General features: G+C 71.3%; 57 protein-coding genes (2 of these 57 cut by a window edge). 17 read left to right on the forward strand and 40 right to left on the reverse strand.

Features of this window, described 5'->3' with window-relative positions; genetic code table 11:
• Window positions 1-105 carry the start of a flavin reductase family protein gene (locus tag O7629_RS11965; protein ID WP_278169209.1) on the reverse strand. 444 nt of this gene lie to the left of the window's left edge, so 105 of the gene's 549 nt are visible here — the first part of the coding sequence; its start codon is at window positions 103-105; its stop codon lies beyond the left edge, outside the window.
• 188 nt (window positions 106-293) lie between these two features.
• Between O7629_RS11965 and O7629_RS11970 the strand changes: the two genes are divergently transcribed.
• From O7629_RS11970 to O7629_RS11995, 6 genes are all read left to right on the forward strand, one after another.
• Window positions 294-1,409: a thiamine pyrophosphate-dependent dehydrogenase E1 component subunit alpha gene (locus O7629_RS11970; protein WP_278169210.1), complete on the forward strand. Its 1,116-nt coding sequence runs from the start codon at window positions 294-296 to the stop codon at window positions 1,407-1,409.
• On the forward strand, window positions 1,406-2,428 hold the full coding sequence (locus tag O7629_RS11975) for a transketolase C-terminal domain-containing protein (RefSeq protein ID WP_278169212.1): 1,023 nt from the start codon (window positions 1,406-1,408) through the stop codon (window positions 2,426-2,428). Before O7629_RS11970 ends, O7629_RS11975 begins: the two co-directional genes overlap by 4 nt.
• Window positions 2,429-2,430: 2 nt before the next feature.
• Window positions 2,431-2,673, forward strand: a complete 243-nt coding sequence (locus tag O7629_RS11980; RefSeq protein ID WP_278169213.1) for a lipoyl domain-containing protein — start codon at window positions 2,431-2,433, stop codon at window positions 2,671-2,673.
• On the forward strand, window positions 2,670-3,446 hold the full coding sequence (locus O7629_RS11985; RefSeq protein WP_278169214.1) for a 2-oxo acid dehydrogenase subunit E2: 777 nt from the start codon (window positions 2,670-2,672) through the stop codon (window positions 3,444-3,446). Before O7629_RS11980 ends, O7629_RS11985 begins: the two co-directional genes overlap by 4 nt.
• 105 nt (window positions 3,447-3,551) lie before the next feature.
• Window positions 3,552-4,637 (forward strand): S-(hydroxymethyl)mycothiol dehydrogenase, encoded by a 1,086-nt coding sequence (locus O7629_RS11990; protein WP_278169216.1) that lies wholly within the window; start codon window positions 3,552-3,554, stop codon window positions 4,635-4,637.
• Window positions 4,637-5,266 (forward strand): MBL fold metallo-hydrolase, encoded by a 630-nt coding sequence (locus tag O7629_RS11995; RefSeq protein ID WP_278169217.1) that lies wholly within the window; start codon window positions 4,637-4,639, stop codon window positions 5,264-5,266. Before O7629_RS11990 ends, O7629_RS11995 begins: the two co-directional genes overlap by 1 nt.
• Before the next feature lie 55 nt (window positions 5,267-5,321).
• On the opposite strand, the gene O7629_RS12000 is transcribed toward O7629_RS11995, so the two are convergent.
• The 6 genes from O7629_RS12000 to O7629_RS12025 all read right to left on the reverse strand — a co-directional run bounded on the left by O7629_RS12000 (window position 5,322) and on the right by O7629_RS12025 (window position 11,738).
• The gene (locus O7629_RS12000; protein ID WP_278169218.1) at window positions 5,322-6,365 is read right to left on the reverse strand and encodes an ABC transporter ATP-binding protein; all 1,044 of its coding nucleotides are present in this window, start codon (window positions 6,363-6,365) and stop codon (window positions 5,322-5,324) included.
• Window positions 6,358-7,401: an ABC transporter ATP-binding protein gene (locus O7629_RS12005; RefSeq protein WP_278169219.1), complete on the reverse strand. Its 1,044-nt coding sequence runs from the start codon at window positions 7,399-7,401 to the stop codon at window positions 6,358-6,360. The genes O7629_RS12000 and O7629_RS12005 overlap by 8 nt, the downstream gene beginning before the upstream one ends.
• Window positions 7,398-8,294, reverse strand: coding sequence for an ABC transporter permease (locus O7629_RS12010; protein ID WP_278169220.1), 897 nt, complete (start codon window positions 8,292-8,294; stop codon window positions 7,398-7,400). Before O7629_RS12010 ends, O7629_RS12005 begins: the two co-directional genes overlap by 4 nt.
• A 52-nt stretch (window positions 8,295-8,346) precedes the next feature.
• Window positions 8,347-9,285 carry an ABC transporter permease gene (locus O7629_RS12015; protein WP_278169221.1) on the reverse strand — a complete coding sequence of 313 codons (939 nt, stop codon included), beginning with the start codon at window positions 9,283-9,285 and terminating at the stop codon, window positions 8,347-8,349.
• A 69-nt stretch (window positions 9,286-9,354) separates the two neighbouring features.
• A complete protein-coding gene (locus O7629_RS12020) occupies window positions 9,355-10,902 on the reverse strand; it encodes an ABC transporter substrate-binding protein (RefSeq protein WP_278169222.1) in 1,548 nt (515 codons plus the stop codon).
• A 254-nt stretch (window positions 10,903-11,156) separates the two neighbouring features.
• Window positions 11,157-11,738 carry a sigma-70 family RNA polymerase sigma factor gene (locus O7629_RS12025; RefSeq protein WP_278169223.1) on the reverse strand — a complete coding sequence of 194 codons (582 nt, stop codon included), beginning with the start codon at window positions 11,736-11,738 and terminating at the stop codon, window positions 11,157-11,159.
• Window positions 11,739-11,864: 126 nt separating this feature from the next.
• On the opposite strand from O7629_RS12025, the gene O7629_RS12030 reads away from it, so the two are divergent.
• The 4 genes from O7629_RS12030 to O7629_RS12045 all read left to right on the forward strand — a co-directional run bounded on the left by O7629_RS12030 (window position 11,865) and on the right by O7629_RS12045 (window position 15,204).
• Window positions 11,865-12,617 carry a zf-HC2 domain-containing protein gene (locus O7629_RS12030; protein ID WP_278169224.1) on the forward strand — a complete coding sequence of 251 codons (753 nt, stop codon included), beginning with the start codon at window positions 11,865-11,867 and terminating at the stop codon, window positions 12,615-12,617.
• A gap of 149 nt (window positions 12,618-12,766) precedes the next feature.
• Window positions 12,767-13,018, forward strand: a complete 252-nt coding sequence (locus O7629_RS12035; protein ID WP_278169225.1) for a helix-turn-helix domain-containing protein — start codon at window positions 12,767-12,769, stop codon at window positions 13,016-13,018.
• Window positions 13,019-13,230: 212 nt separating this feature from the next.
• Window positions 13,231-13,815 carry a TetR/AcrR family transcriptional regulator gene (locus tag O7629_RS12040; protein WP_158632114.1) on the forward strand — a complete coding sequence of 195 codons (585 nt, stop codon included), beginning with the start codon at window positions 13,231-13,233 and terminating at the stop codon, window positions 13,813-13,815.
• A gap of 762 nt (window positions 13,816-14,577) precedes the next feature.
• Complete coding sequence (locus tag O7629_RS12045; protein WP_278169227.1) at window positions 14,578-15,204, forward strand: hypothetical protein; 627 nt, start codon at window positions 14,578-14,580, stop codon at window positions 15,202-15,204.
• On the opposite strand, the gene O7629_RS12050 is transcribed toward O7629_RS12045, so the two are convergent.
• Entirely contained in the window at window positions 15,195-15,548 is a 354-nt protein-coding gene (locus tag O7629_RS12050) for a hypothetical protein (protein WP_278169228.1), read from the reverse strand. The two genes, O7629_RS12045 and O7629_RS12050, sit on opposite strands and share 10 nt — an antisense overlap.
• Window positions 15,549-15,629: 81 nt before the next feature.
• Entirely contained in the window at window positions 15,630-16,112 is a 483-nt protein-coding gene (locus tag O7629_RS12055) for a DUF1707 domain-containing protein (RefSeq protein ID WP_278169229.1), read from the reverse strand.
• Window positions 16,113-16,429: 317 nt separating this feature from the next.
• Between O7629_RS12055 and O7629_RS12060 the strand changes: the two genes are divergently transcribed.
• On the forward strand, window positions 16,430-18,178 hold the full coding sequence (locus tag O7629_RS12060) for a hypothetical protein (protein WP_278169231.1): 1,749 nt from the start codon (window positions 16,430-16,432) through the stop codon (window positions 18,176-18,178).
• A 37-nt stretch (window positions 18,179-18,215) separates the two neighbouring features.
• On the opposite strand, the gene O7629_RS12065 is transcribed toward O7629_RS12060, so the two are convergent.
• Complete coding sequence (locus tag O7629_RS12065; RefSeq protein ID WP_278169232.1) at window positions 18,216-19,202, reverse strand: GNAT family N-acetyltransferase; 987 nt, start codon at window positions 19,200-19,202, stop codon at window positions 18,216-18,218.
• A 137-nt stretch (window positions 19,203-19,339) separates the two neighbouring features.
• Here O7629_RS12065 and O7629_RS12070 point away from each other — a divergent pair, with 137 nt between their 5' ends.
• Complete coding sequence (locus O7629_RS12070; protein ID WP_278169233.1) at window positions 19,340-20,602, forward strand: nucleotide sugar dehydrogenase; 1,263 nt, start codon at window positions 19,340-19,342, stop codon at window positions 20,600-20,602.
• A 40-nt stretch (window positions 20,603-20,642) separates the two neighbouring features.
• Here O7629_RS12070 and O7629_RS12075 read toward each other — a convergent pair whose 3' ends face one another.
• From O7629_RS12075 to O7629_RS12090, 4 genes are all read right to left on the reverse strand, one after another.
• Entirely contained in the window at window positions 20,643-21,869 is a 1,227-nt protein-coding gene (locus O7629_RS12075) for a glycosyltransferase (protein ID WP_278169235.1), read from the reverse strand.
• Between the two features lie 94 nt (window positions 21,870-21,963).
• Window positions 21,964-23,160, reverse strand: coding sequence for a glycosyltransferase family 4 protein (locus tag O7629_RS12080; RefSeq protein WP_278169236.1), 1,197 nt, complete (start codon window positions 23,158-23,160; stop codon window positions 21,964-21,966).
• A 53-nt stretch (window positions 23,161-23,213) separates the two neighbouring features.
• A complete protein-coding gene (locus O7629_RS12085; protein ID WP_278169237.1) occupies window positions 23,214-23,876 on the reverse strand; it encodes a NeuD/PglB/VioB family sugar acetyltransferase in 663 nt (220 codons plus the stop codon).
• A complete protein-coding gene (locus tag O7629_RS12090) occupies window positions 23,873-25,027 on the reverse strand; it encodes an aminotransferase class I/II-fold pyridoxal phosphate-dependent enzyme (RefSeq protein WP_278169238.1) in 1,155 nt (384 codons plus the stop codon). Before O7629_RS12090 ends, O7629_RS12085 begins: the two co-directional genes overlap by 4 nt.
• Window positions 25,028-25,156: 129 nt before the next feature.
• Here O7629_RS12090 and O7629_RS12095 point away from each other — a divergent pair, with 129 nt between their 5' ends.
• Window positions 25,157-25,747: a low molecular weight phosphatase family protein gene (locus O7629_RS12095; RefSeq protein ID WP_278169239.1), complete on the forward strand. Its 591-nt coding sequence runs from the start codon at window positions 25,157-25,159 to the stop codon at window positions 25,745-25,747.
• Here the strand turns inward: O7629_RS12095 and O7629_RS12100 are convergent.
• Window positions 25,734-27,239 (reverse strand): polysaccharide biosynthesis tyrosine autokinase, encoded by a 1,506-nt coding sequence (locus O7629_RS12100; protein WP_278169240.1) that lies wholly within the window; start codon window positions 27,237-27,239, stop codon window positions 25,734-25,736. The two genes, O7629_RS12095 and O7629_RS12100, sit on opposite strands and share 14 nt — an antisense overlap.
• Window positions 27,240-27,391: 152 nt before the next feature.
• On the opposite strand from O7629_RS12100, the gene O7629_RS12105 reads away from it, so the two are divergent.
• On the forward strand, window positions 27,392-29,347 hold the full coding sequence (locus O7629_RS12105) for a polysaccharide biosynthesis protein (protein ID WP_278169241.1): 1,956 nt from the start codon (window positions 27,392-27,394) through the stop codon (window positions 29,345-29,347).
• Between the two features lie 17 nt (window positions 29,348-29,364).
• Here O7629_RS12105 and O7629_RS12110 read toward each other — a convergent pair whose 3' ends face one another.
• From O7629_RS12110 to O7629_RS12180, 15 genes are all read right to left on the reverse strand, one after another.
• Window positions 29,365-29,658 carry a superoxide dismutase gene (locus tag O7629_RS12110; protein WP_278169242.1) on the reverse strand — a complete coding sequence of 98 codons (294 nt, stop codon included), beginning with the start codon at window positions 29,656-29,658 and terminating at the stop codon, window positions 29,365-29,367.
• A complete protein-coding gene (locus tag O7629_RS12115) occupies window positions 29,655-30,278 on the reverse strand; it encodes a superoxide dismutase (RefSeq protein WP_278169243.1) in 624 nt (207 codons plus the stop codon). The genes O7629_RS12110 and O7629_RS12115 overlap by 4 nt, the downstream gene beginning before the upstream one ends.
• Before the next feature lie 92 nt (window positions 30,279-30,370).
• Window positions 30,371-31,531, reverse strand: coding sequence for an alanine racemase (locus O7629_RS12120; protein ID WP_278169244.1), 1,161 nt, complete (start codon window positions 31,529-31,531; stop codon window positions 30,371-30,373).
• Between the two features lie 209 nt (window positions 31,532-31,740).
• A complete protein-coding gene (locus O7629_RS12125) occupies window positions 31,741-32,151 on the reverse strand; it encodes a RidA family protein (protein ID WP_278169245.1) in 411 nt (136 codons plus the stop codon).
• On the reverse strand, window positions 32,148-32,954 hold the full coding sequence (locus O7629_RS12130) for a fumarylacetoacetate hydrolase family protein (protein ID WP_278169246.1): 807 nt from the start codon (window positions 32,952-32,954) through the stop codon (window positions 32,148-32,150). The genes O7629_RS12125 and O7629_RS12130 overlap by 4 nt, the downstream gene beginning before the upstream one ends.
• Window positions 32,951-33,982, reverse strand: coding sequence for a 4-hydroxy-2-oxovalerate aldolase (gene dmpG, locus O7629_RS12135; protein ID WP_278169247.1), 1,032 nt, complete (start codon window positions 33,980-33,982; stop codon window positions 32,951-32,953). Before dmpG ends, O7629_RS12130 begins: the two co-directional genes overlap by 4 nt.
• Window positions 33,979-34,920, reverse strand: a complete 942-nt coding sequence (locus O7629_RS12140; protein WP_278169248.1) for an acetaldehyde dehydrogenase (acetylating) — start codon at window positions 34,918-34,920, stop codon at window positions 33,979-33,981. Before O7629_RS12140 ends, dmpG begins: the two co-directional genes overlap by 4 nt.
• Window positions 34,917-35,741, reverse strand: a complete 825-nt coding sequence (locus tag O7629_RS12145; protein WP_278174510.1) for a fumarylacetoacetate hydrolase family protein — start codon at window positions 35,739-35,741, stop codon at window positions 34,917-34,919. The genes O7629_RS12140 and O7629_RS12145 overlap by 4 nt, the downstream gene beginning before the upstream one ends.
• A 2-nt stretch (window positions 35,742-35,743) precedes the next feature.
• The gene (locus tag O7629_RS12150) at window positions 35,744-37,276 is read right to left on the reverse strand and encodes a 2-hydroxymuconic semialdehyde dehydrogenase (protein WP_278169249.1); all 1,533 of its coding nucleotides are present in this window, start codon (window positions 37,274-37,276) and stop codon (window positions 35,744-35,746) included.
• 42 nt (window positions 37,277-37,318) lie between these two features.
• A complete protein-coding gene (locus O7629_RS12155) occupies window positions 37,319-37,579 on the reverse strand; it encodes a EutN/CcmL family microcompartment protein (RefSeq protein ID WP_278169250.1) in 261 nt (86 codons plus the stop codon).
• Complete coding sequence (locus tag O7629_RS12160) at window positions 37,579-37,905, reverse strand: BMC domain-containing protein (RefSeq protein ID WP_278169252.1); 327 nt, start codon at window positions 37,903-37,905, stop codon at window positions 37,579-37,581. Before O7629_RS12160 ends, O7629_RS12155 begins: the two co-directional genes overlap by 1 nt.
• A gap of 39 nt (window positions 37,906-37,944) precedes the next feature.
• The gene (locus O7629_RS12165) at window positions 37,945-38,238 is read right to left on the reverse strand and encodes a BMC domain-containing protein (RefSeq protein WP_278169253.1); all 294 of its coding nucleotides are present in this window, start codon (window positions 38,236-38,238) and stop codon (window positions 37,945-37,947) included.
• A 75-nt stretch (window positions 38,239-38,313) separates the two neighbouring features.
• Window positions 38,314-39,150, reverse strand: coding sequence for a 2-amino-5-chlorophenol 1,6-dioxygenase subunit alpha (locus O7629_RS12170; protein WP_278169254.1), 837 nt, complete (start codon window positions 39,148-39,150; stop codon window positions 38,314-38,316).
• Window positions 39,143-40,138 carry a tRNA U-34 5-methylaminomethyl-2-thiouridine biosynthesis protein gene (locus O7629_RS12175; RefSeq protein ID WP_278169256.1) on the reverse strand — a complete coding sequence of 332 codons (996 nt, stop codon included), beginning with the start codon at window positions 40,136-40,138 and terminating at the stop codon, window positions 39,143-39,145. Before O7629_RS12175 ends, O7629_RS12170 begins: the two co-directional genes overlap by 8 nt.
• The gene (locus O7629_RS12180; protein ID WP_278169258.1) at window positions 40,135-42,165 is read right to left on the reverse strand and encodes a hydantoinase B/oxoprolinase family protein; all 2,031 of its coding nucleotides are present in this window, start codon (window positions 42,163-42,165) and stop codon (window positions 40,135-40,137) included. The genes O7629_RS12175 and O7629_RS12180 overlap by 4 nt, the downstream gene beginning before the upstream one ends.
• 189 nt (window positions 42,166-42,354) lie before the next feature.
• Between O7629_RS12180 and O7629_RS12185 the strand changes: the two genes are divergently transcribed.
• Window positions 42,355-43,161 (forward strand): IclR family transcriptional regulator, encoded by an 807-nt coding sequence (locus O7629_RS12185; protein WP_278169260.1) that lies wholly within the window; start codon window positions 42,355-42,357, stop codon window positions 43,159-43,161.
• Between the two features lie 12 nt (window positions 43,162-43,173).
• Here O7629_RS12185 and O7629_RS12190 read toward each other — a convergent pair whose 3' ends face one another.
• From O7629_RS12190 to O7629_RS12225, 8 genes are all read right to left on the reverse strand, one after another.
• Window positions 43,174-44,814, reverse strand: a complete 1,641-nt coding sequence (locus O7629_RS12190; RefSeq protein ID WP_278169261.1) for a thiamine pyrophosphate-binding protein — start codon at window positions 44,812-44,814, stop codon at window positions 43,174-43,176.
• Window positions 44,811-45,572, reverse strand: coding sequence for an enoyl-CoA hydratase/isomerase family protein (locus O7629_RS12195; RefSeq protein WP_278169262.1), 762 nt, complete (start codon window positions 45,570-45,572; stop codon window positions 44,811-44,813). The genes O7629_RS12190 and O7629_RS12195 overlap by 4 nt, the downstream gene beginning before the upstream one ends.
• Entirely contained in the window at window positions 45,569-46,927 is a 1,359-nt protein-coding gene (purB, locus tag O7629_RS12200) for an adenylosuccinate lyase (protein ID WP_278169263.1), read from the reverse strand. The genes O7629_RS12195 and purB overlap by 4 nt, the downstream gene beginning before the upstream one ends.
• Window positions 46,924-48,489, reverse strand: coding sequence for a class I adenylate-forming enzyme family protein (locus O7629_RS12205; protein WP_278169264.1), 1,566 nt, complete (start codon window positions 48,487-48,489; stop codon window positions 46,924-46,926). The genes purB and O7629_RS12205 overlap by 4 nt, the downstream gene beginning before the upstream one ends.
• A complete protein-coding gene (locus O7629_RS12210; protein WP_278169266.1) occupies window positions 48,489-50,507 on the reverse strand; it encodes a hydantoinase/oxoprolinase family protein in 2,019 nt (672 codons plus the stop codon). Before O7629_RS12210 ends, O7629_RS12205 begins: the two co-directional genes overlap by 1 nt.
• 80 nt (window positions 50,508-50,587) lie before the next feature.
• The gene (locus O7629_RS12215) at window positions 50,588-51,412 is read right to left on the reverse strand and encodes an ABC transporter permease (RefSeq protein WP_278169267.1); all 825 of its coding nucleotides are present in this window, start codon (window positions 51,410-51,412) and stop codon (window positions 50,588-50,590) included.
• On the reverse strand, window positions 51,412-52,206 hold the full coding sequence (locus tag O7629_RS12220) for an ABC transporter ATP-binding protein (RefSeq protein ID WP_278169268.1): 795 nt from the start codon (window positions 52,204-52,206) through the stop codon (window positions 51,412-51,414). The genes O7629_RS12215 and O7629_RS12220 overlap by 1 nt, the downstream gene beginning before the upstream one ends.
• A gap of 65 nt (window positions 52,207-52,271) precedes the next feature.
• Window positions 52,272-53,231, reverse strand: a complete 960-nt coding sequence (locus O7629_RS12225; RefSeq protein WP_278169269.1) for an ABC transporter substrate-binding protein — start codon at window positions 53,229-53,231, stop codon at window positions 52,272-52,274.
• A gap of 323 nt (window positions 53,232-53,554) precedes the next feature.
• On the opposite strand from O7629_RS12225, the gene O7629_RS12230 reads away from it, so the two are divergent.
• A complete protein-coding gene (locus tag O7629_RS12230) occupies window positions 53,555-54,469 on the forward strand; it encodes an ABC transporter ATP-binding protein (protein ID WP_278169270.1) in 915 nt (304 codons plus the stop codon).
• A 61-nt stretch (window positions 54,470-54,530) separates the two neighbouring features.
• Window positions 54,531-55,037 carry a roadblock/LC7 domain-containing protein gene (locus tag O7629_RS12235; protein ID WP_278169272.1) on the forward strand — a complete coding sequence of 169 codons (507 nt, stop codon included), beginning with the start codon at window positions 54,531-54,533 and terminating at the stop codon, window positions 55,035-55,037.
• Window positions 55,038-55,090: 53 nt separating this feature from the next.
• Here the strand turns inward: O7629_RS12235 and O7629_RS12240 are convergent, their stop codons facing one another.
• On the reverse strand, window positions 55,091-55,879 hold the full coding sequence (locus O7629_RS12240; RefSeq protein ID WP_278169274.1) for a hypothetical protein: 789 nt from the start codon (window positions 55,877-55,879) through the stop codon (window positions 55,091-55,093).
• A 182-nt stretch (window positions 55,880-56,061) separates the two neighbouring features.
• Window positions 56,062-56,123 carry the 3' portion of a D-arabinono-1,4-lactone oxidase gene (locus tag O7629_RS12245; RefSeq protein ID WP_278169276.1) on the reverse strand. Its footprint extends 1,153 nt past the window's final position, so 62 of the gene's 1,215 nt are visible here — the last part of the coding sequence; its start codon lies beyond the right edge, outside the window — the gene reads right to left on this strand; it ends in the stop codon at window positions 56,062-56,064.

Here is a 56,123-nt window from a genome sequence, read left to right on the forward strand (position 1 = left end):
GGTGACCACCGTCACGCCGGTGGGCACGTGGCCCATCACGTGCCGGAAGCGCTCGGCGGTGAAGGGATTGATCCGGGCCGGGCGGATCGGGGTGTCGACCACCATCTACCTCGCCTCCAACATCCTCGGGGTTCCCGGTCGGGCGGACTCGATGACATGCACGTCACCGCTGATGTTGACGGAAGGCTAGCATCGCACCGGACCATGCGTCAACGGCAGTGCTGACAATCCAATTCGACCCCGGCGAGGCGTTCCGAACGGCGGCCAACTGTGTTAACACTAGTGTTTACGCGGTGCCCGGTCCGTACCCGACCTGCGGCGACGCCGCGGTCCGCGACCGCCGACCCAACCCAGAGGAGAGCGAGATGGAGCTGGCAACGCAGCGGGCACCCGACCCGACGGGCATCCACCCCGACCTGGCGGACATCGATGCCGACCTGGCGGTGGAGATGCTGCGCCGGATGCTGCGGGTGCGGCGGTTCGAGGAAGCCACCATCGACCTGTTCCACGCCGGCGAACTACCCGCCATGGTGCACCTGAGTATCGGCCAGGAAGCCGCGATCGTCGGCGCCTGCCTGGCCACCGGCATCGACGACTACATGACCGGCAACCACCGCTCGCACGGGCACCCGATCGCCAAGGGTGCCCGGCTGGACCGGCTGATGGCCGAACTGCTGGGCCGCGCCGACGGCGTCTGCAAAGGCAAGGGCGGCAGCATGCACCTGGCCGACTTCTCCGTCGGCAGCCTCGGCGAGTCCGGCATCGTCGGCTCCGCCATCCCGGTCGCCACCGGCGCCGGCCTCGCCGCCGACGTCCTCGGCGACGGGCGGATCTGCCTGTGCTTCTTCGGCGACGGCGCCGCCAACGAAGGCGTCTTCCACGAGTCGCTCAACCTGGCCGCCGTCTGGAAACTCCCGGTCGTCTACCTCTGTGAGAACAACGGGTACGCGGTCAGCGTGCGCGCCGACGACCTCACCTCGGTACCGGACATCGCCACCCGGGCGCTCGCGTACGGCATCCCCGGGGTGGTGGTCGACGGCCAGGACGTCACCGCCACCTACCGGGCGGTCGCCGCCGCCGTCGCCCGGGCCCGCGCCGGCGACGGACCCAGCATCGTGGAGACCAAGACCTACCGGTTCCACGAACACGCGTACGGGCTGAAGCTGCGCGAGGCGTACCGCGACGACGCCGAGGTCGGCACGTGGAGCGCCGACCGCGACCCGATCAGTTTGTTCACCGCCCGGCTGCTCGCCGACGGGCGGACCGACCCGGCCCGGATCGACGCGGTGCGCGCCGAGGTCGACGCCGAGATCACCGAAGCGGTCGAGTTCGCCCGGCGCAGCCCCTACCCGGAGCCGGCCGAGGCGTACCGGGACCTGTACCACGAGCCGGAAGGAGCGGGCGCGTGAGCGCGGGCACCGCGTCGGCACCGACCCGACGCCGCAATGCCGAACTGGGCTTCCTGCAGGCCATCCAGCAGGCCCAGCAGGAGGAGATGGCCCGCGACGAACGGGTCATCCTGATAGGCCAGGACCTGCGGGCCAACGTCTTCGGCGCGGCCGCCGGCTTCCTCGCCGAGTTCGGCCCGGCCCGGGTACGCGACCTGCCGCTGTCCGAGGCGGCCAGCGTCGGGATGGCCGCCGGCGCCGCGATGGCCGGCCTACGGCCGATCGTCGATCTGACCGTGGCCAGCTTCATGTTCGGCGCGATGGACCAGTTCATCAGCCAGGTGGCCAAGAGCCGCTACATGTTCGGCGGGCAGGCCCGGCTCCCGGTGGTGTACCGGCAGGCACTGTATTACCACGGCGGCACCGCCGCACACCACGCTGACCGCCCCTACCCGATGTTCATGAACGTGCCCGGTCTGAAGATCATCGTGCCGAGCAACGGACCGGACCTCAAAGGCCTGCTCAAGACGGCGATCCGGGACGACAACCCGGTGCTGTGCTTCGAGGACGCCAACCTGTGGGGCCGCCGCGGCCGGGGGCCGGCACCGGCCGACGACGAACATCTGGTCCCGTTCGGCGTCGCCGCGGTCCCCCGGGCCGGCACCGACGTGACCGTGATCGGCATCGGCGGCGGGGTGAAACTCGCTCTGGAGGCTGCCGACCAGCTCGCCGCCGACGGCATCTCCGTCGAGGTCGTCGACCCGCGCACCCTGGTTCCGATGGACTGGTCGACGATCGTCGCCTCGGTGGCCAGAACCGGCCGCGCCGTCGTCGTCGACCCGGCCAACCGCACCTGCAGCGCCGCCAGCGAGATCGCCGCCCACCTGGTCGAGGAGGCGTTCGACGTGCTGCGCGCACCGGTGCGGCGGGTCACCACCGACGACATCCACGTGCCGTTCAGCCCGGCGCTGGAGAAGCAGATCTACCCGTCGACAGACAAGATCGTCGCGGCGGTACGCCGCACGCTCGGAGAGAGGTGAACATGGAGACCGAGGTGCGTCTGCCGCAGTTCGGCATGGGCATGTCCGAGGCCGAGGTGATGCAGTGGTACGCCGCCGACGGCGACCGGGTCGAGGAGGGCACCGACCTGGTCGAGGTGGAGGCGGAGAAGGCCCGCGAGGTGCTCGCCGCACCGGCCAGCGGCACACTGCGGATCGCCGCCCAGCCCGGCGACGTCGTCGAGGTCCGTACCGTCCTCGGCGTCATCGTCGGCGACACGCCGTGACCAGCCCACCCGGCCGGACCGGCAGCGGGAGCGAAACCAACACCGCAGCCGGGACCGGGACGACGGTAGCCGCGCCCGCCGACCCCCGCGGGCCCGGCGAACTGGTCCGCCCGGACGGGCTGCGCCGCCGGATCGCCGCCCACATGGTCAGGTCCCTGGCGACCAGCCCGCACGCGGCGATGGCCGTCGAGGTCCGCTTCGACGCCGTCGAAGCCGACCGGGCCACCCGCGGCGACCGACCACCAGGGGTGCTCGCCTACCTGGCCCGGGCCACCGCGCAGGCGTTGACCGAGTTCCCGATGGCGAACGCCAGCTGGGAGGAGGCCGGAATCCGGGTCTTCGAGCAGGTCAACCTCGGCATCGCGGTCGACCTGCGACACGAAGGCCTGGTCGTGCCGGTCGTACACCGCGCCAACGAACTCGACCTGACCGCCCTGCACGACCGGATCACCGACGTCACCGCCCGCGCCCACCAGCGCCGGCTCGGCGTCACCGACATGACCGGCGGCACCTTCACCCTCTCCAGCCTGGGCCGGTCCGGCACCCTGTTCACCGTCCCCGTGATCAACCAGCCGCAGGCCGCCATCCTGTCCTTCGACAGCGTCGCCGACCGGCCGGTCGTCGTCCGCGACGGCGGCCGGCCCCGCCTGGACGTCGGCCGGGTCGCCGTGCTGACCGCCTCGTTCGACCACCGGGTCTTCGACGGCGCGTACTGCGCCGCCTTCCTCGGCCGGGTCCGGCACCTGGTCGAATCGACCGCCGACCAGCGGTAGTCGTCACCACCAGGGGATACGCCGGGCGGGACGGTTCCGCGCCGGCCCGCCCGGCGGTAGGTTCGGACCGAACCTGTGTGACGACGACGTTCCAGGAGGGTTCCGATGAGCCAACACGTCCGGGGTGTGATCTCCCGGAACACCGGTACGCCGGTCGAGGTCGCCACGATCGTCGTACCGGACCCCGGCCCGGGCGAGGCGGTGGTGCGGGTGCAGGCCTGCGGTGTCTGCCACACCGACCTGCACTACCGCGACGGCGGCATCAGCGACGACTACCCGTTCCTGCTCGGCCACGAGGCGGCCGGCATCGTCGAACAGGTCGGTGACGGGGTGACCGACGTCGCCCCCGGCGACTTCGTGGTGCTGAACTGGCGGGCCGTCTGCGGCACCTGCCGGGCCTGCGTCCGGGGCCGCCCTTGGTACTGCTTCGCCACCCACAACGCCACCCGGAAGATGACACTGACCGACGGCACCGTGCTCTCCCCCGCGCTGGGCATCGGCGCCTTCGCCGAGAAGACCCTGGTGCACGCCGGCCAGTGCACCAAGGTGGACCCGGCGGCCCGGCCGGCCGCCGTCGGCCTGCTCGGCTGCGGAGTGATGGCCGGGCTGGGCGCCGCGATCAACACCGGCGGCGTCGGCCGCGGCGACTCCGTCGCGGTCATCGGCTGCGGCGGCGTCGGCGACGGCGCGATCGCCGGGGCCGCCCTGGCCGGTGCGACGACCATCATCGCCGTCGACACCGACCCCCGGAAACTCGACTGGGCACGCGGCTTCGGCGCCACCCACACCGTCGACGCCCGGCAGACCGACGTGGTCGAACGGATCCAGGAGCTCACCGGCGGGTTCGGCGCCGACGTCGTCATCGACGCGGTCGGCCGCCCGGAAACCTGGAAACAGGCGTTCTACGCCCGGGACCTGGCCGGCACCATCGTCCTGGTCGGCGTACCGACCCCGCAGATGCGCGTCGAACTGCCGCTGCTGGACGTGTTCGGTCGCGGCGGCGCGCTCAAATCCAGCTGGTACGGCGACTGCCTGCCGTCGCGCGACTTCCCGATGCTGACCGAACTGTACCGGCAGGGCCGCCTCGACCTCGACGCCTTCGTCACCGAGGAGATCCCGCTCGACCAGGTCGAGCAGGCCTTCGACAAGATGCACCACGGCGACGTGCTCCGCTCGGTGGTGGTGTTCTGATGACCACCCGGATCGACCACACCGTCACGTCCGGGACGTTCTCCCTGGACGGGCAGACCTTCGATGTCGACAACAACGTCTGGGTGGTCGGCGACGACACCGAATGCGTGGTAATCGACGCCCCGCACGACGTCGAGGCGATCCGCGCCGTCGTCGGCGCGCGTACCGTCCGGGCGATCGTCGCCACCCACGCCCACGACGACCACGTACGGGTCGCGGCGCGCCTGGCCGACGAGACCGGCGCACCGGTGCTGCTGCATCCGGCCGACCGGGTGCTCTGGGACCAGGTCCACCCGCACCGGCCCCCGGACGCCGCGCTGGCCGACGAGCAGCAGCTCACCGTCGGCGGCACCACGCTGCGGGTCCTGCACACCCCCGGGCACAGCCCTGGTGCCTGCTGCCTGTCCGCGCCCGAGCTGGGCGTGGTGTTCACCGGCGACACGCTGTTCGCCGGCGGCCCGGGAGCCACCGGCCGCTCCTACAGCGACTTCGGCACGATCGTCGCGTCCATCCGCGACCGGCTGTTCACCCTGCCGGACGACACGATCGTGCACACCGGACACGGCGACAGCACCACGATCGGCACCGAACGGCCGCACCTCGACGAGTGGATCGCCCGCGGCCACTGACCGGCGCTTCGCGACCGGTCCGGTCCGCCGGCTCCGTCGGCGGACCGGTGCCGCCTCACCCGGCCGCCGTCGCGGGTCCGACGCCGGCCGCCAGCGACGCCGGCAGCGGCCGGCCGCCGAGCGCCGGACCGTCGGTCTGCAGGTGACACGAGACGTGACCGCCGTCGTCCACCGGCACCGCCGCCGGCATCTCGACCCGGCAGCGGTCCAGCACCAGCGGGCAGCGGGTATGGAACGGGCAGCCGGACGGCGGGGCGACCGGGCTGGGCAGCTCACCTACCGGCGACGCGGCCCGCACGCCGCGCTGGCGGCGCCGGGCCGCGCCCGGCACGGCGGCGAGCAACGCCCGGGTGTACGGGTGGGCCGGTGCGGCGAACACCCGGGCGGTCGGCCCGGTCTCCACCACCCGACCCAGGTACATGACCGCCACCCGGGCCGCGACATGCCGCACGGCGAGCAGGTTGTGGCTGATGAACAGCAGGGCCACCCCCCGTTCCCGCTGCAACGTCCGCAACAGCATGAGGATCTGGTTCTGAGTCGACACGTCCAGCGCGCTGGTCGCCTCGTCGGCGACGATCAGCCGGGGGTCGAGGATCATCGCCCGGGCCAGCGCGAGCCGCTGCCGCTGCCCGCCGGAGAACTCGTGCGGGTAGCGGTACAGGTGCCGCTCGTCCAACCCGACCTGACGCAGCGCCGCAGCCACCCGGGCGGCTCGCTCGGCGTGCCCGTCGCCGGTGTGCACCCGCAGTGGTTCGGCGAGGCTGTCCAGCACACTCATCGACGGATCGAGCGACGAGTACGGGTCCTGGAAGACCATCTGGAACCGGGGCCGCAGCGGGCGCAGCTGACGGCTGGACATCGCCCCGATGTCGCGGCCCTCGAACAGCACCTGACCCCGGGTGGGGCGGATCAGCCGGACTGCGGTACGGCCGAGGGTGGACTTGCCGCAGCCGGACTCGCCGACCAGTCCCACCGTCTCGCCCGGCGCCACGGTCAGGTCCACGCCGCGTACCGCCTGCACCGGCGCGGCCCGGCGGCCGAGCAGCGACCGGCCCGGGAACGTGACGTGCAGGTCGGAAAGGCGCAGCAGGTCACTCATCGGTCATCGCCTCCGGGTCGAGCAGGCAACGGCTCGCGTGGCCGTCGGCCGCGCGGCGCAGCACGATCGGTCCGCTGCGACAGGCGTCGTGGGCGTACCGGCAACGCGGCTGGAACAGGCAGCCGGACGGCAGTTCGTCCGGGCCGGGCGGGGCACCGGGGATCCAGGTCAGTTCGCCGTCGACGGCGGCGTCCGGCGCGGCGGCCAGCAATGCCCGGCTGTACGGATGGCGGGGACCGGCGAGGAAGGTGTCGATGCCGCACTCCTCGACGACCTGGCCGGCGTACATCACCACCACCCGATCGCACACCTCGGCGACCACCCCGAGGTCGTGGGTGACCAGCAGGACGGCCAGCCCGAACCGGTCGCGCATCTCATGCAGCAGATCCAGGATCTGCGCCTGTACGGTGACGTCCAGGGCCGTCGTCGGTTCGTCGGCGACCAGCAGTTTCGGCTCGCAGGCCAGCGCGATGGCGATCAGGACCCGCTGCAGCATCCCGCCGGAGAACTCGTGCGGATAAGCCCGGGCCCGGGACCGGGCGTCCGGCACGCCGACCAGGTCGAGCAGTTCGACCGCCCGGTCGGCGGCCGCCCGGCGGGACAGCCCCCGGTGCCGGCGCACCGACTCGGCGATCTGCTCGCCGATGGTGAACGCCGGGTGCAGGCTGGACATCGGCTCCTGGAAGATCATGGAGATCTGGTCGCCGCGGACGTCCTCCCAGCCCCGCCGGGACAACCGGAACAGGTCGGTCCCGTCGAGCCGGACCGTGCCGCCACCGACCCGCAGGTCCCGGGGCGGCAGCAGACCCATCAACGCCAGCGCGGTGGTGCTCTTGCCGCAGCCCGACTCCCCGACCAGCCCCACCGTCTCACCTGCGGCCACCTCGAACGACACCTGGTGAACGAGGTCGGTCCAGCCGCCGGCGGCGCTACCCACCGCGACGGTGAGGTCGATGACCTGCAGTACCGCGTCGGTGCCCGGCGCCGGTTGAGCGGTGCTCCTGGCAGATTCGGTGCTCTTGGCGGGTGTGGTCAACGCCGGCTCCTGGATTCGCGGCCAAGCGAGTCACCGACGCCGTCGGCGAGCACGTTCGTGGCCAGCACGGTCAAGGTGATCACCGCGCCGGGGGCGACCGCCAGCCACCAGGCGGTGTCGATGTACGGCAGCGCCCGGCCGAGCAGCGCGCCCCAGCTCGCGTCCGGCGGCTGGACACCGAGCCCGAGGAAGCTCAGACCGGCCTCAGCGAGCATGGCGAACCCGCTGGCCACCGCCACCTGCACGACGACCGGGCCGGTGATGTTCGGCAGCACGTGCCAGCGGACCAGCCGGCCCAGCGGGGTGCCGATGACCCGGGAGGCGTCGATGTACGTCTCGTGGTAGACCTGCAGGACACTGGTGCGGGTCAGCCGGGCGAACCGCGGCACGAACACCACACCGACGGCGATCATCGCCTGGCTGAGCCCCGGGCCGAGCACGCCGATCACGCCGATCGCCAGCAGCAGCGGCGGGAAGGCCATCACCCCGTCGACGATCCGCATCAGCAGCCCACCGGGCAACGCCGGCAGCAGCACCGCGAGCAGCCCGATCGGCACTCCGAAGCCGACCCCGACCGCGAGGGACTGCAGCACGGCCAGCAGCGACGGCCGGGCGCCGACGATGAGCCGGCTCAGCAGGTCCCGGCCCAGATCGTCGGTGCCGAGCAGGTGCCCGCCGGTGGGTGGCTGCAGCACCGCGCCAAGATTCTGCGCCAGTGGGTCGTGCGGCGTCAGCCGGCCACCGAACACCGCGAGCAGCGCCACGACGAGCAGGTATCCGGCGGCCAGCAGGGCACCCGGGTGCCCGGCGAACCGGCGCAGGAACCGCCAGCGCTGGCGGCGCTGCAACGGTGTCGACGAGGTGTCCACGGCCGGCGTCGCGGTGGCGGTCACGGTCGCCTCCCTTGCTGTTGGTCCGAAGGATGTGGGTCGGGGCGGGTGCGGATCACCGGGTCTTCGGGGCGAGCCATGCCTGGGCGACGTCGGCGAGCAGGTTGGCCAGCACGATTGCGACGGTGCTGACCACCACGATGCCCTGCACGACGGTGAGGTCGTTGCCGATCACCGAGCTGACCGCGAGCGCCCCCACCCCAGGGATGGTGAACGTCTGCTCGATGATCACGGCGGCGCCGAGCAGCAGCGCCACCTGGGTGGCGAGTACGGTCACCACGGGCGCGGCGGCGTGTTTGAGGGCGTGCTTGCCGAGCACCGCCCGGTAGCGCAGCCCTTTGGCGGTGGCGGTACGGACGAAGTCGCGGTGCAGGGTGTCGAGCATCGACCGGCGCAGTTGCCGGGCCACCTCCGCGCCGGCCGAGGCGCCCAACGCGATTGCGGGCAGCGTGATGTGGCGCAGCCAGCCCGCCGGATCCTCGCTGATCGGCGTGTAGCCGATGGTCGGGAACCAGCCCAGCCGGATCGAGAAGGCCAGCATCAGCAGCAGGCCGAGCCAGTAGCCGGGAAAAGCGATGCCGACGGTGGCGATGGCCCGGACCAGCTTGTCCGGCCAGCGGTTCGGGTGCAGGGCAGCGAGGATGCCGGCCGGTACGCCGAACAGAACCGCGACGACCAGCGCGGCAAGGGTCAACGCCAGGGTCACCGGCATCCGCTCCAGGATCAGCTGGGTCACCGAGTCGTTGTTGAAGATCGAGTTGCCGAGATCGCCCCGGACCGCGTCGGTGAGCCACCGCCAGTACCGCACCGGCCAGGGCTCGTCGAGGTTGAGCCGGTCCCGGGTGAGAGCGATCTGTTCGGGAGTGGCGTTCTCCCCGGCGATCCGGACCGCTGGGTCGCCGGGGACGAAGATCGCGATGCCGTGCACCACGAGCGTGACGAACAGCAGCAGCGGCACCATGGTCAACAGGCGCCGGCCGACGAGTCCGATCATGTCCTCACCATGTCTGGTCCGGGTCGTGCCGGGTGGGCGGCCGCGGCCGCCCACCCGGCACGACGACGATCAGTCGGCGACGCCGACGCCGGGGAACTCCAGCTTGCCGGAGAGCCAGTTCTCCAGGCCCACCACCTTGTCGCTGTACGCGACGTTGCTGTACGGGAAGTAGAGGACGACGTCGAGGGCGTCGGTGGTGATCTGGGCCGACAGTTGCCGGGCCAGTTCCTGCCGCTGCGTCTCGTCGGTGGTGGCCAGCAGGTCCTGGTAGAGGGCCGTCACCGCCGGCGTGGTCACCTTGCCGGGATTGGCGAAGCCGTTCTCGGCGAAGACCAGTCCGACCGTCTGTGACGGATCCGGCCGGCCGGTCCAGTTGATCGCTCCGGCGTCACCCTGGCCTTCGACGTAGAACGAGTTGGCGAAGTTGACCGTCTGGGTGATCTCGACGTTGAGACCCACCTCCGCCAGCTGCGCCTGCAACGCCTCGGTCAGCTGGGTGTACGCGGGGGCGTTCTGGTTGATGAACTCCAGGGTGTGGCCCTCGGGTACGCCGGCCTCGTCGAGCAGCTGCCGGGCCCGCTGCGGGTCGTAGGGGTACAGGTCGGCGACGGACTCGTCGTGGGCGAAGTATCCGCTCGGGAACGGCTGGACCGCCGGTTCGCCGAGGTCGAACAGCAGCCCGCTGACCAGGTCGTCACGGTTGATCGCGTGGTTGATCGCCTGCCGTACCCGCACGTCGTCGAGGTACTCGCGGGACAGGTTGAGCTGCAGGTGGTAGAACTGCAGCACCGGGGCGGAGTCCACCACCAGACCGGCCGACTCGGCAGCGGCGACGTTCGCCGCGTCCAGGATGGTGGCGTCGATCGAGTCGGTCCGCAGCGCGTTGAGCCGCTGCTGGGAGTCGGTGATGCTGGTGAACTCCATCCGGGCGGCGGCGGCCGCGTCCGGGTCCCAGTAGTCGGGGTTGCGCTCGTATGTCGCGCTGGAGCTCGGCTGGTACTCGGTGACCCGGTACATCCCGGTGCCGACCGGGTTACGGGCCAGGTCGGCGTCGAACGCCGCCGGGCTGGCGATGGCTCCGGCACGGTCGGTCAGGATGTAGGGCAGGGCACTGTTGACGGCGTTGAGTTTGAGGTCGACGTGTGTGTCGTCGACGATCTCGACCGAGTCGATGACGGCGAGTTCGCTGGCGACGGCCGACCCCTCCACCGTCTTCGCCCGGTCGATGTTGGCTTGCACGGCGGCGGCGTCGAACGCGGTGCCGTCGTGGAAGCTGACGTTCTCCCGCAGGGTCAGCGACAGGGTACGGCCGTCATCGGAAAAGGACCATTCGGTCGCCAGGCCGGGGACGAGCTCGGCCGACGAGTTGAGGTGGATGAGCCGGTCATATACGGGAAAGAGCCAGACGTTGTTGCCGGCTCCGGGTGATTTGTGTGGGTCAAGGGTGTCGATTGGCAGGGTGTCTGCGAAGCGGAAGGTGGCGTCGCGGTTGGCAGTGCCATCCGATGGACTACTGTCCGTGTCCGTGTCACCGCCTGACGAGCAGGCGGCAGTCAGGATCACCGCAACGCCAATCACCGCCGCGTGACGCCACAACCTGGTGTGGGCCTTCTGCATGCTGGCCTCCGTCGACGTCTTCGTTGGTGTTGACGAAGCCTTGCACTTCACGTTTGTTAACGCAAGAGGTCGACGCTGAAACAAGCCCGCGACGAACGGCCGGGCCAGCAGGACCCGGACACGCAGGGGTAGCCGGCATCGGCCGGCGGGAGGTCGAACGCGCCGGGTTCAGCCCGGCGGGTGCCGCGAGACCATCAGGACTGGCGGACGAACGCCGCCGCCGACTCGGTCCCGCAGGACAGGGGCACGAGGGATCAGCTGATCGCTCGTAGCTGCCGGCCGGACTGCCGCCCCGACTCCGTCATCGCGGCGACCAGGTCCTCGCGGGCCCGAGCGACCCGGGACCGGATCGTCCCGACCGGGCAGTCGCAGACCTCGGCGGCCTCGGCGTAGCTCAACCCGAGCACCTGGGTCGCCACGAACGCCTCCCGGCGCTCGGCGGCCAGGCCGGCCAGCAGCTGACGCAGCGCCACAGCTTCCTCGAAGCGCGGGCCGGCGACCGCGGCCTCGGCCACCGCCTGCCAGTCGGCCAGGTCGGCGACCCGGGGCCGCACCACGACGGCGCGGATATGGTCGACGGCGACCCGCCGGGCGATGGACAGCAGCCAGGTACGCGCGCTTGAGCGCCCAGCGAAGCGCGGCAACGACCGCATCGCCCGTAGGAACGTCTCCTGGGCGAGGTCCTCCGCCTCGGTGGTGTCCACCAGATGGGTGAGGAACCTCTGCACCTGACCTTGGGTGGCCCGGACGAACGACGTGGCGGCCGCCCGGTCACCGTCGCGGGCCGCGAGGGCCCAACGGGTGATCTGGGCGTCGTCCGGTGCGGCGTGCGGCATGGCTGAAAGGGTATCCGGGAAGCCTCCCCCGCCATAGTCCACCCGCCTGGTGGCGCCTGCCCGGCCGGGCGCCACCCCGGTGGGAACCGTCCCGGCCGGCGGGCCGACTATTGACATGTGGGGTGCGTGGACTTTCGTGAGCTGCTGTCGGCCGAACTCGACGGGGAGACCGACGCCGCCGAGTCGGCTGCGGCGCGGGACCATCTGACCGGCTGCGCCGGGTGCCGGGCCTGGTACGCCGACGCCGACATGGTCACCAACCTCGCCCGGCGTACCGGCCCGGAACCGGTCGGCACCGTCGACGAGTCGGTGCTCGACGCACTCGCGCCACCCCGACGGCTGACCGCGGCCCGGGTCGCCCTGCTGCTGCGGTACGCCCTCGGCGTGCTCGGAATCGCGCAGTTCCTGCTCGGCGCCGCCCAGATCGGCGGCGTCGCCGACGGCCATCTGCATGTGCCCGATCCGGTCGGTGGAACCGCCCCCAACCACCTGTGGCACGAGTCCGCGGCCTGGAACGTCGCACTCGGCGCCGGCTTCGTGTGGATCGCCGTCCGGCGCACCCGGCCGGCCGGGATGCTGCCGACCCTGACCGCGTTCGTCGCGGTGCTGGCGCTGCTGTCGGTCAACGACGTGATCACCGGGCGGGTCGACTATCCGCGGCTGCTCAGCCACGGCCTGGTCGTCGCCGGATATCTGCTCATCCTGGCGCTGCGCCGACGCGGTGGCGACCCGGACACGGCACCGGGGGACGCTGGCCGCACCCGGTCACGCTGGCGCGTCGAACTCGACGACGAGCCACCGGCGACCAACCCGACACGGTTGCGGGTCGTCCGGGGCGGCGCGGCCAGCATCCGCCACCGCCGGGACCGGGCGGCCTGATCCGTCGGCCCGGGTGCCGTTGATCTGACACCCCGGCCGGTCAACCTCCGCTCCCGCTGGCGGGACATGGTGACGACGGACCAGCCTCCGGCTTCGTCCGGGAGACATCCGCAACGACACCACCGTCCAGAACCGGCCAGGGAGCAGTCATGCCGGCCACCCCGCCCGCCGAGCGTCCGACGAACGCCCAGATCGTCAGCCGGTACCTCGCCGGAGCGCCGATCCGGCGCATCGCCGCCGAGCTCGGCGTGTCGTACAGCTACGTGCACCGGCGACTGCACTTCTCGGGCGTGCCCATCCGCGGTCGCGGCGGACGCCGCCCGGATCCGACCGTCCATGCTGACCGTACACCTGAGTCTCAGGACAGCGTCGCAAGCGCCGATCAGGACACACTGGACTAGGTCGCGACGCATACGGTTAATCGTCTTGCCTGGGTCCTAGACTGACGGACGTACCTCCTCCGCCCCTCAAGATGACCACCCGGTCACCGATCACATTGGTCAGAGAGCCACCATGGTTGACTGCCGAATCCGGCTGGATCCGCCAGGCCGGCTCGTCGCGGAAGGTGCCAAGCAAGTGTCCGCTTCACCGCTACACGACCAGGGAGACAATGGTGACTTCCCGCAGCCGACGAGAGCACATACTCCACCGGGCTGGCGCGCTGTTCGCCAGCCGAGGCGTCGCCGGCACGACCGTCCGCGAGATCGCCGACGACGTGGGCATCCTGTCCGGTAGCCTCTACCACCACTTCGAATCCAAAGAGGCGATGGTCGACGAGATCATCTCCAGCTACCTCGCCGACCTACGCGCCCGCTACCAGCAGATCCTCGACGGGCCGGACGGGCCGGACGACCAGCTGCGGCAACTCATCCGGGCCTCGCTCGAGTGCGCCGCCAGCCACCCGCACGCCACCGAGATCTACCAGAACGACGCGAACTACCTGCGTGGCCTGCCCCGGTTCGGCTATCTCAAGGGCGTGGCCAAGGAGGTGGAGAGCGTCTGGCTCACCGTCATCGACGCCGGACGCCGGGACGGCACCCTGCGCTCCGACATCGACCCAAAAACCTTCTACCGGCTCACCCGCGATGCGGTTTGGCTCACCGTGCGATGGTTCAGGCCGGGCGGCAAGTACTCGCTGAACCGGCTCATCACCGACTGCACCACCCTCTTCCTGGACGGCATCGCCGCACGCCGCTGATCAGCGGCGCTACGGCCGGCCCGGCGATGCACCGCGGTCTACTGGGTGGTTGAGCAACGCTCCCGCCCAGCCGCTGCACCTCAGCCGCCGGTCGGCCGATCCAGCTCTGACGTTCCACTGCGGACACTTTCCTTGGTGAGTAGCTGATGGACGTTCGTGTCCGATGGGGATGGCCGCCCACACAGCCCCTAGAACATCCTAGGAGGCTGGTTTACACGCCCGTGCCCGCCGATGCCGTACGCGCCCGCCCCCTCGACGCCGCGCGACCAGCGAACTCCGCCTGACCGGCGTCAGGCACCCACGAAACGTCACGGAGAGTCGCCAGACCACTTCATCGGGGGCGGTACCGGTCGCACGATCAACCATCGGCCGGTACATCGGCGCACGCCACCGGCGAGGTCACAGCGGTTCGGAGAAACGCGACAGTGCATGAGCCTCGAAAGCGCGTTCACACCGAGTCCTGTCGATCAGGTCCTCGGCAACGCGGCAGGAGCCTCACGATATCCGGTGGAGCGCCCGACATCTTCCCTGATCGTCGGGAAGACGACGCGACTCGGCATCCCCCACCTCCTGGTCCGCAATATCCGAATAGGCACCAGGCATCGACCCCTGCCGCGCCCGGTCACCGGGGAAGTATCGTCGGCCGAGCAACGTCACGACCTGTCCCGGCGATCAGAGGCAGTTCCCAATAATGCGGTACGAGTTCCGGTGAGCGGCACGGGCCGCAGCTCGCGCCTGCCACCAGCCGGTGCGGCGGGTACCGTGACGGCGTACCGACGAGGTGATCCGATCTGGATCCACCGTACCGGGGCCTGGCGGCCCGGAGTGGTGCTCAACTTGTCCGACACCGCGGTCACCGTCCGGTACCGGGTCACCGGCGCGGAGGGCACCGGCGTGGACACCGTGGTGCTCGGCCGCCCCGAACTGGCACCCCGCGCCGACCGGCGGCCACCACCCGAACCCGTGCGTGCCGCCCGAGCGGCGAGGCCCGCGACCGTGCCGGGCCCACCGAACGGACGCGCCACGACACCGACCTGCCGTCCGGAACGCGATCCGCCCCGGCGTCCCCAGCGCCAACCGGCGGCACGCGTCCGGCCTCAGCCGGCCGGTCGACCCGCCCCACCAGCCAGCGGGCCCATGGTCGATCGACGGGTCTCCGACGGCGTGGTCGAGCTGCGGGTCCTGGTCCGATCGCCGGGTGGCCGGTCTGCCGAACTACCGCTGCGCTGTGCCGTGGACCGGCGTACCGGCACGGTCGCGCTGCGGCTACCCGACGGCCGCACCGGACAGTTCGACCTCACCTTGGCGCGGGCGGCCAGCATGATCCTGCATGAAGCGGTACTGGCCTGCCTCGACCCACAGGAACTGCGTCTCTGGGTTCAACGGTGACCACGAGCGGCATCCGCGCCGCTGTGCTGGTCCGCGGCGATGACCAGCTGCGCCCGACCCGGTTCCGCCGAGGTCACCGTCACGGTCAACGGACCGACCCCCGCCGTCTGCCCGACCGGGATGTAATAGGGCTGTCCGGCGTAGACCACGGTCACCGATCCGGCGACGAGATCCCGGAATTCCATCTGGTGATCGAGAATCTCCACGCTTGCAGTTTCGGTTGTCTTGACGGCGACCGTACAACTGTTGTTTCGGCATTTCGCGCTGGTCGCGCTGCAGGCAGTCAGACACAGCAGCAGAACAAGGAGGACCCCGACATGTCGGGCCGTTCGTGACGGGCGCATGCCATCGACGATCACATCTGTCCGCGACGACCGGACCCAGCCGGCCCATAGATGGCACTTTACCGGGAGACGGCCGGGCGATCAGCCGACGACGAGCAGCAGGAGGACACTCAGCACGGACCCGACCACGCCGACCGAGCCGATCACGATCGCTGCCAGCGCCCTGCCCCGCTGGTCTGGAACCCGTCGACCCGGACCCGCCAGAGCGATCGCTGCGACAGCCGGTACCGCGCCAGCGCCGTAGCAGGCGGCGAACGGCAACGACGCGACGGCCATGATCAACGCAGCAGAGGTACGCCGGGCTCGGGCCCGGTCGGCGACGGACGAACCGACGACCGGCGTACCAGGGTCCCAGTCGAACCGCCGCGGCAGATCGGCCAGTTGCGCGACGAGCTCCCTTGACGTTGTCGCCGCGGTCGCCTCGACCAGCCGCCGCTCGTACTCGGTGAGGTCCAGATAGCCCTCACCGAGCGCCCGGGCGAGCAGCTCGACGACGTGGTTGCGCTGCGCGTCACCGACCCGCTCATCACCGGCCCGCTTGCTGACCCCGTCGCCGCCTTCCACAGTGTTTCCGAGGCTACCCCATCTGACGGTCTCCGCAGGTCACGCTGGACCAGCGGGCCGGAATCCCCCATCATGGCTACGTTCGGTACACGATCCGGTACGGATGAGCTGGCTACCGGTAAGCGGGCCAGTGCTCCGGTCTTCAGGACTCCGGTGGAAAATGGCCAAACCCGCTGGAACCCATCCGTTGGCATGATCATCGGGTTGATCGGGTGGAAAGGGTTCAGTGTGTTGCTGCAGTCGTGGCACCCCTCCGGGGATGTAGCAGACCGGATTCCTCTTCCTTCAAGAAGAGGACGTCAAGGGGGTCCGTCGGTATGACGCCCAGGTGTGGCCGGACGTGGCCGCTGCTGTTGGTCGCGGTCGCACTCGCCGCGCTCGGCGCGGCCACCGGCGGGATGCTGGCCCTGGCGTACCGTCCCATCGGGCTGGCGTACCTGGACGTGCTGACCCGTTGCCCGCCCTCGGCCAGCGATCAGACGATGTGCCTGACCGAGGTGACCTGGGCCGTCGGCGCCCTGATGGCCTCCGGTGCGGCGATCGCGCTCGGCAGTGGTCTGGCCGGGACGCTGGTCACGACGGTGCGCGCCCAACGCTGGATCGCCCGGTTACCCCCGGCCCATCCGACGGCCGAGGCGCGTTTCGAGGAACTCTGCCGGCAGCACAGCTTGGTCGGTTCCCACCGGCCCCGGTTGCGGATCGGCGGCCATCGGACGGACAGCATCGCCGGTCCCGGCCAGCGGGCGGCGGTCGTGCTGCCGGCGGCGGCGGTCCGACAGCCGTTGGTTCCGGTGGTGTTCGACCCGCTCGTCCGCGCCGAACTGGACCGGATCGCCTCCGGCCAGAGCGCTCGCCGCAGCGTGCTGCGCGGCTGGCCGTGGCTACTGGCCTCGGTGAGCGCCGCACTGGCCGCAGCGGCCGCGTTCACCGGACCAGGGCCCGGCCCGCTTGCCGGGTCGACGACCCGCGTGCTGCTGCTGGCCGCCGCCGTCGCCGTCCTGACTGTCGGATTACGTCGCGGCCCGGGCGGAACGCGCGGCGCCCGGGCAGTGGCGTGGTGCGCCGTGCCAGCCGCCGGGGTGGTCGCCGGTGCGGGGGGCCAGGCCGGGGCGTCCGTCCTGTGGCACCTGGCACCCGCCGCGGGAGATCGGCTGGTCGCCGGCGCCGCACTGGCACCCGCTCTGCTGGTCCTGGCCGGCCTGCTGCCGGCGCTGACCGCTGGACGGCCCGGCGCGGCCGGATCGCGGGGCACAGCTGCCGTCCCGGCGATGTTGGCCGGAGTAGTCGCCGGTCTGCTGGCCTTCCCGGTGGGCACCGCGGCCGCGCCGAATCTCGCCGCGCCGCTGCTGGTCCAGCCGTCGCCCGCCGTCCCGGACAGCGGTTCCGACCCGCGCGGCGGATCCGATCTGGACCGCGCCCGCCGTGCCCGTCCGGATGGCCCGAGGACCGCCGGTCCCGTCCCGATCGACACGACCGCGGCGGACCGGGCCGCCCGAGCCGTCGAGCCCGTGCTCGGCCCGGCGTGGCGGGCGGATCCGCTCCCGGCACCACCACCGGCCGGGAGCCGACCGGCCGGCTGTCAGCCATCGATCGTCAACGACTATCTGCGCCGGGCGGCCGCCGGACGTACCGGGCGGGGCGTGGCGCGTTACGCGACGCTTGCCGCACCGGGCGGCGGTGGGCTCGGCCGGACCACCCTGCAGATCGACGTCGTGTCGTACCGGCCGGACGCGATGTCCTCGACGCGGCCGGTGGAGATGGTCTTCGCCGCGGTCGAACGGGCCGGCGCGGCCTGTCGGGAGTTCACCGACGGACGATCCGGGCTACGGGTCCAGTCGCTGCCCCGCGCGGCGCCGGCCGTCGGCGACCGCGCCTGGCGGATGGATCTGGTACGGACGCTGGGCCGCGGTGCCGGACGGGTCACCGCGACGACCGCACTGGCTGTCATACAGGTCGACACCACGCTGGTCGTGGTGTCGATGACCGCGTCGCTGGCCGTCGTCGACGGGGAGCTGTTCGAGCAGGCCATGCGGCGGACGGTGGCCGCGCTGGCGGCCGAGCGGTGAGCCGGGTCCAGCCTGTCGAGTCGGGTACGTCACCCGGTCAGGGCGTCACCGGGACGGTCCGTCGCCAAGCGTCGATGATCTGCACCGGCCGCATGCCCTCGGAAAGGTACAGGCGCAGCGCCGGCCGCCGGGGGTCGGTATCGACGTGCAGGAAGGTGCCCCGCCGCTGGTCGGCGGCGTCGGCGGCGAACGCCCGGCGCAGCAGTAGGCGACCCAGGCCACGCCCCTGCCATTCAGGTCGGACCGCGAGCAGCCGTATGTAGCCGCTCTGCTCGTCGGCCACGAAGGCATGCGACCGCAACACGATCGCGGCCGGGACGCCGTCCAGGTATGCGACCTCACCCAGCGACCAGTCGTGGTCACTGTGCGACTCGAGATGCCGGACCCAGTCGGGGTAGGCCTTGGCCGCGAAACCGAAGTGGTCGGCGAAGGCGGCCTGGTGCACCGTCCATGCCTGGTGACGGACCTCGGGATCGTCACCGGTACTGCGGATCCGCACACCGTCGGGTTCCCCGGGGTCGGCCCTCGGGCTCGCCGCGTCGTGCGGGACGAACAGGCGGTTGAACACGGTCGCCACCGAGAAGCCGAGCTCGGCCAGCCGTCCGGCCGTGGCGGTGTCCTCCCGGTAGCAGCCGACGTCCAGCACGGCCCGGGAATGGCCCAGTTCGGCGGCGATCGCGACGGCGCGACGTTGGGCCTGGTACCAGAGCCAGTCGCCGACCGCCGGCTCGGTGTCGAGATGGTACGCATCGATGTCGATGGTGTCGCTACTCCCCTTGCGGCACGCCCAACCCCAGCCGACCGTCCCGCCACCCGGGTCCTGCACCAGCCAACCGTCCCGCGTCGGGTCGAAGTCCGGTTCGGCGAGTTCGTCAGCGACTTCGTCGAGGGTGTAGTCGGGTCGGCCGATGACCGCCGTGTTGCAGGTGGCGATCAACTGGAAGACGGCGGGTGCGTCATCGGGCCCGGCGGGCCGCTGGGTGTATCCAGCAGGAAGTGACGGAATCTCGGTGGTCGCTGTCATCGGGCGATTGTCGGGCAGGCCGCACGCCGGCACGAGCGAATTTCAGCCGACCCGGCAAAACCGGATTTGGGGGTATAGGGACAGCTTGGGATGCTTGAATGCTTATGTCGGTTATTAGGTTTTAGAAAGTGGGAGACATGGCGAACACACCGGTGGTGATCGTCGGCCAGGGGTACGTCGGCCTGCCCGTGGCGATGCGCGCCGTAGCGGTCGGACACCTGGTCGTCGGGCTGGACACCGACGCCGAGCGGATCCGGATGCTGCGCGCGGGCATCTCGTACGTCGAGGATGTCACCGACGCCGAGCTGCACGCCGCATTGGGCAGCGGCCGCTACACCGCGACCACCGACTACGCCGCAGCCGCAGGATTTGACACCGCGGTGATCACCGTGCCGACGCCGTTGCGTGACGGCGCACCCGACCTGCGGTACATCGAGCAGGCGGCCCGGTCGCTCGCCGAGCAGCTCACTCCCGGCGCGACGGTGATCCTGGAGTCGACGACCTACCCCGGCACCACCGACGAGTTTCTCCGGCCGCTGTTGGAAAAAGGCAGCGGTCTGCAGGCCGGGCTCGACTTCCACCTCGGGTACAGCCCGGAGCGCATCGACCCGGGCAACCGCGAATGGACCTTCGTCAACACTCCGAAGGTGGTCTCCGGGATCACCCCCGAGTCGTTGCGGTCGGTGCAGGCCTTCTACGACGGTCTGGTGGACCGGACCGTGCCGGTCGCCGGCACCCGGGAGGCCGAGACCACCAAACTGCTGGAGAACACCTTCCGACACGTCAACATCGCCCTGGTCAATGAGCTGGCAGTGTACGCGCACATGCTGGGCATCGACATCTGGGAGGCGATCGACGCCGCCAGCACCAAGCCGTTCGGCTTCCTACGGTTCACCCCCGGCCCGGGCGTCGGTGGACACTGCCTGCCGGTCGACCCGTCCTACCTGTCCTGGGAGGTCAAGCGGACCCTCGGCCGCAACTTCCGGTTCGTCGAACTCGCCAACGACGTGAACAACTACATGCCGATGTACGTCGTGGAACGGTTGACCAGCGCGATGAACCGGCGCAGCCGGGCGTTGCGGGGCGCGCGGGTGCTGCTCATCGGGCTGGCGTACAAGCGCAACAGTGGCGACTGTCGCGAGTCCCCGGCTGTCCGCGTCGCCGAACTGCTGCACCTGGCCGGCGCGCAGGTGCACGTCGTCGACCCACACCTGCGCCCGGAGCAGATGCCAGCCTTCGTACGGGCGGTGCCACTCACCGTCGACCAGGTCGAAGCCGCTGACGCGGTGGTCGTGCTGACCGACCACGACGGCATCGACTACTCCCTGCTCAGCGATGCGCCACTGGTGCTGGACACCCGCCGGAGGCTGGCCGCCACCGCCGGCACGGAACTGCTGTGACCGGCCCGCCGCCTACCTGAGCGGCGGGCCGCTGACGCGGTCAGCTCGTCGGGGCGTGTTCCCGCGCCCGGGCCGCCGGTGCCACCGGCATCGGGCGACCGGCCATCCGGACGACACGGTAGAACATCGCCCGCCGGGGCGCCACGAGCTCGGTGCGGTAGCCGCGGGACCGGACCAGACCGGCCGCCGCCACCTCGACCATCCGCTGCGGCTGGGTCAGCAGCCGCCGGACCACCTCGGCCAGCGTCGCCGGATCACCGGTGCTGACCAGACAGTCCGCCTCGAACAGGTCCGGCGGGCCCACCGACGCGACGGCGACCACCGGCAGGCCCCGGGCCATCGCCTCGACCACTACCGGGGAGTGCGCGTCGGCGGGAGTCGGCGACACGAACACGTCGGCGGCGTCCAGCCAGGACCGGATCTCGGAGGCGGGACGCTCACCGGCGAGGACGACCCGGTCGGTCAGTCCCAGCCGGGCCGCGCGGCGTTCGAGCTGCGGCCGGGACCGGCCGTCGCCCAGGTGGACCAGGTCCGCCCGGATGCCGTCATCTGCCAGCCGACGCATCGCCGCCAGGACGACGTCGACGCCGTGCCGGGAGCGGTCGAGCGTCCCGGCCGAGATCAGTGTCACCGGACCGCCGGACGCCGCCGGTTCACGTGGCTCGCAGACGAACGCGTCGGCCCGCAGGTCGACGTCCGGGTAGTCGGCGGCGACGGTGTGCGGACCCGGCGGACATCGCAGCTGCAGCGATGCCCCGGTGGTGTAGGCCACGGCGGTAGCGTCCCGACACTGCTCCAGCAGCTGGCGCGCCGCCCGGTGAGCGCGCCAGCGGCGCACCGGGTACGTCGCCACCGGGCCGTCGAACATGTCCTGCGGGTCCGCCACGACCTCGACCGCGTAGCCACGGTGCGAGCGCCGCAGGATCGGTGCGAGCAGGTTGGCGGCTGGTGACGGGCTCCGCAGGATGACGGCATCGACGTCGTCTACCCCGTACCGCAACGACCTGCGCAGCGCCGCACGACCCGGCAGCAGGCCGCGGGGCCCGCGACCGCACGGCAGCGGCCAGACTTCCACTCCCGCGCCGTCCACCCGGGCGGCGCCGGTCGGCGGTAGCGGTACGTCGGTGACCTCAGCCAGCAGTCGGACCCGGTCGAAGGCCGACAGGTACCGGGTCCAGAAGCCGTGCGCCGGCCCGATCACCGTCCACACGGCGCCGTCCGGTGTGCGTTGGAACCGGGTCTGGGTACTGACCGCGACGGTGCCCATCGCGGAACCTGGCGAGATCTCCACTGTGCTCCCAACAAGGCGGTAGTCAGAGTCAGGTGCCGGCGCGGCGCCGGTCGGCAGCGGTCCGCGCCGGTCAGCCGACCGGCGCTGCGGCCGACCGGCGGCGAGACACCGGCTGGCGCCCGCCGATCGTCTCGACCAGGTCGGCCACCGCCCGGGCACAGTCACCGCTGTCGAACCGCCGCTGGATGTGTTCCCGTGCCGCTGGTGAACGCCGGGCGAGCCGACCGGACCGGAACTCCGCGTATGCGCCGCGCAGCGCGGCGGCGAGTGCCTCGACGTCACCGGTCGGGACCACCCAACCACTGTCCCGGTTGACTGTCTCCGGCAGTCCGCCGGCGTCGGACACGACAGAGGGCACCCCGCAGGCTCCGGCTTCCAGCGCCGCTCCGTGGTTCTCCGACCGCGACGGGCTGACACTGACATCAGCCGCAGCGTAATACTGCCGTACGTCGATGACGCCGGCGAACCAGTCGACGGTCGGATCGGCCGTCACGTCGAAACGTCGTAGCAGGTCCCGCCGGTGCTCCTCACCGGACGCGTCCCAACCCCCACCGACCAGGATCAGCCGGGAGCGGGGACAGTCCCGGGCGAACGACCGCCACGCCGCGAGTAGCACGTCGTGACCCTTGATACCGGTCCCCCGGTGCACCATCGACTTGGGTGCGTACACGTACGCCACCATGACCGCCACGAAGACGTCTGCCGGTAGACCCAGCCGGCGACGTGCGGCGGCCCGGGTGGCGGCGTCCGACGGGCGGAACAGCCGGGTGTCCACCCCGTACGGCACGGCCGCCAGCGCGTCACCACGACGGCCCATCGACCGGTAGAGGTCGGCGGTGTGCGTGCTGCCGGCGATCACGAGGTCGTCCAGCCGGGTCAGGAGGCGCTCCGCAGTGCGGATCGGTGTCGACTCCAGAAAGAGCGGACCGGGCACCATGAAGACCCTGGCGACGTCGAGCCCGAGCAGGCTCAACCGGACCGCCAGCGCCGCGTGGTAGTGGTGGTAGTGCACCACGTCCGGCCGCAGCCGACGCAGCAGCCGACGCAGCGACCACAGCTGCACGGCCGTGGCCAACGTCGGACGGAACCGAAACCGGAACGGCGAGTCGATCATCGGCACCCCGGCCCGGTACAACTGTTCGCGCAACCGGCCCGGACCGGCAGGCAGCACGACCGTCACCTCGTTGCCGCGCCGACGCAGCTCCTCGACCTGGGGCACGATCCACCGGCCGCCCTCGGCTGTCTTGAGTATCACGACCACCCGCATGTCTGACGCCTCCCTCGATACCGGCGGTACCCGTCGCGACCGCCAACGGACCTTCATCGGGCGGGCACCCCCTTGACCACCGCGCCGGGCAGCACGTCACGCACGACGCACGCGCCGGCACCGACCGTGGCTGCGGCCCCGACCCGGCGGCCCTGAAGAACCGCCGCGGTCGTCCCCACCAGGACGGCCTCGTCCAACGTGCAGGATCCGGAAACAGCCGCCAGCGGTCCGACCGTGCCGTAGTCCGCGACGGTCGTGTCGTGGCCGACCACGCCGTTCTGGTTGATGTGCACGTGCCGGCCGAGTGTCACGTTGGTGGTCACTCGGGCACCGGCGAACAGCACCGAACCCGCGCCGATCCGGCTGTCCAGACCGACCGTGGCGCTGGGATGGATCAGGGTGGCGGCAACCAGCGGTTCCGCCGCCGGCCGGGCGGCCTCGATCCGCCGGCCTACCGCCCGGCGGTACGCCGGCAGGCCGATCCCGATCACGTACGCCGGCGGGTCGCCCTGCCCGGTCAGCCAGTCCACGGCGCCGAGCAGCACGGCACCGAGCCGGTCGAGGCGGTCCTTGTTGGCCGGGCTGGGATCGTCGTCGACGAATCCGATCACCCGCCACGCCGGTGCCGGACCGGCCCGGTTGACGGCCTCGACGATGCCGAACACCTCACGGCCGTGCCCACCGCAGCCGACGATCACCAGGTCCCGGGCGCTCATCGGCCGATCCGGTGTCCGTCGAGGAACGCCTCGATCGCCGCGAGCACCCGGCCGATCTGCTCGTCGGTCAACGACGAGCCGCTGGGCAGGGCCAGTCCGGTCGCGAAGAGCCGGTCCGCCGCCCCGGTGAGGATCCGCGGCGCGGCGGCGAAGACCGGCTGCCGGTGCATCGGTTTCCAGACCGGCCTGGTCTCGATCCGCTGATCAGCGAGGTAGCGGCTCAGTTCGGCGGCGTCCCAGCCGGCCTCGGCCGGCTCCACGATGATCACCGTGAGCCAGGCGTTGCCGCCGAGGTCCGCCTCGTCACCGAGATCGCCGAGCAGGCGCACCCCCGGAACGCCGGCGAAGGTCTTCGCGTACCGCTGGCGGGTCTCCCGGCGGTGGGCGACCATCGAGTCGAGACGGTGCAGTTGTGCCCGGCCCAGCGCGGCGAGCAGGTTACTCAGCCGGTAGTTGTAGCCGATGTCGGTGTGTTCGTAGTGCGCCACCGGCTGGCGTGCCTGGCTGGCCAGGTAGCGGCACCGGTGGGCAATCGCCTCGTCGTCGGTGACCACCATCCCGCCCCCCGAGGTCGTCATGATCTTGTTTCCGTTGAAGGAGAAGACCCCGGCCTGGCCGAAGCCGCCGGCGGGACGACCGTGCAGGCCGGCACCGAGCGCCTCCGCCGCGTCCTCCACGACCGGCAGGCCGTACGCCGCGCACAACGGGACGATCTTGTCGTAGTCGGCGCAGCGGCCGAACATGTCGACCGGCACCACCGCGCGTACCGGCGGCTGACCGGGCTCCCGCCGGGTCAGCGCTTCGGCCAGCAGATCGACGTCGACGTTGCCGGTCCGTGGGTCGCAGTCGACGAAGACCGGCTGGGCACCGGTGTAGACGATGGCATTTGCGGTGGCGACGAAGGTCAGGGTGGGTACCGCCACCGCCTGTCCCGGCCCGACCCCGAGTGCCAGCAGGGCCAGGTGCAGGCCGGCGGTCGCCGAGTTGACCGCGACCGCGTGAGCGACGCCGACCCGTCGGGCCATCTCCTGTTCGAAGGCGTCCACCTCCGGGCCGGACGGGGCGACCCAGCCGGAGCGCAGCGTCCGGACCAGGAACTCCTCTTCGAGCACGCCGACGTCCGGCGGGGACAGGTAGATCTGCTGGGTCATCGCGCGGCTCCGGAGAAATGTCCTGGTCGCGGGCTAGGCTGACCTGGTCGTGGCCGGGTCGGTGGCTGCGACCGACTGGCCGGCGCGGTCCGGCGGCCGGTCGCGTAGACATCGGATTGGCTGGCGTTGATGACCACTGATCGGTTCACCATCCTGTTCGTATGCCGGGCGAACATCTGCCGCTCGCCGCTGGCTGAACGGCTGACCCGGTACGCCGTGCAGACCCGGCTGGGCGCGGACCGGGCCGACGTCGCCGCGTACAGCGCCGGCATCGAAGCGCTGACCGGCCGGCCGATGCATCCGTATACCGAGCAGGTCCTGCGAGAACGCCAGGCTGATCCGGACGGGTTCGCCAGCCGGCAGGTGGATGCCGCCATGCTGACCCGCGCGGATCTGGTGCTGACCGCCAGCCGCCGGCACCGGGCGTACTGCGTCGCGCTGGCCCCGGCCGCGCTGACCCGCACCTTCACCGTCCGCCAGTTCGGACGGCTGGCCCAGGCTGCACTCCTGCCACCGGCTACCTCCGCACCCGACGCCGCCGGCCGGGCCAGGTCGCTGGTGGCCGCCGCGGCGGCCGCCCGCAGCCGGGTACAGCCGGTCTCCGCTGAGCAGGACGACCTCGCCGACCCGGTGCTGCGGCCGGTCGGGGACTTCCGGATGTGCGCCGGCCAGATCGACCAGACCATCGACATCCTGCTGGACGTCATCACGAAGTCTTGACCGGTACGCCAACGTCCGCCGTCGCCTGATCCTCGGCGGCCTTCGTGGTGTCGGGAACCGCGACCGCCTGACGCTGCCGGGCCGGACCGGCCGGGTTCGCGGACCGACGCCGACGGCCGTGCTCGTGGTAGTAGTAGTTGTAGGCACCACTGCGGTGTGGCGTCATGTTCAACACGCAGCCGAGCAGCCGAGCGTCCACCGCGCGTAGCGCGGCGACCGCCGCCCGCAGGTGCGTCTCGGTGGTCTTGGCGCACCGTCCCACCACGATCACGCCGTCCACCTGGGCGGCGATCGGCGCCGCGTCGGTGACCGGCACCAGCGGCGCGGTGTCCACGATGACCACGTCGAACCGGGCGCGCAGCGTGGCGAGCAGGTCCGCCATCTGCTGTGAGCCGAGCAGCTCGCTCGGATTCGGCGGGATGAAGCCACTGGGCAGCAGCGTCATGCCGCTGTCCCCCCATGGTTGCAGTACGTCGTCGAGCTCGGCCTGCCCAGCGAGCACGTTCGTCAGCCCGACCGCGCCCTCCATGTTCAGGTAGGAGGTGGCCTGAGGCCGGCGCAGGTCCGCCTCCACCAGCAGCACGGAGTTGCCCGCCTCGGCGAAGGTCAATGCCAGGTTCGTCGCGGTGGTGGTCTTGCCCTCCTCGGGCATCGCACTGGTCACCACCAGGCTGCGCACCGGCTTGTCGACGTCGGCGAACTGCAGGTTGGTCCGCAGTTGGCGGAACGCCTCGGCCCGTGGCGAGTGCGCCTGCCGGCCGATGATCAGCGGGTCGCGCCGGGCCGCGTTGTCCAACGGGATCGTGCCGACCACCCCGGTCGCGGTGACGTCGCGCAGCTGATCGACCGTGCGCACGGTGTTGTCGAGCATCCCGCGCAGCAGCGCCAGGCCGACCCCGCTGAGCAGCCCGAGGAACAGGCCCAGGCTGATGTTGCGCACCGGTTGCGGCGAGACCGGCGCCGGGTTGAGCAGCGGGCCGGCGATCACCTCGACCTTGATCGCCGGCCGGTCGGCGCCCGGGGAGGTCTCCAGTTGCTGGACCAGGCGGACGAACTCAGCGACGATCGCCTCGGCGACCTGCTCCGAACGGTTCGGTGAGCTGTCGGTCACCGTCGCCTGCAGCAGGACCGTATCCGGCACCGGGCGGGCGCTGACCCGTGACTGCACCTCCCCGGCGGTCAGGCCGAGACTGTGCCGGTCGACCACGGTCTCGGCGAGCCGGCTGCTGGTGAGCAGGCCGCTGTAGGACTTGACCCGCTGCTGGGAGAAGAGTCCGCCCTGGTATGCGTCGGTCACCCCCTGGCTGCTGGAGGTGGAGACGAAGAAGGTGACCGAGGTGGCGTACTGCGGGGTGGTCCGGACATTGATCAGCACGGCGGCGCCGACCGCGACGGTCACGGCGGCGAGTACCCAGAACCATCGCTTCCGCACCGCGTCGAAGTAGTCACGCAGTTCCATCGGTACGGCCTCCCAAAAATACTGCTCCGTCATGGTCAGCACCATCTTGTACCAATCTGCACTGGCAAAAGGGGTTTTCTGGTCAAATAGTGTCATTGCCGCGCTACCCATCCGGAGTGAACGAGACCGCAGGCACCGCCGGCCGCACCCGGCGGAGGCCCGCACGCCGACTGAACGGGGCTGGAATGCAGACATCGACCCGAGCCGCTGACACCACCACCCGCCGCAACCGGGAACGCGCCGTCGCACCGATGTGGCTGGTGGACCTCGGCGCCTGGTGCGCCGGCCTGATCGTCGCCGTCTGGACCCGCTACGAGTTCGCCCTCGCCGGAACACACCTCAACGGTCTGCTCCTGGTCACACTGGCCGCGATCGTGCTGCACACGGTGGCCGGTCACCTCAACTACCTGTACCGGGACCGGTACCGGCTGGGCAGCTTCGACGAGGTGTGGGTGGTATCCCGCTGCGTGCTGGCCACCATGCTCCTGCTGCTGCTGCTCGACCTCGCCGCACCACAACGGCCGGTGCCGGCCAGCGCACCGCTGGTCGGTGGCTGCCTGGCGCTCGTCCAGATGCTCGGCGTCCGCTACCTGCGCCGGCTGCACCGACAGCGGCGCCGCCGACCCGCCGGCCGAGACATCCAGCGGGTGCTGCTGTTCGGTGCCGGCGCCGCCGGCCAGTCGCTGCTCCGGGCGATGCTGGACGAGCCGAGCGGGCGGTACCTGCCGGTGGGGCTGCTCGACGACGACCCGGCGAAACGGCAGCTACGGCTCAGCGGGGTACCGGTACTGGGCAGCCGACAGGACATCCCGGCCGTCGCCGCCCGTACCGGTGCCACCACCGTCGTCGCCGCGGTCGCCAACGCCGACGCCGCGCTGATCCGGGAAGTGCGCCACCTCGCGAACCAGGCCGGTGCCCGGTTCAAAGTGGTCCCGTCGGTCGGCGAACTGCTGGAGAACGAGCCGGCCGTCACCGACCTGCGCGACCCCGACTTCAGTGACCTGCTCGGTCGGCACCAGATCGACACCGACCTCGACTCGATCGCCGGCTATCTGACCGGCAAACGGGTGCTGGTCACCGGGGCCGGCGGCTCGATCGGCTCCGAGCTGTGCCGACAGATCCAGCGGTTCCAGCCCGGTGAGCTGATGATGCTCGACCGCGACGAGTCCGCGCTGCACGCCGTACAACTGTCGTTGCGCGGCCGGGCACTGCTGGACAGCCCGGACCTGATCCTCGCCGATCTGCGCGACAGCGACACGATCCGGCAGATCATGCGCGCCCGTCGCCCCGAGGTGGTCTTCCACGCCGCCGCGCTCAAACATCTCACGCTGCTGGAACGTCACCCGGGTGAGGCCGTGAAGACCAACGTGTGGGGCACCCAGACCCTGTTGGAAGCCGCATCCGGTGTGGAGCGTTTCGTGAACATCTCCACCGACAAGGCCGCCGACCCGACCAGTGTGCTCGGCTTCTCCAAGCGGATCACCGAGCGGCTCACCGCCTTCGCGGCCGGCGCCAACCAGGGTACGTTCCTCAGTGTCCGGTTTGGCAACGTGCTCGGCAGCCGCGGCTCGGTGCTGCACGCGTTCCTCGCCCAGGCGGCGGCCGGCAAGCCGATCACCGTCACCGACCCGGACGTGACCCGGTACTTCATGACCATCCAGGAAGCGGTGCAACTGGTCATCCAGGCAGCCGCGATCGGCCGCGACGGCGAGTCACTGGTGCTCGACATGGGTGATCCGGTACGGATCGCCGACGTCGCCCGCAGCATCGCCGAGCAGTACGACAATCCGGTCAGGATCATCTACACCGGGCTGCGCCCCGGCGAGAAGCTGCACGAGGACCTGCTCGGTGCCGGCGAGCCGGACAACCGGCCACTGCACCCGCTGATCTCCCAGGTCCCGGTGCCGGCGCTGGACCCGGTGCACGTGCATCTGCTCGACCCGTACGGCCGGCCGGACGATCTGGTCGACGAGCTGGCCGCGCTCTGCGAGCCGCACCGGCCGCTGGTCGGCGCGCGTCGGCAGCGTGGCGCTGCCCGAGCCGACCTGCTCGCCGCGGACAGCGACGGCAGCCTCGCCTCGCCGGACGACCCGCCCGGCACCCCGATCGTCAGCAACAACGGGTCCACCGGGGCGGTCTGACCTGATCTGGTGGCTGGTCAGGCCGCCGCTGGTGGCTCGGACGGTGGGTCGGCCACCGTGGCTGCCAGGTGCAGGGACAGTTCCTGCACCAGGTCGTCCATGCTCTGCCCGGTCTGCACCCGGACCAGCGCCAACGCCAACTCGGCCAGCAGGCAGAAGCCGCCGGTCCGGGTCGCCTCGTCGGGGAACTCCGCCAGCAGCGCCGCTGCGCCGTCGTGATCGCCGCGCTGGCGGGCGGCGATGAACCCGGCGGCGCGCTGCGCGGCCATGAACGCCGACTCGGCGAAGGCCCGGCTGTCGCCGCCGCTCATGGCAGGTCGATCGGGCTGCCTGCCGTGCTGGCGGCGGCGAATCGGGCCGCGACGTCGCTCCAGTCGACCAGATCCCACAGACGGTCGACGTAGTCCGGACGGACATTGCGGTACTGCAGGTAGTAGGCGTGTTCCCAGGCGTCGAAGACCAGGACCGGAGTAGTGGCCTGGCCGACGTTGCCATGGTGGTCGTAGATCTGCTCGACGATCAGCCGACGGCTCATCGGTTCCCAGGCGAGTACGCCCCAGCCCGAGCCCTGCACCCCCTTGGTGGCCGTGGAGAGCTGCCCGGCGAACGCCTCGAACGAGCCGAAGTGCTCGTCGATCGCGGCGGACAACTCGCCGTCCGGACGGTCACCGCCGTCGGGCGACAGGTTCTTCCAGAAGATCGAGTGCAGTACGTGGCCGGAGAGGTTGAACGCGAAGGTCTTCTCCAGGCCGACCAACGTCGAGAAGTCACCCTTGTCGCGCGCCTCGGCGAGCTGGTCGAGAGCGTCGTTGCTGCCTTTGACGTACGCGGCATGGTGCTTGCCGTGGTGCAGCTCGAGGATCTCCCCCGACATGGCGGGTTCGAGGGCACCGTAGTCGTACGGCATGTCGGGCAAGGTGTAGACAGCCATCGTCCACCCTCCGGTCGCGGGCTCAGCGGTCCTGACCAGTATGCGCTATTGCCAGATCTTTGCAACTACATCTCGATTGCTTCTACCTGTGGTCACCTCGACGCGCCCGGCCCGATCGTCGGCCAGACCGCCTCCACCTCGCCGCCGCGTACCGCCGTCACCTCGCCAAGACCGGCGAACACCATGCAGACGTGGTTCGGAACCACCTGCACCCGCTGCCCGACCGTGAGCGGACTCGGCTGCCCCGGACCGGCCCACCGCAGCCAACCGTGCTCCTCGGAAAGCCGGTCGATCCGCCACCCGGGCAACCCCACCAGCAGCCCGTGGCCGCCGTAGGCATCGAGATGCGCCGACGCCGGCAGGCCGTCCTGGCCGAACGTCTTCGACCCCGCGTCGATGCAGGCACGGTGCGGCTCCGGATGACTGACCACGGTGGCGAGGACCCGCACCGCGCAGGTCGCCACGGTGGCATTACCGAGCGCGATCTGCCCCAGGTCGTTGAAGGCGTAGATGCCGGGCCGGATCTCGGTCACCCCGGGCTCGGCCACCACGGTCCGGGCGGAAGCGGAAGCACCGAGCGACACCGTCGACAGGGTCAGCCCGGCCGACCGGATCGCGGCCGCGGTATCCACCATGACACCGGCCGCCTCCTGTGACCGCCGGGTCAGATCCGCACGGTCAGTCGCCGCGTACACCGATCCCTCGTACGTCATCACCCCGGTCAACCGGACGCCGGGCAGCTCGGCAATGTCCCAGGCGATCCGCGCGGCATCCGCCGGCGCCACCCCACACCGGCCCAGACCACTGTCGACGATCAGCAGTACGTCCAACAGCCGTCCGGCAGCGGCAAACGCCTCCCCCAGCGTCCGGGCACCGGCGACGCTGTCCGCGCCGACGGTCAGCTCACAGCGCTGCGCCAACCGTACGGCGCGTTCGGCCTTGTCCCGGCCGACCAGCGGATAGGCCACTGTCATCCGGGTCACCCCGGCCGCGGCGAACGCCTCGGCCTCACCGAGCTTCGCCACACAGATGCCGTCCGCCCCACGATCCAGCTGCATCGACGCAAGCCGGGGCACCCGGTGGGTCTTGGCGTGCGGCCGCAACCCCACCTGATGCAGTTGGCACAGCCCGGCCATCTCATCGAGGTTGCGCTCCAGGACGTCGAGGTCGAGCAGCAGATTGGGAGTCTCCAGGCCGGCCGGTACGGCGAACAGGTCCGGCGTGGCGGTCTGCGGGCGGGTGTCGGTGGTCACGGCGTCTCCGGCAGTCGTCGTCGCGGTACGGGCGTCTCCGTCGCCCATCCTGCCGTACCGCGATGGTCATGCGACGACCTCGTAACGTGGTGTCGCGCTCACCCGCGTCGCAGCGCACCCGATCCGCGCGTGGTCGCCAACCGTGCCACCGGCGAGCACAGTCGCATAGTCATCGAGCCACAGCCACCGGCAAGGCCGGAATCTCACCGTCACCCCGGTGCCACGGCGGCGGCCTGGATCTCGATGAGCAGGTGCGGGTGCGGGAGTTGGTGCACGGCGACGGTGGTGCGGGTGGGTCCGGTGTGGTCGAAGTGCTCGGCCCAGACCTGGTTGTAGCCGCCGAAGTCGTTCATGTTGACCAGGTAGGTGGTGACCGAGACCAGGTCGGCGAGGCTGGCGCCGGCGGCGGCGAGCAGGTCGGCGATGTTGGCGATCACCGCGCGGGTCTGTTCCCGGATGTCGAGTTGGGTGGTGCCGTATTCGTCGACGGTGGCACCCGCGATGGTGTTGTCCGGGCGGCGGCTCGACGTACCGGAGACGAAGATGAATCCGCCAGCTGTTTTGACGTGCGGGAACTTGCCGCGTGGGGTGGCCTTGCCCGCGACCAGGTGCGCGGTCATCGCGTACCCCCGGTGGTGGTGAGGGGCGTACCTCCGGTGGTGGTGAAGGCGGCGGTGCCGAGCCCTTGCACGGTGGCCCGCACGTGGACGCCGGGGGCGAGCGGCACCGCGGCGGTGGCCGCGCCGGCCAGGAAGATCCAGCCGGCTTGGAGGGTGGGGCCGTGCCGGTCGGCGAGGGCGACGCCGGCGGCGAGGGCCCGGCGGGGGTCGCCGAGGATGGCCGCCGTGGATCCGGTCTGCACCGTGTGTCCGTCGACGTCGAGCAGTACGCCGAGGTTGTCGACGCCGTCCGGGACCGGCTGCCACGGCCCGATGGTGTACAGGGCTGCGGAGGTGTTGTCGGCGATCACGTCGGGCAGCGAGAAGGTGAAGTCGCGGTAGCGGGAGTCGATGACCTCCAGGGCGGGGGCGACGGCCCGGACCGCGTCGGTGAACGGCATCCCGGGTGTCGGCGGCCTGTCGAGGAGGAAGGCGATCTCCGGTTCGACCCGGGGGTGGATCAGCCTGGAGATGTCGACGCTGCCGCCGTCGGGCACCTGCGTGGTGTCGGTGAGCTGGCCGAGGATCGGGGAGTCGACGCCGACCTGCGCCATCTTGGCCTGGCTGGTCAGCCCCATCTTGGCGCCGGCGAGGCGTTGGCCCCGGTCGGTGCGGCGGGCGATCAGGGCCTGCTGCACCCGGTACGCGGCGTCGACGTCGACGCCGTGGGCGTCGGCGAGCTGCGGAATCGGGGTGCCGTTGCGGGCCGCGTTGTCGAGTCGGGCGGCCAACCCGGCGAGGTCGACGTCTGCGCTGGTGGTCACTGCGCACCTCCGTGGGCGGTGTTGGCGGCGTCGGCGAGGTCGAGGGCGACGTCGGTGATCATGTCCTCCTGGCCGCCGACCATCCGGCGCCGGCCGAGTTCGACCAGGATGGACCGCACGTCCAGGTTGTAGCGGTCGGCGGCGCGTTCGGCGTGGCGCAGGAAGCTGGAGTAGACGCCGGCGTAGCCGAGCGACAGGGTTTCCCGGTCGACCCGCACCGGCCGGTCCTGCAGCGGCCGGACCAGGTCCTCGGCGGCGTCCATCAGGGCGAACGTGTCGCAGCCGTGTTCCCAGCCGTGCAGGTCGGCGACGGCGGTGAAGACCTCGAGGGGGGCGTTGCCGGCCCCGGCGCCCATCCCGGCGAGGGAGGCGTCGACCCGGGTGGTGCCGTGCTGCACGGCGACGACGCTGTTCGCCACACCGAGGGACAGGTTGTGGTGGGCGTGGATGCCGATCTGCGTTTGCGGGTCGAGCACGGCCCGGTAGGCGTCGACCCGGGCGGCGACATCCGTCATCAGCAGTCGGCCGCCGGAGTCGGTGACGTAGACGCAGTGCGCCCCGTACGACTCCATCAGCTTGGCCTGGGCCGCGAGCCCTTCCGGGGTGTTCATGTGCGCCATCATCAGAAAGCCGGCGACGTCCATACCCTGGTCGCGGGCCCAGCCGATGTGCTGGGCGGCGACGTCGGCCTCGGTGCAGTGGGTCGCGATCCGCACACTGGTGACCCCGAGGTCCCGGGCCGCTTTCAGGTCGTCGATGGTGCCGATGCCCGGCAGCAGCAGCGTGGTCAGTCGGGCATTGCTGATCGACTCGGCGGCGGCGATGATCCAGTCGGCGTCCGACGCCGCCCCGTGGCCGTAGGTGACGGACGAGCCGGCCAGGCCGTCGCCGTGAGCGACCTCGATCGCGTCCACGCCGGCCGCGTCCAACGCGGCGGCGACCTGCCGGACCTCCTCGACGGTGTACCGGTGCCTGATGGCGTGCATGCCGTCACGCAACGTCACGTCCTGCACGTACAGCCGGGTCATGACCGTGCCCCTTCCTGCTGCTCGGCCCGGACGGCGACCAGACGTTCGGCGGTACGCAGCGCGGCCGACGTCATGATGTCCAGGTTGCCGGCATAGGCGGGCAGGTAGTGCCCGGCACCGGAGACCTCCAGGAACACCGACACCTGGATACCGGTGAAATGGCCACCCAGCGCCGGCACGTACGCGTCGACCGGATCGAACTGAACCCGCTGCTTGAGCCGGTAGCCGGGCACGTACCCGGCGACCGACGCCACCATGGCCGCCACCGAGTCAGCCACCCGGCCGGTGTCGACGCCGGCCGGGATCAGGCAGTAGACGGTGTCGCGCATCAGCAGCGGCGGGTCCGCCGGGTTCAACACGATGACCGCTTTACCTCTGCCGGCGCCGCCGACGACCTCCAGGGCGCGGGCGGTGGTCTGGGTGAACTCGTCAATGTTCGCCCGCGTCCCGGGGCCGGCCGAACGGGACGCGATCGACGCCACGATCTCCGCGTACGCCACCGGCGCCACCGCCGCGACGGCGGCGACGACCGGCACCGTCGCCTGCCCACCACAGGTCACCATGTTGACGTTGCGCTCGGCCAAATGCGCGTCCAGATTCACTGGCGGCACCACGTACGGGCCGACCGCGGCCGGAGTCAAATCGACCACCGTCCGCCCGTAAGCCTGCAGGACCTCGTTGTTGCGCCGGTGCGCACCGGCCGACGTGGCGTCGAACACCAACCCGACGTCGGCGAACTCAGGCATCCCGACCAGGCCGTCGACCCCATCACTCGTGGTCGCCACACCCAACCGGCGGGCACGGGCCAGCCCGTCCGACCCGGGGTCGATACCGACCATCGCCACCATCCGCAGCGACTCCGACAACCGCAGCACCTTGATCATCAGGTCGGTACCGATGTTGCCCGACCCGATCACCGCCACCCCGACACCCGTCACGACCCCTCCCCTGACTCACCCGACCGGTCGGCCGGTTTCGCGCTGAACCTGGTCCGCACCGAACCGAGCCCGGCGATCCGCGCCTCGTACGCCGCCCCCGGAGTGACCGGCACCATCGGGCCCAGCGCCCCCGAGAGCACCACGTCACCGGCCCGCAGCGGATCCCCCGCCGCCGCGAGCGTCGTGGCCAGCCAGGCGACGGCGTGCACCGGATTGCCGAGACAGGCCGCACCGGCACCCACCGACACCGGCACACCGGCCGACTCCAGCACCATGCCGCACTCCCGCAGGTCCACCGAGGCGGGCGGCACCGGCCGGTCACCGAGCACGAACAGCCCCGACGACGCGTTGTCCGCCACCGTGTCCACGATAGAGATGTCCCAGTCGGTGATCCGGGAGTCGACGATCTCGACCGCCGGCAGCAGGAAGTCGGTGGCCCGCAGCACATCCACCACCGTCGCCGGCCCGTCCGGCAAATCGGCGCCGAACACGAACGCCACCTCCGCCTCCACCCTGGGCTGGATCAGCCCGGCCAAATCCACCTCGTCACCATCCGGCACCGCCATGTCGGCGAACAGCACCCCGAAATCGGGCTGGTAGACGCCGAACGCGGCCTGCACCGCCGGCGACGTCAAACCGATCTTCGCGCCGACCCGGCGGCGGCCCGCGCCTGTCCAGCCGGCCACCAACTCCCGCTGCACCGCGTACCCGGCGGCCACGTCACCAACCGGCAACAGGCCGTTCCGCAGCGGCGCACACGGCACCCCCGTGTCGTACGCCCCAGCCAGCGCCGCGACGGCCGCCTCGATGTCCACTGTCACGCTCATGTCAGGTCCACGCAGACGTTGGTCAACTCGGAGTAGAAGTCCAGCGAGTGCACGCCACCCTCCCGGCCCACCCCGGAGGCCTTCACCCCACCGAACGGGGTGCGCAGGTCCCGCAGGAACCAGGTGTTGACCCAGACGATGCCGGCGTCCAGCCGGGCACCGGCCCGGTGCGCCCGCCCCACATCCCGGGTCCACACCGTCGCCGCGAGGCCGTAGTCGGAATCATTCGCCAGCGCGAACGCCTCCTCCTCGGTGTCGAACGGCGCGATGTGGCAGACCGGGCCGAACACCTCCTCGCGCACCAGCCGCGCCGAGGAGTCGAGCCCGGTCACCACCGTCGGCTGCACATACGCGCCCCCGTCGCGGGCGTCACCGAAGGCCGGCACCCCACCACCGGCGCGTACGTCGGCGCCTTCGGCGCGGGCCAGGTCGTAGAAGCCCAGCACCTTGTCCCGATGCGCCCGCGAGATCAGCGGCATCGTCGCAATCGTCTCGTCGGCGGGCCAGCCCCACCGGGCGTCCCGGGCAGCCGCCGCCAACCGGTCCACGAAGGAGTGGAACACCGGCCGCTGCACGTACAACCGCTCCGTGCACAGACACACCTGTCCGCCGTTGGTGAACGACGACCGCACCGAACCAGCGACGGCGGCGTCCAGATCGGCATCAGCGAACACCAGACCCGCGTTCTTACCGCCCAGCTCGAACGACACCGCCTTCACCCCGTCAGCGGCGGCCCGCATGATCGCCGACCCGGTCGCCGACTCACCCGTAAACGTGATCGCGTCCACGCCGGGATGGGTGGTCAGCCACTCCCCCGCCGCGCCCGGCCCGAAGCCGTGCACCACATTGAACACCCCGTCGGGTACACCGGCCACCGCCATCACCTCCGCCAACAACGTCGCCGACGCCGGCGTCTCCTCCGACGGCTTCACCACGACCGCGTTACCGCACGCCAACGCCGGGGCCACCTTCCACGTCAGCAGCAGCAACGGCAGATTCCACGGCACGATCACCGCCACCACGCCCACCGGCTTACGGACCGCGTAGTTCAACGCCCGACCACCCGACGGCGTGACCGTCGTGAACGACTCCGTCGGCGCGGTCGCGGCGATCTCCGCGAACGCCCGGAAGTTCGCCGCCCCACGCGGAATGTCCAACGTCCGGGCCTGACCGACCGGCTTACCCGTATCCGCCACCTCAGCGGCGACCAGATCGTCGAAGCGGCGGTCCAACTCATCGGCGACCGCCCGCAACACCACCGCCCGATCCCGCTCACCCATCCCGCCCCACGGACCACGCAACGCCGACCGGGCCGCCGCCACCGCCGCGTCCACCGTCGCAGAATCAGCCTCCGCCACCTCGAACACCGTCTCCCCGGACACCGGCGACACCTTCGCAAACCGCTTCCCGGTATCGACGAACCGACCATCGACGAAACTACGCAGCAGGCCGGGACCGTCGGCGGCCGGCCGGCCGACGTACAGGTCGGGGTGCCACAGGGCGGGCGACGTCGGTGCGATAGCTGCCATGTTCAACCTTCCGTTGCCGGTGCGCGGGGATGTGTCGGGGGGTCAGTCCGTGGTGGCGACGCCGCTGCCCTGGTCAGCGACCAGGGCCACGACGGCAGCGTCGACTGTCGCTTCACCGGTCGCGGCGGCGGCCGCCTCGTCGGTAGCGACCAGTACGGTGCTGCCGGTGCCGGCGTTCATCAGGTCGACGGCGACCCGCTGCGGCCCGTCCGGGTGCTCGCGAATCAGCACCAGGCGGCGTCCCTGAAGGGTCGCGACGATCCGGTCGGGCCAGACCTTGCCGAGCACTTCCGCGAGGATCATCAGCTGTCACCCTGCAGCGAGGCCATGACGGCCCGGATCCGGGTCGACTCGCCCTCCTCCAGCAGTGCCGAGGTGGCCGGATGCGGCTTGGGGTAGATCTGCGAGCTGCGCAGATCACCGTGTTGGCGAATGGCGGCCTCCCCGGCTGACACTGCCTGCCGTACGGCCGCCAGGGTGCCCTGCACAGCGGCGGCGAGATAGCCGCTGGTGACCCGTTCGACGGCGATGCACCGTACGTCCGCAGTCTTGATCATGGCTTCGATCCCTGCGGAGAGGGCGACGATGCCCCGGGTCTCCACGATTCCGATCGCCTTCTCTGAGGACATGACACTTCTCCTTCTGGCTGTGTCGCCGGCAGGGCCGGCTCAGTTGCCGACGAGTCCGGGGTCGATGGCCAGCGCGGTGACTGCGTCGCAGGGGCTGGCGAAGACGATGGACCGGACCGGGCGGCCGGTCTTGGCTCGGGCGGTCTCCTCGCCGATGTCGACGGCTTCTTCCACGGTGGCGAGGTCGCCGCGGACCGCCACGGCGACGATTCCGCCGCCGAGGCGTACGACTCCGGTTACTTCGACCTCGGTCGCCTTGACCATGGCGTCCACCGCGTCGAAGATCGGAATGAATCCTTCGGCTTCGACGAATCCCGCAGCGGCGTTACGCATCGGGTTCCTCCTGTCGTTGGTGTTTCGGGTGCCCGCTGGTCGGGCTGTCGGTCATGCGGTGCGGGCCGGCGTCGCTCACGCGGGTGCCGGCAGATTCCAGGACAGGACGGCAGCGCCGGTGCCCCACAGTGGTCCGTAGCTGTGCAGTTGCGCCGGGGCTGCGGCGACTCCGGTGCCGGCGAGGAAGGCGAATGCCCGGAACTGGCTGTCGGCCTGGGCCTGGCGGGCGTAGTCTTCGCGGACCGCGAGGACTTTGTCGGTGTCGCCGGCGGTCAGCATCTGCAAGATCCGTTCGTTCCACCGGTCGTGTGCCGGCTCGGCGATGCGGTCCTGGTCCGGCTCGATCCACTGCTGGATGAGGCCGGAGGACAGTCCGCTGACCACCACCACCGCCGCCCGGACACCGGCGTCACGGGCGGCTTCGGCGCCGGCTCGGCCGACCTGGGCCAGGGTGTCGGCGCCGGCGTACAGGTTGCACGACACCTGCGCCCAGCGCAGGGTGCGCTGCGGGTCGAGCAGCGTGGAGGTGACGATCGTCCCGGTGTCGATCGGGAAGCCCTGGTAGCGGGTGCGGCGGGCCTGCATGCCGTCGGCGTCCACCCGGGCCGCCCAGCGTTCGGTGAACTCGACGTCGAAGCGCAGGTCGTAGCTGAGGTGGCCGTAGTCGTAGGCGTACCAGTTCTCGTCGGTGTGCGCCCCACGCGGGTTCGGGTCGCACTGGAACTGGTGGCCGAGCACGGTGAACCACTGGGTGGACAGCAGCAGGACGACGTCCGGTTCGAGGGCGCGCAGCCGGTCGCCGACCGTACGGGCGGAGTCGGCCAGCGCCGCCCAGCTGGTGGCGGGCTTGTCGGCGAGCAGGTGCGGCATGCCGGGCAGCAGTACGCCGGCCTGGATTCCACGGTCAGTCATCGACGTTCTCCGGTGTCCACTCGACCACCGCGTTGCCGGTTCCGATGATCGTGCCGTAGCCGAGCACGTCACCGGCGATGTCCGGCCAGCCGAGCGCGGACAGCAGCCAGGTGAGGCTGCCGGCCTTCGTCTCGGACGCGGTGGCTTCGATGTGTTCGGGGATGAGTTCGCGCAGCCGGCTGGTCGGACCCTGGCGGATCGTTTCCAGCAGCTTCATGTCCCAGCGGTACTGGTGGTTGTTGTACGGGTGCTCGCGTTCCATGTCCTCGGGCAGCTGGGGTTCCTCGTGCCAGTGCAGGTGGGACAGGGAGTTGGAGGCGAGAAGCACGGCGCGTCGGCCGGTGTTCTCGATTGCCCGGCGGGTCGCCTCGCCGAGCACCTCCATCTGGCCGAGGGACGCCTCGGAGTAGAAGTACGGGTTGTTGTTGGCCGACAGCGACACCACTGGGATGTCCCAGTCGGGGTTGACCATGTGCAGTGCGCCGATGGTGGCGTAGTCGACCCGTACCCCGGGATCGCGCAGCTTGCTGGTGACCAGGCCGAGGTCGGCGGCTTCGTCGGCGATGGCCTCGGCGAGGGGTACGTCAGTGTGGAAGTCGTAGTGGTAGCGGAACAGGTGCGGGAAGATCGGCTCGACGGAGACGCCGCGCGGGTTGGGTACGCAGTTCACGTGGTGGCCGACCATGGTGATCCAGTGCGGGGCGTGCACGATCAGCACGTCGGGCCGGTGCACGTCGCGGATCCGGCGGCGGAGTCGGTGGTACGCCCAGCGCAGCACTTCCCAGCCGCCTTGTGACCGGGGTTCGTTCTGCGGCGGGTTCTCGCCGTAGATCAGGTGCGGCGGGTGCGGGCTGAGGTAGCCGGCGACGATACCGGGTCGGCGGCCTGCCGGGGCGGGGCGGACAGCGTCAGCGGAGTCCGGTCGCCGGGTACGGGTACGGGTCGTGGTGCCCCGGGTCGGTGCGGGCAGTCGGAACACCTTGCTCATCGCGGTCCTCCTGTCGGGGCCGGGGCGTCGCGCAGGACCCGCAGCAGGCAGCGGTCACCGGGCTGGGCGCCGAGAATCCGCAGCCCGTCGTCGTCGAGCGCGGCCTGGTGCCGAGCGACGCCGGGGTCGTGGCGCACCCAGGCACGCAGCGGTGCGGGGTGGGTGCCGTGCAGTTCGATCAGCGTGTCGGCGGGCAGACCGTCGGCGGGGTTGGTGTAGACGAGGCGACGGCGGCCCCGCTGACCGGTGTAGGCCGGCTCGGCGGTGGTGGTGACCTGGTACCAGCGACGTGCGGCGCGGGCCTGGTCGCGGGCGGCACCGGTAGCCGCTTCGTCGAGCAGACCGGTGCCGTCGCACACCACGCCGTAGCGGTCGAGGGCCTGGTTGGTGGTGAGGTAGCCGGCTGCGACGTCGGCGGCCACCAGGTCGGGGTCGCGGGTGAGCGGGTCGCCCCAGCCGCCGCCGCCGGCTGACTCCATCACCAGTACGTCGCCTTCGCGCATCCGGTGTCCGGCGACCTTGCCGGGGGTGTCGAAGTCGATCCGGCGGCCGGCGCGGCGCAGATAGGTGGCGGTGGGGGCGCCGGGCGCGCCGGTGGAGAGTCCGTACGGCGCGACGGTGGTGCGATCGGTCTGCACCGAGTAGGCGCCGCTGGTCGCCAGCAGCCGGGTGGCCCGTCGGGCGCCGAGGCCACCGCGGTGCCGGCCGGCGCCGCCGGATCCGGTACGCAGCTCACACGCTTCGACAAGGATCGGGATCTCGGTTTCCAGCCGTTCGACCGACTGGATCGTGGAGATGTCGCCGAGGTCGACGGGGTTCATCGCGCTCGGGCCGTCGGAGCCGAGGAAGCCTCCGTTGCCGCCGGCCGGGTAGTCGTAGTAGAGGTACGGCTGGCCGGTATGTTCGTCGACGCCGCCGATCAGGTTCTGGAAGGTCGTACCGAACTGGTCGGCGGCGATCAGGTCCGGTGCGACCTGGCTGAGGGCGGCCATCACCGCGGAGATGACCCGCTTGCGGACCTCGCTGTGCGCGTTGGCCGGTGCCGGGTAGGTGACGTGTACGACGGTTCCCGGGTCGGTACGCACGGTCAGTGGCCGGAAGGCGCCGTGGTTGACCAGCCCGCCAGGATCCAAGGCGGACTTGACGGCGATGAAGACCCCGGCGGTGGTCATCGCGAGCGACGAGTTGACGACGGCGGCGACCTGTGGAGAGGAGCCGCGGAAGTCGGCGACGAGTTGGTCACCGGTGATGGTCAACGCGCAGCGCACCTGTGCGGCGTCGTACTCGCCGTCGGTGTACAGGTCGAGGTAGTCCTCGTAGTGGTAGGTGCCGTCCGGCAGGTCGCGGATCTGTTCGCGTAGTCGCCGCTCGGTGCGGTCCATGTTGGCCTCGACGCAGCCGAGAATCAGGTCGCGGCCGTACCGGTCGACGAGTTCGCGTAGCCGGCGCTGCGCGGTGTGGCAGGCGGCGATGCTGGACTCCAGGTCTCCCTGACGTTCGTCGGCCATCCGGACGTTGGCGAACAGGATCCGCGTCGCGGCGACGTTGGGCTGGCCCGCGTCGACCAGTCGGATCGGCGGGACCCGCAGCCCTTCCTGCAGAATCTCGGTGGCCTTCCCGGAGACGCTGCCGGGTGTCATGCCACCGATGTCGGCCCAGTGCATGCGGACGCAGGGGAACAGGAACAGTTCTTCCTCGACGAACACCGGGCTGATCAGGGTGACGTCGTTGAGGTGGCTGCCGCCCCGGTACGGGTCGTTGACCAGATAGATGTCACCGGGCCGGAACTCGTCGCGGTAGTCGGCGAAGATCTCTTTCACCGATGCCGGCATGGCGATGACGTGACCCGGCATGTCACGGCCCTGGGCGACCATCTCGCCGTCCGCGTTGAACAACGCGCACGAGAAGTCCTGCGCGTCGGCGATCACCGGGGAGTGCGCCGTGCGGAAGATCGTCTGGCGCATCTCCCGCACGATCGAGATCAGCCCTTCGGTGACGATCTCGAGATCGATCGGGTTCAGGGACATCCGGGGCCTCGCAATGCTGACAGGGACGGGCACCTACTGATGGGCGGGACCGGAGTGGTTCTGGAGGTACTGCCCGGAACACCGGGTCAGATGGACCCACCCACCGGGCTGACCCACCCATCGGATGGACCATCATGTGAGCCTTGTGTTATATTATGAACCTATCAACTTCAGGGATGGGAAGGCAAGATGTCGTCTGTCACCGACCCGGGCCGCGAGTCCGGCACCCAGGCACTCGACCGCGCGCTGGCCGTGCTGCTCGCGTTCCGGCGCGACACCCCCGAACGCAAGGTCAGTGACGTCAGCCGGGAGCTCGGGCTGCACAAGTCGACCGCCAGCCGGTTGTTCCGGGCGCTTGCCGACGCCGGCTTCCTGCAGCGCAACGAGGAGACCGGCGCGTACCGGCTGGGGGTCACCGTGTTCGACCTCGGCGCCCGCTTCCTGGCCGGGCTCGACATGCACGCCATCGCCCGACCGCTGCTGCACCAGCTGGCCGAAGAGCAGGGCGAGTCGGTCAACCTGGCCATCCGCGACGGCCTGGACGCGATCTCGATCGACCTGGTGACCGGGTCGCACAGCCTGCAGCTGGTCTCCCGGCTGGGCCGACGCATCCCGTTGTGGTGCAGCGCCGCCGGCAAGGCGCTGTTGATCGACATGGACGACGACCAGGTCCGTGAGCTGCTGGCCGATGCGGGCTGGACCCGGCTGACCCGACGTACGATCACCGACATCGACGTCTTCCTGGCCGATCTCGCCGGGGTACGGGAACGCGGCTGGGCGCTCAACGACGAGGAGAGCGAAGACGGTCTGCGGGTCGTCGGCGCGCCGGTGCGGGACCGGCTCGGCGCGGTGACCGCGTCGATCAGCGTCTCCGGCCCGATCTTCCGGCTGGACAGCCCGCAACGGGTCGCCGCGCTCGCCGCCGCCGCGGTCCGCACCGCCGACGAGCTGTCCCGCCAGCTCGGCCACGGCGTCGGACAGATCTGGGGCAGTTGACCGGCGACCGGCTCAGAAGTGCTGCTGCACGACATCCGGATCAACCTTCACGTGCAGCAGCACCGGCCCGGTCAGCGGCAGCAGCGCGTCGAACGCCGCCGAAACGGTTGCCTCGTCGTGCGCCCGGTACGCGGTGACACCGAGCGCGCCGGCCACCGCGGCCAGGTCCCGGTACGGGAAGCGGGCGATCCCCGGGTCAGCGCCGGCCGGTCGCAGCTTGCGCACCTCCGCCCCGTACGCGCCGTCGTCCAGCACGATCACCAGCACCGGGGCGCCGACCCGGGCCAGGGTGTCCAGCTCACCCAACGCGGTCAGCAGACTGCCGTCGCCCTCGAACGCCACCACCGGGCGGTCCGGGCGGCCGAGCGCGGCGCCGATCGCGTACGCCACGCCGACGCCGATACTGCCGAACTCCCACGGCGCGACCAGCGACCGGTCCACCGCTGGCGAGTCCAGGTAGAGGTTGGGCCAGCCGCCGAAGTGGCCGACCCCGACGACCGTCGTGCGGGGCAGCGGCAACCGACGGGCGCAGATCGCCATCAGCCGGCGGGGGTCGACGTGTCGGGCACCTGCGGGCTCCGGGCCGAGCTCGGCGAACGGGTCGGCGTCGCGAATCGCCCGGGCCAGTCGCGGCGTACGCCAGCCGTGCGGCTCCGGCCCGGGCGGCGCCGACTCCAGCGCCCCGGTCAGTGCCCGGGCCGCCAGCGCCGCGTCGCCAACCAGCCCACCGTGCACCGGCCAGCGGGCACCGATCGCCGCCGGATCCCGGTCGACGCTGTACACCTGCGCGGCGTCGAACAGCTGTCCGTGGTCGGCGGTCCACCGGTTCAGGCCGGCACCGAACGTCACGACGAGATCCGCCTCGCGCAGCACGTCCCGGGTCAGCGGACGGGCCAGCCCACCGGCGACGCCGAGGGCGTACGGATGGCCCGCGAACAGGCCGGCGGCCATCAGGCTGGTGACCAGCACGGCTCCGGCGTGGTCGGCCAGCGCGGTCAGCTCCGGTCCGGCGTGCACCGCGCCCCGGCCGGCGAGGATCACCGGGCGACGGGCCCGACGCAGGCGGTCCGCCAACCCGGCGACCGCCGTCGGGTCGGGTGCCAGTGGCAGTGGTCCGGCCGGCGCGACAGCGGCCCCGAGCGGTACGGCCGGCCGGTCCCCGGCCGGTTCGTCCTGCAGGTCCAACGGGATGTCGAGGACCACCGGCCCCGGTCGCCCGACGGCCTCGCGCACCGCGGCGGCGACGTCGCGCGACACCGTCGACGCGCCGGTCATCGGCACGAAGGTACCGGCGGTGGCCAGGGCGAACGGCTGCTGCGGAAAGTTCTGCACGTGCAGCGGGTCACTCGCCGGGGTGTCCCCGGCGAGCAGCAGCAGCGGTGTCCCCGCCTGCCGGGCGATGGTCAACGCCGGACCGGCGGCGGCCAGGCCCGGCCCCTGGGTGACCGTGGCCACCGCGCACCGGCCGGTGACCCGCGCCCATCCGTCGGCCATCATCACCGCGGCGTTCTCGTTACGGGCCGCCACGAACCGGACCCCGTGCCGGGCGACCAGGTCGGCCACCAGGAACATGTTCGCGTCGCCGAGCAGGCCGAACACGGTGTCCACTCCGTGCTCGACCAACGCGTCCGCGATCGCCTGGTAGACCTTCACCGGTCCGCCTCCGGGTGCCGGTCCGCCTCCGGACGGCGGTACGGACCGGCGGGACGCAGCGCGACGCTCAGCGCACCCAGATAGGAGTCGGTGGCCACCGCGTCGAAGCGCGGGCCGGCCAGCCGGGCGGTCCGTTTGGTCATCGACCGGCCCAGCGCCGGCACCGCCAGCAGCCGGTGGGCCAGTTCGGTGCCGGCGTCGGCCACCCGGTCGGGCGGCACCACCTCGGTCACCAACTCCAGCTGGTGCAGCCGGGCCGCGTCGATCCGCTCGCCGAGCAGCAGCCAGCGTTTGGCCCGGTCGGCGCCGACCAGGTCAGCGAGGATGGCCATGCCGCCCCAGGTCAGCGGGATACCGAAGGCCACCTCGGGAAACGTGAAGAAGCAGGTGTCGGCGGCGAGGCGCAGGTCGCTGGCCAGCCCGAGGATCGCCCCGGAGCCGATCGCCGGCCCGTTGAACGCGGTCACCGTGGTCTGCTCCAGGCGGTACCAGCGCTCAACCAGCTCGGCGGTACGCCGCTGCACGCCCATCGTGGTGGCGGCGTCGAGGGTGGCCAGCTCAGCCAGGTCGGTGCCGGCGCAGAAGGCGGTGCCGGCACCGGTCAGCAGCACCACCTCGACGGTGTCGTCGCGGCCGAGGTCGTGCAGCACCTGTTCGAACTGCCCGAGCATGGCCAGATCGAAGCTGTTGCGCCGAGCGGTGCGGTCCAGGGTCACCACCGCGAGCCGCCCCGCACGCTGCAGGTGTACCGATGTCACGTCGCCTCCGATTGCAGTAGGGCGCGGTCGACCAGGGCCGCGGCGTGTCCGACGTAGCTGAGTGGATCGAGCAGCCGGGTCAGCTCCGCGTCCGGCAGGGCCGCCCTGACCTGCGGATCGGCGCGCAGCAACTCGGCGAACGGCCGATCATGGTCGAGGCTGTCCCGCACGATCCGCATCACCAGGTGGTGCGCCTGTTCCCGGCCCAGCGGGCCGGCCAGGCGCAGCATCACGGACTCCGACAGCACCAGGCCGCCGGTGGTGGACAAGTTGACGCGCATCCGGGCGACGTCGACGCGGAGCCCGGCGAAGACCTCGTTGAGGCGCTGCAGCGCGCCGCCGACGAGGATGAAGCACTCCGGCACCAGCTTCCACAGCGCCATTCCGACGCCCATGTCCCGGTCGTCCTGGGAGACCATCGTCTGCATCGCCAGCGGCACCTGCGCACGGACCGTGCCGGCCGCGGCGATGACCGCCTCGCAGCGGATCGGATTGCGCTTGTGCGGCATCGTGCTGCTGCCCACCTGGGTATCGCGCTGCGGCTCGTGTGCCTCGCCGATCTCGGTACGGCCGAGGAAGTACACCTCGCGGGCCAGCTTCTCGGCGGTGGAGGCGACCAGGCCGAGCAGGGTGAGACACTCCACCACCCGGTCCGGGGTGGCGTGCCAGGGGGTCGGGGCGACGCCCAACCCGAGCCGGTCGGCGACGGCGCGTTCGATGTCGAAGGCCCGTGGCCCGTAACCGGCCATGGTGCCGGCGGCCCCGCCCATGCTGACCACCAGCAACCGGGGCCGGAGCTGGGCCAGCCGCTCCCGGTGGCGCTGCAGCTCGCTCTGCCAGACCGCGCAGCGCAGCCCGAACGTGGTCGGCAGGGCCTGCTGACCGTGGGTTCGGGCCGCCATCGCCGTGTCCCGGTGCCGCAGGGCGAGCCGGCGCAGTACGCGGACCAGTTCGTCGATCTGCCGGCTGACGATGTCCAGTCCGGCTCGGGCGCGCAGCACGAACCCGGTGTCCATGACGTCCTGGGTGGTGGCGCCGAGATGGACGTAGCGGCCGCCGTCGCCGGCCGCCCTGGTCAGGGCCCGTACCAGTGGCACCAGCGGATGCACGGTGTCGGCGGCGTCGGCGGCCACCGCAGCCAGGTCCAGCGACTCGACCCGGGCGGCGGCGGTGATCTGCGCCGCCGCCGCGGCCGGAATGACGCCCGCGTCGCCCTGGGCCCCGGCGAGTGCCGCTTCCACATCGAGCCACGCCTGCATCAGCTGCCGGTCGTTGAACACCCCACGCATCTCGGCGTTGCCAAAGAAGCTGGTCACCGTCAACGAGTCGAGGAAGCAGGAGCTGAGCGGGTTCACCGTGCCACCCCGTCGATCATGGCCGTGACCGCCCGCCGGTCCACCTTGCCCGACGGCAGCAGGGGCAGTTCGGTCACGACGTGCCAGTCGGTCGGCACCTTGTGCCGGGACAGGCTGCCGGCGGCGGCCGCAGCCAGTTCGGTGCGGCGCAGGGTCGCCCCCGGGATGGCGACCACGACCGCGACCACCTCCTCGCCCCAGCGCGGGGACGCGACCCCGACGACGCACGCCTGGGCGACGCCCTCGCAGGTCAGCAGGAACGCCTCGACCTCGGCCGGGCTGACGTTCTCCCCGCCCCGGATGATCAGGTCCTTCACCCGGCCGGTCAGGGTCAGGGTGCCGTCGGCGGCGAGCCGGCCCAGGTCACCGGTGCGCAACCACCCCTGCGGGTCGTACGCCGCCCGGTTCGCCGCCGGATCGTCGAGATAGCCGGGGCTCACCGACTCGCCGCGGACCTGCAGCTCACCTTCTGCTCCGGCGGGCAGCGGCCGGGTCGACCCGCCGGCGTCCACCGCGACGATCCGGGCCCGCAACCCGGGGAGTACCCGCCCGACGGTGGAGCCGTCCGGTGGGCAGCTGCCGTCGTCGGGGTCGACGCTGATGGTCGGACCGGCCTCGGTCTGCCCGTAGACGACCGCCAACCGCCGCAGCCGCAACGTGTCGCGTACCCGCGCGCGTAGGGCGGGTGGGCAGCTGGCACCACCGAGGAAGCCCAGGCGCAGCGCGGCCAGGTCCCACCGCCGGGGCTGCTCGTCGATCCGGTCGGCGAGCATGGTCGCCATCGTCGGGACCAGTTGAACGACCGTGCACTGGTGCCGGTGCACGACGTCGAGCACGTCGTCGGGACGGAACCGCGGCACCGGGAACAGCTGCGCCCCGGTGACCGCCGCCAACACCACGCCGCTGCTGAGGCCGGCGGCGTGGGCGAACGGCAACGGACAGCAGATCCGGTCGGCGGAGCCGATCCCGGCGGCCTGCGCCGTCCAGGTCGCGTTGCGGACCAGGTTCCGCCCGGTCAGGACGACCATTTTCGGGGTGCCCGTCGATCCCGAGGTGAACTGGACGTTCAGCGGGGCGTCGGGGTCGCGGGCCGGCTCCGGCGGCGGCCCGGCCCAACCGGGCAGGCCGGCGAGTGCGTCACCGGCCTGGTCCGCCGGCAGGAAGGTGACCGGCCCGGTCGCCGCGCGCCGGGCGGACGACGTCACGTCGCGGTCCCGGATCTCTCGCGCGGCGAACAGCCGGACCGGCCGGGTCCGACGCAACGCGGCGGCCAGCTCCGGCTCCGTCGCGGCGGGGTGCACGGTGACCAGGGCGGCTCCGCGCCAGGCCGCGGCGGCGAGCAGCACCAGCCAGGCGATGCTGTTCTCGGCCCAGACGGCGATCCGGTCGCCGCGGCCGACACCGGCGGCGGCGAGCACGCTGGCGGTCCGGCCGGCGAGCGCCGCGTACTCGCCGGCGGTGACGGCGGGCCGGCCGGCGACGGCGAACAGCGGCCGGTCCGGCTGTCGCCGGGCCTGTCGCAGCAGCACGGCGTCGTACGCCGGCAGATCGACGGGAGCCATCAGGCGCGCTCCAGCAGCAGGTTCCCGTGCGGATCCACCCGCCCCGACCAGCCGGCACCGACCACTGTGGTGCTTCCGCTCTCCCGGACGACCGCCGGGCCGCTGACCCGTACGCCGGCGGTCAGCTCGCCACGCTGCCAGACGGCGGCATCGGTCCAGCCGTCCGGCCCCCACACCGGCATGGTGACGGGCTCGGGCGCCGGGCCGTCAGGTGGCGCGGCGAAGATCACGGCGGGCTGTGGCCCGAACGCGGTGAGCCGGCAGTTCACGATCTCGGCCGGGTGCTCCGAACGCAGGTAGGCGTACCGCTCCTGGTAGGCGGCGTGGAAGGCGCGGATCAGATCGGCGGGCTCGTCGGGCAGCTCGTCCAGCGGCACGGCCAGGTCGAAGCTCTGGCCACGGAAACGCATCCCCAGCGACAGCCGGAAGGTGACCTGGTCGGCCTCCACCGTGTCCTCGGCCTTGAGCTGGTCGCGGGCGGCCGCCTTCAGCTCCTCGACCAGCGCGCGGGCCGTCGCCAGGCCGGCGGAGTCGGCGGGGACCAGCGCGGTACGGACGTAGTCGTGACGGGCCCGGGCGGCGACGAAGCCGAGCGCCGAGAAGTTTCCCGGCACCGGCGGAACCAGTACCCGTGGGATTCCCAGCTCGTCGGCGAGTGCGGTGGCGTGCATCGGTCCGGCGCCGCCGAACGGCATCAGCACGAATTCCCGCGGGTCGTGGCCACGGGCCACCGAGATCTCCTTGATCGCGCTGGTCATCTTGACCGTGGCCAGGCGAAGGATGCCGTACGCGAGTTCGGTCTCGGTCAGGCCGTCACCGAGTTCGGCGGCCAGCCGCCCGAGAGCGGCACGCGCCGCGTCGAGCTGCGGGGTGACCTCGCCGCCCAGCCGCCCGTGCGGGTCGAGATGGCCGACCACCAGGTGGGCGTCGGTGGTCGTCGGTTCCGCGCCGCCCCGGCCGTAGCAGGCCGGACCGGGATCGGAGCCGGCGCTGCGCGGGCCGACCCGCAGCTCGCCGCCCCGGTCGCGCCAGGCGATCGAGCCGCCACCGGCGCCGATCGTGTTGATCTCGATCTGGAAGGTCCGGTTCGGATGCCCGGCGATGGTGCCGTGGTTGGTCATCAGTGGCACGCCGCCCTTGATCAGACAGACGTCCGTGCTCGTGCCGCCGATGTCGCAGGTGATGACGTTGTCGAAGCCGGCCAGGCCGGCGACGTACGCGCTGGCCGCCACGCCGCCGGCGGGGCCGGACAACGCGAGGTTGATCGGCAGCCGGCCGGCCTGATCGGTGGAGACCACGCCGCCGCTGCTGGTCATGATCGCCAACGGGTGGCGGTAGCCGCTGCCGGCCAGGGTCGAGCCGAGGCCCGACAGGTACTCGCTGACCGGACCTCGGACGCTGGCGTTGAGCACGGTGGTGGCGAACCGCTCGTACTCGCCGTGTTCCGGGACCACTTCGGCGGAGATGCTGCAGGCCAACTGCGGGTGGCGACGGCTGATCCGGTCGGCGGCGGCCCGCTCGTGCCCGGCGTTGCGGTAGGAGTGCAGGAAGCAGATCGCGACGGCGGTGGCCCCGGAGGCGGCCAGCCGGTCGGTCACCTCGTCGAGACCGGTCATGTCCAGCGGGACGACGATGTCGCCGGCGGCGGTCACCCGTTCCTGGACGGTGTGCCGCATCCGGCGTGGGGTGAGCGCCGGGCGGGCGGCCTCCTTGACGCTGTACAGGCGGGGACGGTGGCCCAGGCCCATCTCCAACACGTCCCGGAAACCCTCGGTGGTGATTACCGCGACCGGTTCGCCGGCACCTTCCAGCAGGGCGTTGGTGACCCTGGTGGTGCCGTGCACGAACCGCTCGACATCCGACAGGTGGACGTCGAGCTTGGTCAGGCCGTCGAGGATCGCCGCCGCCGGGTCCGCCGGGGTGGACAGCGTCTTGGCCTCGGCGAGCCGGCCGGTGGCCGGTTCGTACACGATGACATCGGTGAAAGTTCCGCCGATGTCGACGCCGATGCACAGCATGAGGGAACCTTTCGGTCAGATGGGTCACGTCACCGGGGCGGGTGCCGACTGCGTCGACCCGCGCCCGGAACCCGAACCGGTCAGAAGGTGACGCCGTAGCGGCGCAGGCTGGCGCGGGCGACCGTGCGCAGCACCCAGTCGAACAGGTAGCCGAGCAGGCCGAGGGCGATGATGCCGACGAACACCCACTCGGTCTTGGCGTAGTTGCGGGCGGTCCAGATCAGCGAGCCGAGGCCGCTCTGCGCCGCGACGATCTCCGCGGAGACGATGGTGAGGAACGAGTTGCCCATCGCCAGCCGGGCGCCGGTGACGGCGTACGGCACCGTGGCGGGCAGGATCACCGAGGCCAGGGTGCGGACCGGCCCGGCGCCCAGCGCCCGCGCCGCCCGCAGCTTCAGCTCGTCGACGGCGAGCACCCCGGCGAGGGTGTTCAGCGCCACGATGAAGACCGTGGTGTAGAAGATCAACGCGATCTTCGAGGCTTCACCCGGGCCGAGCCAGATGATCGCCAGGGTGACGAAGGCGATCGGCGGCACGAACCGGAAGAACTGGATGTACGGGTCGAGCATCAGCCGCAGCAGCCGGCTGCGGCCCATCAGCAGCCCGACCGGCACCCCGATCAGTACGCCCAGCCCCCAGCCGCTCAGAATGCGCTGGCTGGACGCCCAGACGGAGTCCCACAGCGTCCCGTTGGTCGCCAACTCCACCGCCCCCTGCCCGGTCAACCGGGGTGAGGGCAGGAAGAACGCGGTGTAGTTGCGGCTGACCAGATCCCAGATGAGCAGGCCGAGCAGCACCGACAGAACCGACAGCACGACGCGGGTGTGTCGACGCCGGCCGGCGAAGCGGCGTGGGCGGGGCCCGGCCGCCCGGGCCGCCGGTGGACGTTGCACGTCGACGGCCATCAGCCGCCACCTCCGTTCAGGCCGTGCCCGTCGTCCAGACCCTGGGCGCGCAGGGTCTGGGCGACCTCGGTGCCGATGTCCTCGCGCAGCACGCGGAACAGCCCGGCGGCGGCCGGATCGGTCAGTTCCCGCGGCCGGGGCAGGTCCACCGGGTACACCTGCTTGATCCGGGCCGCCGGGCCTGCGGTCATGGTGACGATCCGGTCGGCGAGCAGGATCGCCTCGCCGATGTCGTGGGTGACGAACAGGATGGTGGGCCGGGACTGGCGCCAGATGCGGTCGAGTTCGGCCTGCATGACCAGCCGGGTCTGGGCGTCCAGCGCGCCGAACGGCTCGTCCATCAGCACCACCGACGGCTCGTTGGCCAGCACCCGGGCGAGTTGGGCCCGCTGGCGCATGCCGCCGGATAGTTGGCTGGGGAACCGGTCGCCGCTGTGGCTGAGGCCGACCATGGTCAGGTAGCGGTCGACGATCCCGGCCCGCTGCGCACGCGGCACACCCCGCATCCGGGGGCCGAACGCCACGTTCTGGCGTACGGTCAGCCACGGGAACAGGGCCTCGGCGCTCTGGAACACCACGCCCCGGCTGACGTCCGGGCCGGTGACCGGCTCGCCCGCGCACAGCACCTGCCCGGCGGCCGGCCGGACGAACCCGGCGATCGCGTTCAGCAGGGTCGATTTGCCGCAGCCGCTGGGGCCGAGCAGGCAGACGAACTCCCCGCCGGCGATGTCGAGCGTCGCCCCGGCGACCGCCTCGAAGTCGTCGAAGCGGATGTCGACGTCGCGGACCTGCACCGGGGAGCCCGCCGGACGGGGACCGGATTCCGGTCCCCGTCCGGCGGAGGTGGCCGTCCGCCCGGTCACGCCACGCCCCGGATCATCACCTCGGCCGGGTCGGCCGGGTCGGACACGATCCCGCTGTCCTGCTGGAACTGGGCGATCTCGGCGTAGCGCTGCAGGTCCTCGTCGGTGAAGTCGCGGACCTGGCACTGCACGCCGTCGAGCAGTTCGACGGCCTCGGCCGCGGGCACCTCGATGGCGTTCTCGGTGGCGGTGCCGGCGACCTGCGGATCGGCGGTGATCTGCTCACATGCCTCGCCGATCGTGTCCACCAGGGTGGCGGCGGCCTCCTGGTTGGCCTCGTACCAGGCTCCGTCCACCCCGATGATCAGGTTGTAGACGTAGCCGACGTCACCGCTGGTGAGCAGGATCTTGCCGCCGCCCTCGACACCGCGCGAGGGCCACGGCTCCCACATGATGTAGCCGTCGATGTCGCCGCGCTGCAGCAGCGCCGGCATCTCCGCTGGCGAGGAGGTGACGAACTCGACGGCGTCGCGGCTGATGTCGTAGCTGTCGAGGATCTTGTTGGTGGCGTACTCGTTGACCGTTCCGGTCACCACGCCGTACCGCGAGATGTCCGCGACCTCGCCGATCTCGTCGCGGACCACGAGCTTGATGAAGTCCGGCGACTGGGAGAAGACCGCGATGCCCTTGACGTCTCCCCGGGTGGCCCGGTTGAGCAGGCTCGATTCGGTGCTCGCGGTGACCTGACCCTCGCGGGCGAGGATCGCGTCGAGGCCACCGGTGCCTTCCTGGTACTGCGTGACGGTGACGTCGAGCCCGGCTTCGGCGAACAGGTCCTGCTGATCGGCCAGGTAGATCGGCGAGTACGCGGGATCGACGCCGACCCCGAAGTCGATGGTCGTCGTCTCGGCCGGTGTGCCGGGTTCACTGCCCGGGTCCTGATTCTCGGCACAGGCCGCGGCGACGGCGGTGACCAGCAGCGCGGCGCCGACCACCCGCAAGGTACGCAATCTCATGGCTAACCCCAGTTCATTGCGACTCATATTGTGGTTCTAGGTTCTTAATCTGAGACGCTACTGGGCACCACGAGAGGCGTCAAGGGTGCGACCAGGCCGGCGAACGGAGCCCATCGACCGACGAAGGTCACCTCGAGTAGTCAAAAATGGGAAACAGATGCCCAGTTCAGGCCACCGCACGTCACAGAAACTCGACGGGCCACTACCGAGAGTACCTAGCCGGTGGAGATGCACCACCCGGTCTCGATGTGGAACCGGAGCTTCGGTAAGGCTACCCTTCATGGAACGCGGGACTCGCCGACCGACGCCGAGGAGCAGCCAAAATGACCGACCTCGCAGAACTGCCGGTGACTGTGCCCGGACCCGAACCGCGCGAAACCCGACCTACCGGAAATGCACCCCGGCTACGGACCCGGGCCCTGCGGCTCGGGTATGGCCACCAGGTGGTCGTCCCGCACCTGGACCTGGACATCGTCGACGGATCGGTCACCGCGATCGTCGGGCCGAACGGCTGCGGAAAGTCGACCCTGCTCCGCGCCCTCGGCCGGCTGCTGCGGCCCACCGCCGGGGAGGTACTCCTCGACGGCGAGCGGATCCAGCGGTTGCCGACCCGGGAGGTCGCCCGCCGACTCGGCATCCTGCCGCAGGCTCCGACCGCGCCGGACGGGCTCACCGTGGCGGACCTGGTCGCCCGTGGCCGCCAGCCGCATCAGACCTGGCTGCGCCAGTGGTCCCGGACCGATGAGGAGGTCGTCGCCCAGGCACTGGCCTGGACCGGCCTCACCGACCTGGCCGAACATCCGGTGGACACGCTCTCCGGCGGCCAGCGGCAACGGGCCTGGATCTCCATGGCGCTCGCCCAGGGCACCGACATCCTGCTGCTCGACGAGCCGACCACCTATCTCGACCTGGCGCACCAGATCGACGTACTCGAACTGGTGGACCGGCTGCACCGGGAGGGCGGCCGCACCGTGGTGATGGTGCTGCACGATCTCAATCTCGCCGCGCGCTACGCCCGACACCTGGTCGCGATGAAGGACGGACAGGTGCTGGCCAGCGGCGCACCGGGCGAGATCCTGACTCCAGAGCTGGTCCGGGAGGTGTTCGGGCTGCGGGTGATGGTCATCGAGGACCCGGCCAGCGGCACCCCGCTCGTCGTCCCACTCGCCGCAGGCGCGGCCCGCGCCTCCACCATGGATCAGAAATCTATTCCGGTGATTCGTGCCGTTACGCACTGACGGGTCAGGTCGAGGGTACTGTTTGGCCGGGAACGCGCACCGACCGAAAGAGAGACCCTCCATGGCATACCCCGTGGTCACCACTGGTGACGTCTCCCGGCTGCTGGACGACCTGGTGGACCGGGTGCCGCAGGCGCAACAGGCGGTGGCGCTCTCCCCCGACGGCATCCTTCTGGCCTGGTCCAAAGGGGTCGACCACGAGCTGGGCGAACAGCTGTCCGGCCTGGTGGCGGGTCTGCGCGCCCTCGCCGTCGCGGTCGGTCAGCACGCCGACACCGGCCGGGTTCGACAGATCGTCGTCCAGATGGGTACGGCGTTCCTGTTCATCGCCGCGACACCCGGTGGTGCCATCATCGCAGCCGTCTTCGACGCCGGCTCCGACATGGACTCGGTGGCCTACGAGGTGGCGCTGTTCGCCGGCCGGGCCGACCGGCACCTGCCGGCGTTCCCCGCGCCGGAGGAGGCCCCGGAGACTGCCGTCCACACCGCTCAGGCGCTCCTGCATGGCGGCGCACCGACGCTCGGCGCGCATGCCGCTGAACGACAGGACCTTCCGACGCGCCGCTGAGCCGGCCAGCGCCGTTCACCAAGGCGGCGCCCCAGCCGGCGGGGAAAGCCTGGTTACCGCCGGGTCACCGTGAGGTCGGCGACCCCGGCGACGGCGTCGATGTCGTAGCGGTCGGTGGCCTCGTCCCAGTCCGTCGAGATCACCGACTCGCCGCCTGCAACCCCGTCGCGCCGCTCGCCGTCCAGGTCGACGCTGCCCGCGCCGGAGCCCAGCCGGATCCGCACCGGCGTCCGCTCCGGCAACTCGATCCGCCAGGTGCTGACGCCGCCGGACATCCGGACAACGACCGTGCCGGACGGCTCGGGCAGCGCCAGGTCCAACGCGCTGGCGCCACCTGCGACGTCCACCTGGGAGACCCGGGCACCGGTCAGATCGACCCGGGTGCTGGTCGCCCCGCCCAGCACCCGGACCGACCAGAGCAGATCGCTGTGGACGGTGACTCGCAGCTCGCCGGCACCGTCGTACCCGGTATCGGTCAGTCCGACCCGGACCACGCCGTCGGAGGTGGTCACCTCCGGCGCGGCCGCACCGCCGACCGGAGTCTCCGCCCGCAGCAGCTGATCACCGAGGTCGGCGGCTACCACCTGAATCTCTGGTGCACCGTCGGGGATCTCCAGCCGCGCCTCGGTCCACCCCTCGCGCGGTGTCTGCACCGTCCACGCCACGTCGCCGTCGGTAGCCGGGCGTGAGCCCACTGCGTTCACCACCACCGCCACGATCGTCGCCGCCACCAGCAGGGCGGCGACGACGGCGACGGCGATCAACGCCCGGCGCGACGTCCCGGGTGGCGTGCCGCCCGGCAGGTCGGTGGACGGTTCGTTGCTGGCTGCGGTCGGTCGCACGGCTCCCCACTCCAGTTCCTGCCCGCCCGTGGCGCGGCGAATCTTGTGGCCCGTCGATGCGGCGGACGGTGCCTCTGCTACCCGGTTGCGGGACGGGGCAATCTTAGGCCCGCCGGATGGGCCGGACCCGCAAGCCCGGTCACCGGCCCAGCCGCAGCTCGGTCACCGGCCTAGCAGCTCGGTCACAGGCCGAGCAGCCGACGCAGGTAGTCGGTGAGGAACCGCCCGTCGGGATCGAGTCGCT

Origin of the sequence: Solwaraspora sp. WMMD792, from assembly GCF_029626105.1 — a bacterium.
Classification (GTDB): domain Bacteria; phylum Actinomycetota; class Actinomycetes; order Mycobacteriales; family Micromonosporaceae; genus Micromonospora_E.

What these genes read in the sequence shown, in the direction of transcription:
- O7629_RS11980 (WP_278169213.1), top strand. Translation starts at nt 2,431, where the DNA reads ATGGAGACCGAGGTGCGTCTGCCGCAGTTCGGCATGGGCATGTCCGAG.
- O7629_RS11990 (WP_278169216.1), top strand. Translation starts at nt 3,552, where the DNA reads ATGAGCCAACACGTCCGGGGTGTGATCTCCCGGAACACCGGTACGCCG.
- O7629_RS11995 (WP_278169217.1), top strand. Translation starts at nt 4,637, where the DNA reads ATGACCACCCGGATCGACCACACCGTCACGTCCGGGACGTTCTCCCTG.
- O7629_RS12000 (WP_278169218.1), bottom strand. Translation starts at nt 6,365, where the DNA reads ATGAGTGACCTGCTGCGCCTTTCCGACCTGCACGTCACGTTCCCGGGC.
- O7629_RS12015 (WP_278169221.1), bottom strand. Translation starts at nt 9,285, where the DNA reads ATGATCGGACTCGTCGGCCGGCGCCTGTTGACCATGGTGCCGCTGCTG.
- O7629_RS12020 (WP_278169222.1), bottom strand. Translation starts at nt 10,902, where the DNA reads ATGCAGAAGGCCCACACCAGGTTGTGGCGTCACGCGGCGGTGATTGGC.
- O7629_RS12025 (WP_278169223.1), bottom strand. Translation starts at nt 11,738, where the DNA reads ATGCCGCACGCCGCACCGGACGACGCCCAGATCACCCGTTGGGCCCTC.
- O7629_RS12035 (WP_278169225.1), top strand. Translation starts at nt 12,767, where the DNA reads ATGCCGGCCACCCCGCCCGCCGAGCGTCCGACGAACGCCCAGATCGTC.
- O7629_RS12050 (WP_278169228.1), bottom strand. Translation starts at nt 15,548, where the DNA reads ATGCGCCCGTCACGAACGGCCCGACATGTCGGGGTCCTCCTTGTTCTG.
- O7629_RS12060 (WP_278169231.1), top strand. Translation starts at nt 16,430, where the DNA reads ATGACGCCCAGGTGTGGCCGGACGTGGCCGCTGCTGTTGGTCGCGGTC.
- O7629_RS12065 (WP_278169232.1), bottom strand. Translation starts at nt 19,202, where the DNA reads ATGACAGCGACCACCGAGATTCCGTCACTTCCTGCTGGATACACCCAG.
- O7629_RS12070 (WP_278169233.1), top strand. Translation starts at nt 19,340, where the DNA reads ATGGCGAACACACCGGTGGTGATCGTCGGCCAGGGGTACGTCGGCCTG.
- O7629_RS12075 (WP_278169235.1), bottom strand. Translation starts at nt 21,869, where the DNA reads ATGGGCACCGTCGCGGTCAGTACCCAGACCCGGTTCCAACGCACACCG.
- O7629_RS12080 (WP_278169236.1), bottom strand. Translation starts at nt 23,160, where the DNA reads ATGCGGGTGGTCGTGATACTCAAGACAGCCGAGGGCGGCCGGTGGATC.
- O7629_RS12085 (WP_278169237.1), bottom strand. Translation starts at nt 23,876, where the DNA reads ATGAGCGCCCGGGACCTGGTGATCGTCGGCTGCGGTGGGCACGGCCGT.
- O7629_RS12090 (WP_278169238.1), bottom strand. Translation starts at nt 25,027, where the DNA reads ATGACCCAGCAGATCTACCTGTCCCCGCCGGACGTCGGCGTGCTCGAA.
- O7629_RS12095 (WP_278169239.1), top strand. Translation starts at nt 25,157, where the DNA reads ATGACCACTGATCGGTTCACCATCCTGTTCGTATGCCGGGCGAACATC.
- O7629_RS12100 (WP_278169240.1), bottom strand. Translation starts at nt 27,239, where the DNA reads ATGACGGAGCAGTATTTTTGGGAGGCCGTACCGATGGAACTGCGTGAC.
- O7629_RS12105 (WP_278169241.1), top strand. Translation starts at nt 27,392, where the DNA reads ATGCAGACATCGACCCGAGCCGCTGACACCACCACCCGCCGCAACCGG.
- O7629_RS12110 (WP_278169242.1), bottom strand. Translation starts at nt 29,658, where the DNA reads ATGAGCGGCGGCGACAGCCGGGCCTTCGCCGAGTCGGCGTTCATGGCC.
- O7629_RS12115 (WP_278169243.1), bottom strand. Translation starts at nt 30,278, where the DNA reads ATGGCTGTCTACACCTTGCCCGACATGCCGTACGACTACGGTGCCCTC.
- O7629_RS12125 (WP_278169245.1), bottom strand. Translation starts at nt 32,151, where the DNA reads ATGACCGCGCACCTGGTCGCGGGCAAGGCCACCCCACGCGGCAAGTTC.
- dmpG (WP_278169247.1), bottom strand. Translation starts at nt 33,982, where the DNA reads ATGACCCGGCTGTACGTGCAGGACGTGACGTTGCGTGACGGCATGCAC.
- O7629_RS12150 (WP_278169249.1), bottom strand. Translation starts at nt 37,276, where the DNA reads ATGGCAGCTATCGCACCGACGTCGCCCGCCCTGTGGCACCCCGACCTG.
- O7629_RS12155 (WP_278169250.1), bottom strand. Translation starts at nt 37,579, where the DNA reads ATGATCCTCGCGGAAGTGCTCGGCAAGGTCTGGCCCGACCGGATCGTC.
- O7629_RS12160 (WP_278169252.1), bottom strand. Translation starts at nt 37,905, where the DNA reads ATGTCCTCAGAGAAGGCGATCGGAATCGTGGAGACCCGGGGCATCGTC.
- O7629_RS12165 (WP_278169253.1), bottom strand. Translation starts at nt 38,238, where the DNA reads ATGCGTAACGCCGCTGCGGGATTCGTCGAAGCCGAAGGATTCATTCCG.
- O7629_RS12170 (WP_278169254.1), bottom strand. Translation starts at nt 39,150, where the DNA reads ATGACTGACCGTGGAATCCAGGCCGGCGTACTGCTGCCCGGCATGCCG.
- O7629_RS12175 (WP_278169256.1), bottom strand. Translation starts at nt 40,138, where the DNA reads ATGAGCAAGGTGTTCCGACTGCCCGCACCGACCCGGGGCACCACGACC.
- O7629_RS12180 (WP_278169258.1), bottom strand. Translation starts at nt 42,165, where the DNA reads ATGTCCCTGAACCCGATCGATCTCGAGATCGTCACCGAAGGGCTGATC.
- O7629_RS12185 (WP_278169260.1), top strand. Translation starts at nt 42,355, where the DNA reads ATGTCGTCTGTCACCGACCCGGGCCGCGAGTCCGGCACCCAGGCACTC.
- O7629_RS12205 (WP_278169264.1), bottom strand. Translation starts at nt 48,489, where the DNA reads ATGGCTCCCGTCGATCTGCCGGCGTACGACGCCGTGCTGCTGCGACAG.
- O7629_RS12210 (WP_278169266.1), bottom strand. Translation starts at nt 50,507, where the DNA reads ATGCTGTGCATCGGCGTCGACATCGGCGGAACTTTCACCGATGTCATC.
- O7629_RS12215 (WP_278169267.1), bottom strand. Translation starts at nt 51,412, where the DNA reads ATGGCCGTCGACGTGCAACGTCCACCGGCGGCCCGGGCGGCCGGGCCC.
- O7629_RS12225 (WP_278169269.1), bottom strand. Translation starts at nt 53,231, where the DNA reads ATGAGATTGCGTACCTTGCGGGTGGTCGGCGCCGCGCTGCTGGTCACC.
- O7629_RS12230 (WP_278169270.1), top strand. Translation starts at nt 53,555, where the DNA reads ATGACCGACCTCGCAGAACTGCCGGTGACTGTGCCCGGACCCGAACCG.
- O7629_RS12235 (WP_278169272.1), top strand. Translation starts at nt 54,531, where the DNA reads ATGGCATACCCCGTGGTCACCACTGGTGACGTCTCCCGGCTGCTGGAC.